This is a genomic window from Anaeromusa acidaminophila DSM 3853 (assembly GCF_000374545.1).
Lineage (GTDB): Bacteria > Bacillota > Negativicutes > Anaeromusales > Anaeromusaceae > Anaeromusa > Anaeromusa acidaminophila.
The window spans coordinates 1-57,061 of sequence record NZ_KB894597.1; the positions used below are offsets into that span (position 1 = coordinate 1).

General features: G+C 47.7%; 60 protein-coding genes, 9 tRNA genes and 1 riboswitch (1 of these 70 cut by a window edge). Of the genes, 9 read left to right on the forward strand and 60 right to left on the reverse strand.

The features are described from left to right. The 12 genes from C508_RS18505 to C508_RS0112085 form a co-directional block, all read right to left on the reverse strand. On the reverse strand, nt 1-201 hold a 201-nt coding region (locus C508_RS18505; protein WP_018703821.1), incomplete at its 3' end, for a transposase. A gap of 242 nt (nt 202-443) precedes the next feature. Then, nucleotides 444-2,075, reverse strand: a complete 1,632-nt coding sequence (locus C508_RS0112035) for an L-lactate permease (RefSeq protein WP_018703822.1) — start codon at nt 2,073-2,075, stop codon at nt 444-446. A gap of 402 nt (nt 2,076-2,477) precedes the next feature. Then, nucleotides 2,478-3,446, reverse strand: a complete 969-nt coding sequence (locus C508_RS0112040) for a polyprenyl synthetase family protein (RefSeq protein WP_018703823.1) — start codon at nt 3,444-3,446, stop codon at nt 2,478-2,480. Nucleotides 3,447-3,606: 160 nt separating this feature from the next. Further along, nucleotides 3,607-5,235 (reverse strand): L-lactate permease, encoded by a 1,629-nt coding sequence (locus C508_RS0112045; protein ID WP_018703824.1) that lies wholly within the window; start codon nt 5,233-5,235, stop codon nt 3,607-3,609. Nucleotides 5,236-5,637: 402 nt separating this feature from the next. Further along, nucleotides 5,638-6,117 (reverse strand): siroheme decarboxylase subunit beta, encoded by a 480-nt coding sequence (ahbB, locus tag C508_RS0112050; RefSeq protein WP_018703825.1) that lies wholly within the window; start codon nt 6,115-6,117, stop codon nt 5,638-5,640. A gap of 18 nt (nt 6,118-6,135) precedes the next feature. Continuing rightward, a complete protein-coding gene (gene ahbA, locus C508_RS0112055) occupies nt 6,136-6,585 on the reverse strand; it encodes a siroheme decarboxylase subunit alpha (protein WP_026319503.1) in 450 nt (149 codons plus the stop codon). Between the two features lie 82 nt (nt 6,586-6,667). After that, entirely contained in the window at nt 6,668-7,291 is a 624-nt protein-coding gene (gene yihA / locus C508_RS0112060; RefSeq protein WP_018703827.1) for a ribosome biogenesis GTP-binding protein YihA/YsxC, read from the reverse strand. A 2-nt stretch (nt 7,292-7,293) separates the two neighbouring features. Beyond that, entirely contained in the window at nt 7,294-9,621 is a 2,328-nt protein-coding gene (gene lon, locus C508_RS0112065; protein ID WP_018703828.1) for an endopeptidase La, read from the reverse strand. 83 nt (nt 9,622-9,704) lie between these two features. Continuing rightward, nucleotides 9,705-10,973 carry an ATP-dependent protease ATP-binding subunit ClpX gene (gene clpX, locus C508_RS0112070; protein WP_018703829.1) on the reverse strand — a complete coding sequence of 423 codons (1,269 nt, stop codon included), beginning with the start codon at nt 10,971-10,973 and terminating at the stop codon, nt 9,705-9,707. Between the two features lie 12 nt (nt 10,974-10,985). Continuing rightward, nucleotides 10,986-11,591 (reverse strand): ATP-dependent Clp endopeptidase proteolytic subunit ClpP, encoded by a 606-nt coding sequence (clpP, locus tag C508_RS0112075; protein WP_018703830.1) that lies wholly within the window; start codon nt 11,589-11,591, stop codon nt 10,986-10,988. An 87-nt stretch (nt 11,592-11,678) separates the two neighbouring features. Continuing rightward, nucleotides 11,679-12,968 (reverse strand): trigger factor, encoded by a 1,290-nt coding sequence (gene tig, locus C508_RS0112080; protein WP_018703831.1) that lies wholly within the window; start codon nt 12,966-12,968, stop codon nt 11,679-11,681. Between the two features lie 147 nt (nt 12,969-13,115). Then, nucleotides 13,116-13,190, reverse strand: a tRNA-Gly gene (locus tag C508_RS0112085). Nucleotides 13,191-13,500: 310 nt separating this feature from the next. On the opposite strand from C508_RS0112085, the gene C508_RS0112090 reads away from it, so the two are divergent. From C508_RS0112090 to C508_RS0112105, 4 genes are all read left to right on the forward strand, one after another. After that, nucleotides 13,501-13,576 (forward strand) — tRNA-His (locus tag C508_RS0112090). Nucleotides 13,577-13,592: 16 nt separating this feature from the next. Continuing rightward, a tRNA-Gln gene (locus tag C508_RS0112095) sits at nt 13,593-13,668 on the forward strand. Between the two features lie 4 nt (nt 13,669-13,672). Further along, a tRNA-Lys gene (locus tag C508_RS0112100) sits at nt 13,673-13,748 on the forward strand. A gap of 15 nt (nt 13,749-13,763) precedes the next feature. Next, nucleotides 13,764-13,847, forward strand: a tRNA-Leu gene (locus C508_RS0112105). Nucleotides 13,848-13,912: 65 nt separating this feature from the next. On the opposite strand, the gene C508_RS0112110 is transcribed toward C508_RS0112105, so the two are convergent. The 8 genes from C508_RS0112110 to C508_RS0112145 form a co-directional block, all read right to left on the reverse strand. Then, entirely contained in the window at nt 13,913-14,992 is a 1,080-nt protein-coding gene (locus C508_RS0112110) for an SPM autocatalytic domain-containing protein (RefSeq protein WP_018703832.1), read from the reverse strand. A 156-nt stretch (nt 14,993-15,148) separates the two neighbouring features. After that, nucleotides 15,149-15,225 (reverse strand) — tRNA-Arg (locus C508_RS0112115). A gap of 46 nt (nt 15,226-15,271) precedes the next feature. Then, complete coding sequence (locus tag C508_RS0112120; RefSeq protein WP_018703833.1) at nt 15,272-16,015, reverse strand: ABC transporter permease; 744 nt, start codon at nt 16,013-16,015, stop codon at nt 15,272-15,274. Further along, nucleotides 16,012-16,851, reverse strand: coding sequence for an ABC transporter ATP-binding protein (locus tag C508_RS0112125; RefSeq protein ID WP_018703834.1), 840 nt, complete (start codon nt 16,849-16,851; stop codon nt 16,012-16,014). Before C508_RS0112125 ends, C508_RS0112120 begins: the two co-directional genes overlap by 4 nt. Next, nucleotides 16,848-17,048 (reverse strand): CooT family nickel-binding protein, encoded by a 201-nt coding sequence (locus tag C508_RS0112130; RefSeq protein ID WP_018703835.1) that lies wholly within the window; start codon nt 17,046-17,048, stop codon nt 16,848-16,850. The genes C508_RS0112125 and C508_RS0112130 overlap by 4 nt, the downstream gene beginning before the upstream one ends. Further along, a complete protein-coding gene (locus C508_RS0112135) occupies nt 17,041-17,466 on the reverse strand; it encodes a DUF3842 family protein (RefSeq protein ID WP_018703836.1) in 426 nt (141 codons plus the stop codon). Before C508_RS0112135 ends, C508_RS0112130 begins: the two co-directional genes overlap by 8 nt. A gap of 82 nt (nt 17,467-17,548) precedes the next feature. Beyond that, nucleotides 17,549-17,716 (reverse strand): hypothetical protein, encoded by a 168-nt coding sequence (locus C508_RS20380; protein ID WP_018703837.1) that lies wholly within the window; start codon nt 17,714-17,716, stop codon nt 17,549-17,551. A gap of 113 nt (nt 17,717-17,829) precedes the next feature. Next, nucleotides 17,830-18,966 carry a DUF362 domain-containing protein gene (locus C508_RS0112145; protein WP_018703838.1) on the reverse strand — a complete coding sequence of 379 codons (1,137 nt, stop codon included), beginning with the start codon at nt 18,964-18,966 and terminating at the stop codon, nt 17,830-17,832. Nucleotides 18,967-19,139: 173 nt separating this feature from the next. On the opposite strand from C508_RS0112145, the gene C508_RS0112150 reads away from it, so the two are divergent. Beyond that, a complete protein-coding gene (locus C508_RS0112150) occupies nt 19,140-20,186 on the forward strand; it encodes a PocR ligand-binding domain-containing protein (protein WP_018703839.1) in 1,047 nt (348 codons plus the stop codon). A gap of 31 nt (nt 20,187-20,217) precedes the next feature. Further along, nucleotides 20,218-20,670, forward strand: coding sequence for a chemotaxis protein CheW (locus tag C508_RS0112155; protein WP_018703840.1), 453 nt, complete (start codon nt 20,218-20,220; stop codon nt 20,668-20,670). A 110-nt stretch (nt 20,671-20,780) separates the two neighbouring features. Here C508_RS0112155 and larA read toward each other — a convergent pair whose 3' ends face one another. Both larA and C508_RS20385 read right to left on the reverse strand, forming a co-directional pair. Then, complete coding sequence (gene larA, locus C508_RS0112160; RefSeq protein ID WP_018703841.1) at nt 20,781-22,055, reverse strand: nickel-dependent lactate racemase; 1,275 nt, start codon at nt 22,053-22,055, stop codon at nt 20,781-20,783. 45 nt (nt 22,056-22,100) lie between these two features. After that, on the reverse strand, nt 22,101-22,265 hold the full coding sequence (locus C508_RS20385; protein ID WP_018703842.1) for a hypothetical protein: 165 nt from the start codon (nt 22,263-22,265) through the stop codon (nt 22,101-22,103). Nucleotides 22,266-22,388: 123 nt separating this feature from the next. Here C508_RS20385 and C508_RS0112170 point away from each other — a divergent pair, with 123 nt between their 5' ends. After that, nucleotides 22,389-22,934, forward strand: a complete 546-nt coding sequence (locus tag C508_RS0112170) for a hypothetical protein (protein WP_018703843.1) — start codon at nt 22,389-22,391, stop codon at nt 22,932-22,934. 68 nt (nt 22,935-23,002) lie between these two features. Here the strand turns inward: C508_RS0112170 and C508_RS0112175 are convergent, their stop codons facing one another. From C508_RS0112175 to C508_RS0112285, 23 genes are all read right to left on the reverse strand, one after another. Further along, on the reverse strand, nt 23,003-24,337 hold the full coding sequence (locus C508_RS0112175; RefSeq protein ID WP_018703844.1) for an MFS transporter: 1,335 nt from the start codon (nt 24,335-24,337) through the stop codon (nt 23,003-23,005). Continuing rightward, the gene (locus C508_RS18510; RefSeq protein WP_018703845.1) at nt 24,330-25,880 is read right to left on the reverse strand and encodes a tetratricopeptide repeat protein; all 1,551 of its coding nucleotides are present in this window, start codon (nt 25,878-25,880) and stop codon (nt 24,330-24,332) included. The genes C508_RS0112175 and C508_RS18510 overlap by 8 nt, the downstream gene beginning before the upstream one ends. A gap of 118 nt (nt 25,881-25,998) precedes the next feature. After that, nucleotides 25,999-27,261, reverse strand: a complete 1,263-nt coding sequence (gene lysA, locus C508_RS0112185; RefSeq protein WP_018703846.1) for a diaminopimelate decarboxylase — start codon at nt 27,259-27,261, stop codon at nt 25,999-26,001. 13 nt (nt 27,262-27,274) lie between these two features. Further along, a complete protein-coding gene (locus C508_RS0112190) occupies nt 27,275-28,513 on the reverse strand; it encodes an LL-diaminopimelate aminotransferase (RefSeq protein ID WP_018703847.1) in 1,239 nt (412 codons plus the stop codon). A 55-nt stretch (nt 28,514-28,568) separates the two neighbouring features. Beyond that, on the reverse strand, nt 28,569-29,054 hold the full coding sequence (locus C508_RS0112195; protein WP_018703848.1) for a MarR family winged helix-turn-helix transcriptional regulator: 486 nt from the start codon (nt 29,052-29,054) through the stop codon (nt 28,569-28,571). A gap of 99 nt (nt 29,055-29,153) precedes the next feature. Continuing rightward, nucleotides 29,154-30,422 carry an Nramp family divalent metal transporter gene (locus C508_RS0112200; protein WP_018703849.1) on the reverse strand — a complete coding sequence of 423 codons (1,269 nt, stop codon included), beginning with the start codon at nt 30,420-30,422 and terminating at the stop codon, nt 29,154-29,156. Between the two features lie 4 nt (nt 30,423-30,426). Next, nucleotides 30,427-31,707 (reverse strand): magnesium transporter MgtE N-terminal domain-containing protein, encoded by a 1,281-nt coding sequence (locus C508_RS0112205; protein WP_018703850.1) that lies wholly within the window; start codon nt 31,705-31,707, stop codon nt 30,427-30,429. 168 nt (nt 31,708-31,875) lie between these two features. Then, nucleotides 31,876-32,042, reverse strand: a riboswitch (M-box (ykoK) riboswitch). Nucleotides 32,043-32,149: 107 nt separating this feature from the next. Continuing rightward, the gene (locus C508_RS0112210) at nt 32,150-33,688 is read right to left on the reverse strand and encodes a bifunctional metallophosphatase/5'-nucleotidase (protein ID WP_018703851.1); all 1,539 of its coding nucleotides are present in this window, start codon (nt 33,686-33,688) and stop codon (nt 32,150-32,152) included. Between the two features lie 226 nt (nt 33,689-33,914). After that, nucleotides 33,915-33,991 (reverse strand) — tRNA-Arg (locus C508_RS0112215). 12 nt (nt 33,992-34,003) lie between these two features. Further along, nucleotides 34,004-34,077 (reverse strand) — tRNA-Gly (locus C508_RS0112220). Nucleotides 34,078-34,086: 9 nt separating this feature from the next. After that, nucleotides 34,087-34,163: transfer RNA gene (locus tag C508_RS0112225), tRNA-Pro, on the reverse strand. A 90-nt stretch (nt 34,164-34,253) separates the two neighbouring features. Beyond that, a complete protein-coding gene (gene sdhB, locus C508_RS0112230; RefSeq protein WP_018703852.1) occupies nt 34,254-35,006 on the reverse strand; it encodes a succinate dehydrogenase iron-sulfur subunit in 753 nt (250 codons plus the stop codon). A 2-nt stretch (nt 35,007-35,008) separates the two neighbouring features. Beyond that, nucleotides 35,009-36,715, reverse strand: a complete 1,707-nt coding sequence (sdhA, locus tag C508_RS0112235; RefSeq protein ID WP_051086813.1) for a succinate dehydrogenase flavoprotein subunit — start codon at nt 36,713-36,715, stop codon at nt 35,009-35,011. A gap of 102 nt (nt 36,716-36,817) precedes the next feature. Continuing rightward, entirely contained in the window at nt 36,818-37,438 is a 621-nt protein-coding gene (locus tag C508_RS0112240) for a succinate dehydrogenase/fumarate reductase transmembrane subunit (RefSeq protein WP_018703854.1), read from the reverse strand. Between the two features lie 88 nt (nt 37,439-37,526). Then, a complete protein-coding gene (locus tag C508_RS0112245) occupies nt 37,527-38,084 on the reverse strand; it encodes a Fe-S-containing hydro-lyase (protein ID WP_018703855.1) in 558 nt (185 codons plus the stop codon). Between the two features lie 18 nt (nt 38,085-38,102). Then, the gene (locus C508_RS0112250) at nt 38,103-38,945 is read right to left on the reverse strand and encodes a fumarate hydratase (RefSeq protein WP_018703856.1); all 843 of its coding nucleotides are present in this window, start codon (nt 38,943-38,945) and stop codon (nt 38,103-38,105) included. Nucleotides 38,946-39,045: 100 nt separating this feature from the next. Beyond that, the gene (locus C508_RS0112255) at nt 39,046-39,552 is read right to left on the reverse strand and encodes a YfcE family phosphodiesterase (RefSeq protein ID WP_018703857.1); all 507 of its coding nucleotides are present in this window, start codon (nt 39,550-39,552) and stop codon (nt 39,046-39,048) included. After that, nucleotides 39,549-40,148, reverse strand: a complete 600-nt coding sequence (locus tag C508_RS0112260; protein WP_018703858.1) for an XTP/dITP diphosphatase — start codon at nt 40,146-40,148, stop codon at nt 39,549-39,551. Before C508_RS0112260 ends, C508_RS0112255 begins: the two co-directional genes overlap by 4 nt. Beyond that, on the reverse strand, nt 40,145-40,885 hold the full coding sequence (rph, locus tag C508_RS0112265) for a ribonuclease PH (RefSeq protein ID WP_018703859.1): 741 nt from the start codon (nt 40,883-40,885) through the stop codon (nt 40,145-40,147). Before rph ends, C508_RS0112260 begins: the two co-directional genes overlap by 4 nt. A gap of 66 nt (nt 40,886-40,951) precedes the next feature. Next, nucleotides 40,952-41,614 carry a coenzyme F420-0:L-glutamate ligase gene (locus tag C508_RS0112270; RefSeq protein WP_018703860.1) on the reverse strand — a complete coding sequence of 221 codons (663 nt, stop codon included), beginning with the start codon at nt 41,612-41,614 and terminating at the stop codon, nt 40,952-40,954. 2 nt (nt 41,615-41,616) lie between these two features. Next, the gene (locus tag C508_RS18515; protein ID WP_018703861.1) at nt 41,617-42,207 is read right to left on the reverse strand and encodes a hypothetical protein; all 591 of its coding nucleotides are present in this window, start codon (nt 42,205-42,207) and stop codon (nt 41,617-41,619) included. Then, nucleotides 42,204-43,034, reverse strand: coding sequence for a glutamate racemase (gene murI, locus C508_RS0112280; RefSeq protein WP_018703862.1), 831 nt, complete (start codon nt 43,032-43,034; stop codon nt 42,204-42,206). Before murI ends, C508_RS18515 begins: the two co-directional genes overlap by 4 nt. Beyond that, on the reverse strand, nt 43,018-43,434 hold the full coding sequence (locus C508_RS0112285; protein ID WP_018703863.1) for an acyl-CoA thioesterase: 417 nt from the start codon (nt 43,432-43,434) through the stop codon (nt 43,018-43,020). The genes murI and C508_RS0112285 overlap by 17 nt, the downstream gene beginning before the upstream one ends. A 253-nt stretch (nt 43,435-43,687) precedes the next feature. Between C508_RS0112285 and C508_RS0112290 the strand changes: the two genes are divergently transcribed. After that, entirely contained in the window at nt 43,688-44,044 is a 357-nt protein-coding gene (locus tag C508_RS0112290) for a hypothetical protein (protein WP_018703864.1), read from the forward strand. A gap of 2 nt (nt 44,045-44,046) precedes the next feature. Here C508_RS0112290 and C508_RS0112295 read toward each other — a convergent pair whose 3' ends face one another. The 14 genes from C508_RS0112295 to C508_RS0112365 all read right to left on the reverse strand — a co-directional run bounded on the left by C508_RS0112295 (nt 44,047) and on the right by C508_RS0112365 (nt 56,168). Beyond that, complete coding sequence (locus tag C508_RS0112295; protein WP_018703865.1) at nt 44,047-44,664, reverse strand: nucleotidyltransferase family protein; 618 nt, start codon at nt 44,662-44,664, stop codon at nt 44,047-44,049. Then, nucleotides 44,661-45,425 (reverse strand): selenium cofactor biosynthesis protein YqeC, encoded by a 765-nt coding sequence (gene yqeC / locus C508_RS18520; protein ID WP_018703866.1) that lies wholly within the window; start codon nt 45,423-45,425, stop codon nt 44,661-44,663. The genes C508_RS0112295 and yqeC overlap by 4 nt, the downstream gene beginning before the upstream one ends. Nucleotides 45,426-45,622: 197 nt before the next feature. Beyond that, complete coding sequence (locus C508_RS0112305; protein WP_018703867.1) at nt 45,623-46,387, reverse strand: prepilin peptidase; 765 nt, start codon at nt 46,385-46,387, stop codon at nt 45,623-45,625. 125 nt (nt 46,388-46,512) lie between these two features. Further along, nucleotides 46,513-46,854: a DUF192 domain-containing protein gene (locus C508_RS0112310; RefSeq protein WP_018703868.1), complete on the reverse strand. Its 342-nt coding sequence runs from the start codon at nt 46,852-46,854 to the stop codon at nt 46,513-46,515. Nucleotides 46,855-46,908: 54 nt separating this feature from the next. Further along, on the reverse strand, nt 46,909-47,829 hold the full coding sequence (locus C508_RS0112315; RefSeq protein WP_018703869.1) for a type II secretion system F family protein: 921 nt from the start codon (nt 47,827-47,829) through the stop codon (nt 46,909-46,911). Beyond that, the gene (locus C508_RS0112320; RefSeq protein ID WP_018703870.1) at nt 47,830-49,221 is read right to left on the reverse strand and encodes a TadA family conjugal transfer-associated ATPase; all 1,392 of its coding nucleotides are present in this window, start codon (nt 49,219-49,221) and stop codon (nt 47,830-47,832) included. A 21-nt stretch (nt 49,222-49,242) separates the two neighbouring features. Further along, nucleotides 49,243-50,166, reverse strand: a complete 924-nt coding sequence (locus tag C508_RS0112325; RefSeq protein ID WP_083928088.1) for a pilus assembly protein TadG-related protein — start codon at nt 50,164-50,166, stop codon at nt 49,243-49,245. A 9-nt stretch (nt 50,167-50,175) separates the two neighbouring features. Beyond that, the gene (locus C508_RS18525; protein ID WP_018703872.1) at nt 50,176-50,568 is read right to left on the reverse strand and encodes a TadE/TadG family type IV pilus assembly protein; all 393 of its coding nucleotides are present in this window, start codon (nt 50,566-50,568) and stop codon (nt 50,176-50,178) included. 219 nt (nt 50,569-50,787) lie between these two features. Next, entirely contained in the window at nt 50,788-50,967 is a 180-nt protein-coding gene (locus tag C508_RS18530; protein WP_018703873.1) for a Flp family type IVb pilin, read from the reverse strand. A gap of 282 nt (nt 50,968-51,249) precedes the next feature. Next, on the reverse strand, nt 51,250-52,218 hold the full coding sequence (locus C508_RS0112345; protein ID WP_018703875.1) for a type II secretion system F family protein: 969 nt from the start codon (nt 52,216-52,218) through the stop codon (nt 51,250-51,252). A 26-nt stretch (nt 52,219-52,244) separates the two neighbouring features. Further along, nucleotides 52,245-53,462 carry a CpaE/TadZ family protein gene (locus tag C508_RS0112350; RefSeq protein ID WP_018703876.1) on the reverse strand — a complete coding sequence of 406 codons (1,218 nt, stop codon included), beginning with the start codon at nt 53,460-53,462 and terminating at the stop codon, nt 52,245-52,247. Nucleotides 53,463-53,464: 2 nt separating this feature from the next. Beyond that, entirely contained in the window at nt 53,465-54,691 is a 1,227-nt protein-coding gene (locus tag C508_RS0112355; protein WP_018703877.1) for a type II and III secretion system protein family protein, read from the reverse strand. A gap of 16 nt (nt 54,692-54,707) precedes the next feature. Beyond that, nucleotides 54,708-55,607 carry a Flp pilus assembly protein CpaB gene (gene cpaB, locus C508_RS0112360; protein WP_018703878.1) on the reverse strand — a complete coding sequence of 300 codons (900 nt, stop codon included), beginning with the start codon at nt 55,605-55,607 and terminating at the stop codon, nt 54,708-54,710. A 126-nt stretch (nt 55,608-55,733) separates the two neighbouring features. Beyond that, nucleotides 55,734-56,168, reverse strand: coding sequence for a M23 family metallopeptidase (locus C508_RS0112365; RefSeq protein WP_018703879.1), 435 nt, complete (start codon nt 56,166-56,168; stop codon nt 55,734-55,736). 266 nt (nt 56,169-56,434) lie between these two features. On the opposite strand from C508_RS0112365, the gene C508_RS0112370 reads away from it, so the two are divergent. Further along, nucleotides 56,435-56,875, forward strand: coding sequence for a hypothetical protein (locus C508_RS0112370; protein ID WP_156817625.1), 441 nt, complete (start codon nt 56,435-56,437; stop codon nt 56,873-56,875). Nucleotides 56,876-57,017: 142 nt separating this feature from the next. Here the strand turns inward: C508_RS0112370 and C508_RS19525 are convergent, their stop codons facing one another. After that, nucleotides 57,018-57,061: the 3' portion of an HD domain-containing phosphohydrolase gene (locus C508_RS19525; protein ID WP_018703881.1), read on the reverse strand. 3,271 nt of this gene lie beyond the right edge of the window; the window shows 44 of its 3,315 coding nt (coding positions 3,272-3,315); its start codon lies off the right edge, out of view; the stop codon is at nt 57,018-57,020.

The window sequence follows — 57,061 nt, forward strand, 5'->3', positions numbered from 1 at the left end:
GAAGCGGCGAACCCGGTATCCGGAGCGATATCCTTGGCGTCCTTCACTACGCTCGGATTTTTCAGCGCCAAGCTTTCCTTCTACTTCGGCTTCCATAAGCCGTTCACAGAGCCATTTGAGCATAGATAACATGGGTTCTTCGTCCAACACAAATTTCATTAGCATTTTTTCGAAAGGTACGGTAGAATTTTGGTAAGCCATCGATTACACACTCCTTTGGGTTTGCTAGCACTTACCTTTTCGGAGTTTTCGATGGCTTTTCCTTTTTCACTTTTGCGAACTTAATTCTACGCTATCTAAATTTATGTATGCAAGACCTAATCTTTTCTATTTACCTCGTAGCGCCTTATATAGTATAATTAGGTAAATTTTAATGAAAAACTTTTTAAAGTCCAAAAAAAGAACGCCGCCGGCAAAACCGGCGACGCTCTTCCTTTTTAAGCTTATGGAAGCATCCAGTGTAAGAAATACGCTTGCGAATAAGTCATCAAAGAAACAATGATGATCATTGCAATACTATGAGGCAAAGTAAAGCGGAAGATCGTTCCTTCCTGCCCTACCAGGCCGGTAGCAGCGGTCGCTACGGAAATACTTTGCGGAGAAAGCATTTTACCGCAAACACCACCAGAGGAGTTAGCTGCAACCATCAAGTAAGGGTCGGCGCCGATTTGCTCGGCAGTCGTTCTCTGCAGCGACGAGAACAAGGCGTTGGACGAGGTGTCTGAACCAGTCAAGAACACGCCCAACCAACCAAGGATTGGCGCAAAGAGCGGGAACAAGGCCCCAGTCTTCGTGAAAGCCAGACCCATGGTAGCACTCATGCCCGAGTAGTTCATCAGATAGGCCAAACCCAAAATCATAGCAATCGTTACAATCGGGAACATGAGGATACGAATGGTACGGCCAAAGCAAGAAATCGCTCTGCCTACGCCATAATTAGGAATAACAAAGAGAGACAAAATGCCGGAAAGCAAGATAGCGGTACCGCCGGCGGACAACCAACCGAAGGTATATACCGCACCGTAAGGAGTTGTTTTCGCCACAATCGGCGCAGCTTTGGAAATTGCATTATGCAAACCAGGCCAAGGAATATTAATATTGGTGGCTCCCAAAACACTTTTAACAGGGCCCCATCCCCAAAGGAAGACCATGATAGCTAAGAGAATGTAAGGCATCCAGGCGCGAATAACTTCTCCCGAAGTATAGCGCAATTCTTCTTTACCAGATCCGGTATCTTTTTCATCCGGGAAGCGCCAAATATTGGAGGGCTTCCAGAAACGCAAGAACAAACCTAAACCAACGATAGTTACGACAGCCGAGGTAATATCAGGCAGGTACGGGCTAACATAGTTTGCTGTATACCACTGGGTAACAGCAAAGCAGCCGCCGCCAACCAACAGGGCCGGCAATACTTCCATGGAACGCTTCCACCCGCTCATGGTAACTGCTACCCACAAAGGCACGATGATGGACAAGAAAGGTAATTGACGACCAATAATCTGGCTGATATGCATGATATCCAATCCGGATACCTGAGCCGCAACAATAACCGGGATACCAATCCCGCCAAAGGCAACAGGCGCCGTATTAGCAATCAAGCAAATCCCTGCAGCGTACACGGGGTTGAAACCCAGACCCACGAGCATGGCTGCAGTAATAGCCACCGGAGTGCCGAACCCGGCTGTTCCTTCAATAAAAGAACCAAAAGCGAAGGCTACAAATAAGGCCTGCAAACGACGATCTTCAGTAATAGAAGCCAAAGAGTTTTTAATAATTTCAAATTCGCCCGATTCTACAGTCATGTTGTAGACCCAAATTGCAGTAACTACAATCCAGACAATCGGGAAGATGCCGAAAGCAGCTCCGCAAACAACCGAGTTAATAGCTAAACCTGCAGGCATGCCCCAAGCGGCAACCGCAACAACCAGCGCCGAAACAACGGCGGCAGCAGCGGCAAAATGGCCTGGAGTCTTTTTAACGCCCAGTAAAAAGAGCAAAATGTACAAGGGAATACCTGCCACAATAGCGGACAGAATAATATTCCCCATGGGATCATAACCTTGTACCCATGTCATACGTAACTACACCCCTCTTTATTTTGTTCTCTGCAGAACCATAGCTGCTTATGCAGTTTTGGTTCTTTTCTATTTTTGTTACCGTAATTAAGCGTAATCGACTGCCTCCTTTCTCAAAAAGTCGAGTCGTGCCGCCTTTATCAAGTCACCTCCTTTCTTGCATAAAATCACAACTCTATCCAAAAGCAAAAAAATAGATTGCTCTTAGAAACAAAGTAGGATATTCTTCAATCTTCATCATACACAATAAATTTAATGTTTTCTCCATTTTCAAACACTTTAAGTCTTCGCTATGAAATACGAATCTCCTGCTTAAAAAACAACAAAAATGCACAAAAATAAAAGAACGGTTTTGAACCGTTCTTTTATTTTTGTGCATTTTCAAGGATTACAGCCCATATATCAGCATTTACGTAAGTTCACAAAGTCAGCTACCTGACAAAAAGTTTCTCGGAAATTTTCCTTCAAACACTCAGGCAACACCTCTTTGGCTTGTTGCAAATAGGCATCCACTTTAGCGTAAGAATAAGCAACACCGTCAGATGCATGTACGATGTCTAATGCTCTTTGAACTTCCTCATCATTCAGCACTACTTTTTGTTCGAGTAAACCTCGCAAGGTGTCGCGTTCTTCCGCTACTGCCAAAGCTCGCAACACTGGTAACGTAATAATCCCCTGCCGCAGGTCATTTCCCGCAGGTTTGCCAATTTGCGCACTAGAAGCCGTCACATCCAAAATGTCATCCGTAATTTGGAAAGCCATCCCCAAAGAATATCCATATTGGCGCAGCGCATCAGTAGCTTCTGCGGCCAAACCGGCGGACAACGCTCCTAATTCACAGCTGGCGGCAATAAAGTCCGCTGTTTTTTTAGCAATACGAGCATAATATTCTTGCTCGCTCTGCTCAAGCTGGAAAATAAACTGATTTTGAATGATCTCGCCTTCACACATCGCACAAATAACATCCGCCAATACACGCAGCATACTCTGATCCACATGCGTGGCAATTAGAGAAAACGCCTTGGCAAATAAATAATCGCCTGTCAAAACAGACATCTGATTACCCCAAAGCGAATTGGCTGTCGGCCTCCCTCTCCTTGTATTCGAAGAGTCCACTACATCATCATGGACAAGCGTTGCCATGTGAATCATTTCAATAGCTGTAGCCAGAGGCATCATGGTAGCCGGCTGGCTTCCACTACTGCGCGCGCACAAAAAATAGAGCGCAGGACGCAACCGCTTGCCGCCGGCCTGCACTAGGTGATCGCTAATTTTATGGACCAGATCCACCGGCGAATCCACCACGGAAAGCAACTCCGCTTCCAACGCCGCAAGATCCTGTTGAGCCAACGCAAAAAGTTCTTGATTCATCACGATCGTATCACCTACAAACAAAGTCTGCTTCTATAATACACTACCAGCCAAACAAAGTCCATACTCTGCCTACGGCCCCTTTTCTATGTAGCAATGAAAAAAAGCAAACAGGATGGAAGACAGCTTCCATCCTGCGCATCATGATTAAAATTACTACTTAGTGCGGAATCATCCAGGACAAGAAATATGCCTGAGCATAGGTCATTATACAAACAATGATACACAGCACAAAGGAGTGCATAACCGTAAAGTTAAACAAATCGCCTTCCTTGCCTACCAAACCGGTAGCGGCCGTAGCAACAGCAATGGACTGAGGCGAAATCATTTTGCCAGTTACACCGCCGGAAGAGTTGGCTGCAACCGTCAAAATAGGATCTACGCCAACCTGCTGCGCTGTAACAGCCTGCAAGTTGCCAAAGAGAGCGTTAGCAGAAGTATCAGAACCCGTCAGGAATACGCCTAACCAGCCCAAGACCGGAGCAAAGAAGGGGAACAAGCTGCCGGTGCCTGCCAAGAACAGACCCATGGTAGCGCTCATGCCAGAGAAGTTCATGATATACGCCAAGCCCAAAACGCAAGGAATAGTAATCAAAGGCTTTTTCAACTGGCTGAAGGTACGGCCCAAAATGGTGAAGTAACGGCTAGGACCAACGCCGAGAACCATAGAAGAGAAAATACTTGCGAAGAGTAACGCGGTACCAGCGGCGCTCAGCCAGTTAATTTTGAAAATAGCATCCATAGCCTTGGGGCTCTTAGCGATCGGAGCCACTTGAATAACAGCCTTATGCAAGCCAGGGATCATCCATTTTAAAGTTACAGTATCAATCATGGCCACAACCGGCTTCAGACCCCAGAGAATAACCATAACCGTCAGAATGATGAACGGAGACCAAGCTTTGATTACCGCACCAGCGGAATCAGGGCTTTTCACTTGCAGTGTAGGCGCTTTTTCGTTTTCAAAACGCCAAATCGTAGCCGGCTTCCATACCCGCAGGAACAGAGCCAACGAAATAATAGCAGCCAAAGAAGACAAGATATCGGGCAGTTCTGGTCCGAGGTAGTTCGAGGAGAACCACTGCAAACCAGCGAAGGAAACACCAGCAACCAAGCAAGCCGGCAGCACTTCCATGCAAGATTTCCAACCGGACATCAAGGTAACCAGCCAAATCGGGATGATGATCGAAAGGAACGGCAGCTGACGGCCTACCATGGCGCTGATTTGCATGGTGTCCACGCCAGAAACCTGACCAGCAACGATAATCGGAATACCGATACCGCCGAAGGCAACCGGAGCTGTATTAGCAATCAAACACAGACCAGCGGCATACAGCGGGTTGAAGCCCAGGCCCACCAGCATACCGGCGGAAATAGCAACAGGCGTACCGAAACCGGCAGCACCTTCTAGGAATGCGCCGAAAGCGAAGGCAACCAGGAGCGCCTGCAGACGACGGTCGTCAGTAATAGCGGCAATCGAGTTTTTAACAATCTCGAATTGTCCCGTTTCTACAGTAATATTGTAAATAAAAATAGCCATAATAACGATCCAGAAAATCGGGAAGATACCGTAAAGAGCGCCCATACCGGTAGCCGACAAAGCCAGTCCGGCTGGCATCTTGTACGCAAAAATAGCAATCAATACCGCCGAAGTTACAGCAACGGCGCCAGCGATGTGACCAGGAGTACGACGAATCGCCAGCATGTAGAAAATAATAATCATCGGAATAGCAGCTACTAACGAGGATAATGCCAAACTGCCCATAGGATCATAAATTTGGGTCCATGTCATGTGTAGTCAACTTCCTTTCTCTAACAGATAATGTTGTAAAAAAGCTTCATCTTTTGGGGAAAATTTTGTTACCACTTTGCTTCCTACGCCGCCAGCTGGAAAGAAGTTGCCCGAGGAAAGGAGCTGTACGGCATACGCATAGGGTCTTCATCACCTCCTGCAAAAAATTCCCACGCCAAGTTGTATCTCATCTTTCGCACATTGAACCCGCCAAGGAAGTTCTAATGTCACAATTGTTTGTGAGCGAAAGCCTGATACCTTCCATTACAGAAAAAACTGTATATCTAGTAATTAAGGCGAAAAATGCACTATTTTAAGAAAATTTAATGTAAAAAAAGAGTAAAAATAAAACCTGCTTCCTTTAGAAAGTCCTCTTCCTTCAGGGAAGCAGGCACCCTACGCTTAAACTGATTTATGTTCGGCGAAATAACGCATGCTAGTCTTCTTCCACTCACGTGTGCTAAAGAGCATCGTATAATTTTTTTCTTCCGCCTGTTCCGCCAATTCCGCCGCTAAGGCGCGGCAGGCTTCCCTCGATTGGGAATGCAGCATGACGTAAAAATTATAAGGCCATTGCGGTGCGCTCTTCCTAGCATAGCAATGTGTTACTGAAGGATGCGCCGCCATGACTTTTCCCACTTTGGACAAGCGATCTTCTTTAACAATCCAAGCGCACAATGCATTGGCTGTATACCCAACTTCACGGTGCCGAAGCACAGCGCCCATTTTACGAATACACCCTTCTCGCTTTTGCTTTTGCAAGCGAGTCAACAACTCTTCTTCAGAAATGCCAATCCTATCTGCCAGCTCCTTATAAGGTTCTGACACCAAAGGAAATTCATCCTGCATGGCAATGACAATTTTGCGATCAATCAAATCCATTTACGGACTTCCTCCACCTTACAACGTAAATTGCACACTTACTTTATATTTTTCCGTAGCCGGCAGGCTTAGTACTTCTTCCACACCGGGCAAGGCGCGAATTTCTTCCAAAATACGAGTTTCTTCCGCTAATCCCGGAGAAATAAGAGCAAACCAGAGATTATATTCCCCGTCGCGCTCATAATTGTGCGTTACGCCTGCATAAGCATTGATAGCCCTAGCTACTGCATCCATTTGCGCTAGCTGTACCTTGACCGCAACCAGGGTACTGACATACCCTAACTGCCGAGAGTCAAAGAAGGCGCCCACCCGTCGCAAATAACCATGAGTCTTAAGATATAGCAGTCGTTCTAATACTGTCGTTTCTTGACATTGCAACCGCTCCGCCAAGACTTGAAAAGGCCGGCTTGCCAAAGGCAGGTCGGTCTGAAGAATATTCAACAGCTTTTTATCAAACTCTGTCAGCATGTCTTCTCCATTCAATTCCAAAACCAGACCAATATGCAAATATATAAGTCATCTTTGAAATCTATTTTTCATGTGTTTTATTTTACAAAATAAGCTTAATTAAGTCAAGCAATTCTTGCCGACCTTGACCATTTTGCGCCGAATATGCCATCACTTCGGCTATTCCTTGCGTTTGCAATGATTTTCTCGCGTTTGCTACCGCAGAGGCCACCTGATTCTTGCTAATCTTATCTGCCTTCGTCAAAATCAGCTGTAACGGCAAGCCCTTATCCGCCAGGCGACGAAACATTTCCACGTCGCTGGGCATGGGCGCATGCCGAATATCAACCAATAGGCAAACCAAACGCAAATACGGAGATTGTTTGAAATAATCTTCAATAAAGCGACTCCAAACTTTGCGGTTTGCCTGGCCTGTTTTGGCATAACCATATCCTGGTAAGTCCACTAAGTGGAAAGGGAGGCGCTCCTCCCCTTCCCGCATCATCACTTTAAAAAAATTAATGGTCTGCGTTTTCCCCGGCGTACCGCTAGTCCTAGCTAAGCCACGATGACGGCACAACGAATTGATCAATGACGACTTACCGACATTGGAGCGGCCAATAAAAGCCACCTCTGGCAGCGCTTCTTCTGGAAACTGATCTCGCCGAACCGCCGAGGCGACATACTGCGCCTGTATAATATCCAACTTTGCTTTTTCTGAACTCATTCCTATTTCACCAATGCCTCTTTCAACACTTCATCCATGTGTTCTACTTCAACAAAACGAAGTTCCTTACGAATATCCGCAGGAATATCTTCTAAATCACGACGATTTTCTTTCGGGAGAATAATCGTACGAATTCCCAAGCGATGCGCCGCCAAAACCTTTTCCTTGATGCCGCCTACCGGCAGCACTCGGCCTCGCAGCGTAATCTCTCCGGTCATCGCCAAGTCCCCCCGCACAGCACGGCCAGTTAACGCGGAAATGACCGCAGTGGCCATCGTAATGCCCGCTGAAGGTCCATCCTTGGGAATCGCTCCTTCGGGCAAATGAATATGCAAATCTTTTTGTGCATGGAAGTCTTCTTCAATCCCCAGCTCCGCCGCGCGTGAACGAATATAACTGACCCCAGCCTGAGCCGACTCTCGCATAACTTCGCCCAGTTTGCCGGTCAAAAGCAACGTCCCTTTGCCGGTAAGCACTGAGACTTCCACAGGCAGGACGTCACCGCCGACTTCCGTCCAGGCTAAGCCCGTACTGACGCCGACTTGATCTTTCTGTTCAGACGGCAAGTGACGAAAACGAGGAATCCCCATATAGGTTTCCAAATTTTTCTCCGTTACGCGGATGCTTTTTTTCTTGTTTTGTACAATCTGTCTCGCCGCCTTGCGGCACAGAGTGGCGATCGTCCGTTCCAAGCCACGCACGCCGGCTTCACGAGTGTACTCCCGAATCAAGCGCACCAGTACCTTCTCCGGTACATTCAGTTTGCTGGGCTTCAACCCATTTTCCTTGAGCTGCTTCGACAGTAGGTACTGCTTGGCAATTTCCAGCTTTTCCTCTTCCGTATACCCAGCTAGTTGAATAACCTCCATACGGTCTAATAGCGGCCTTGGAATGCTGTGCAGCACATTAGCCGTCACCATCCAAAGTACTTTTGACAAGTCAAAGGGCAGCTCCACATAATGATCGCTAAAAGTATTGTTCTGTTCCGGATCCAATACCTCCAGCAACGCCGAAGACGGATCTCCTCGAAAATCGGCGCTCATCTTGTCGATCTCATCCAGCAAAAATACAGGATTCTTGCTTCCCGCCGTACGCATCCCCTGAACAATCCGCCCAGGCAACGCCCCGACATAGGTGCGTCGATGTCCGCGAATCTCCGCTTCATCGCGGACGCCGCCCAAGGAAATACGCACAAATTTACGCCCTAAAGAGCGCGCCACAGAGCGCGCCAAGGATGTTTTGCCCACTCCAGGCGGTCCCACAAGACAAAGGATCGGCCCCTTCATACTTTCCGTCAACTGACGCACCGAAAGATATTCCAAAATGCGTTCTTTGACCTTTTCCAGACCGTAATGATCCTCGTTTAAGATCGTTTCCGCCGCTGTAATATCTAATACGTCTTCTGTTTCTTCTTTCCAAGGAAGCACCAGCACCCAGTCCAGATAGTTGCGCAAAACCGCAGTTTCCGCCGTCATAGAAGGCATTTTTTCCAACCGGTCAATCTCTTTAGCGATTTTATCCGCTGTTTCCTTAGGCAGCTCCAACGCCGCCAAGCGCCGCCGGTATTCTTCCACTTCGGCTATACGTTCGTCTTTGTCACCAAGCTCTTTTTGAATAGCTTTCATCTGTTCACGCAGATAATACTCTTTCTGCGTCTTTTCCATTTGTTTGCGCACTTGACCGCTGATTTTCTTTTCTAATTCAAGAATTTCCAACTCTCTAGCCAAAATATCGCAAAGCTTTCCTAGCCGTTCTTCCACGTCCAGCGCTTCCAGAAGCATTTGTTTATCTTCCAGCTTCAGCGCTAAATGACTGGCAATTAAGTCCGCTAAGCGCCCGCTTTCGTTAATGGATAAAACAGACACAAGCGTTTCAGGCGGAATTTTTTTGCTCAATTTCGCCCATTTTTCAAAAGCTTCAATCATGGTTCTCTTATAAGCTTCCATGGCAGGCGTCGCTTGTACATCCTCCACGGCTTCACTGACTTCCACTTGAAAAAAGTCTTCCGCCTCTAAATACGACTCAATACGAGCGCGCCGCAGGCCTTCTACAAGTACGCGAATCGTACCTCCAGGAAGCTTCAACAATTGCTTAATCTCCGCTACTGTGCCGCAACGATAGATTTCCTCAGGTGTCGGCGTGTCAATTTGTGCATCCATCTGAGTCGCTAAAACAATCTGTCGGTCTGCAATCATCGCCGCTTCCAGGGCTTTAACCGATTTTTCACGGCCTACGTCCAAATGGATGATCATATACGGAAAAACTAAAATCCCCCGCAACGGCAGCATAGGCAACGTTCTTTTTACGGCAAAAACATCTTCACTTTTCATTTATTACGTCCTCCTTTACGAGGATTCATTTTCCAAATCATACTGTCAAAAAAGCCGGCAGGGTACACCCTACCGGCTTTAGCTCATGCCGACTCTTCTTTTTTGCTGCGCCCCTTTTTTTCTTTTTCCTTGCTCAACAAGGGGTCAGCTTGATGGAGAACCGCTTCTTGCGTCACCGTGCATTTGCTAATCTCACTGTTTGAAGGAACCTCATACATGACATTGCGCATAATGCTTTCGATGATAGCGCGCAAACCGCGAGCTCCGGTATTGCGCTTAAGGGCCTCCTTGGCAATGGCCTGCAACGCATCTGGTTGGAATTCCAGTTGCACCTCATCCATCTCCAAGAACTTCTGATACTGCTTCACCAACGCATTTTTAGGCTCTACCAAAATACGCATCAGCGCTTCTTCATCCAGTGCATCCAGCGTAACAATGACTGGCAAACGACCGATAAATTCCGGAATCAAGCCAAATTTCAGCAAATCTTCCGGTAAAATTTTCCGCAACAATTCACCAATATTTTCCTCATGTTTACTCTTGATCTCAGCACCGAAGCCCATCGATTTTTGGCCTACACGGCCGCTGATAATCTTATCAACGCCGCTAAAAGCTCCGCCGCAGATAAAGAGAATATTCGTCGTATCAATCTGAATGAATTCCTGATGCGGATGCTTACGCCCGCCTTGCGGCGGCACGCTGGCAACGGTGCCCTCCAGGATTTTCAAAAGCGCTTGTTGGACGCCTTCGCCGGATACGTCGCGAGTAATAGATGGATTTTCGGATTTGCGGGCAATTTTATCGATTTCATCGATATAAATGATCCCTTTTTCCGCCCGTTCCACATCATAGTCCGACGCTTGAATCAGCTTGAGCAGGATGTTTTCCACATCCTCGCCAACATAACCTGCTTCAGTCAACGAAGTAGCGTCCGCAACTGCAAACGGCACATTCAGAATTTTCGCCAGAGTCTGCGCCAATAGCGTCTTTCCGCTGCCGGTAGGTCCCACCATGACGATATTGGACTTTTGTAATTCCACCTCGTCTTTGCGCGCTCCGTAGTTGATGCGTTTATAGTGGTTGTACACAGCCACGGCCAAGGTCTTTTTAGCATCCTCTTGTCCAATGACGTATTGATCCAAAATATCTTTGATCTGCTTGGGTTTAGGAAGCGATGTAAGCTCTACTTCAACTTCTTCTCCCAACTCTTCTTCGATGATTTCATTGCATAATTCAATGCATTCATCACAAATATAGACGCCAGGACCTGCTACCAGCTTGCGCACCTGCTCCTGCAGTTTGCCGCAAAAAGAACATTTCAGTTGGCTTTTATCGTCTCCGAATTTCAACATAGTTTCACTCTCCTATTCCGGAGTCTTCGGATTTCGTTCATCCCGCCGAATCACGGAATCAATAATGCCATACTCTAACGCCTGTTCGCTGGACATGAAGTAATCCCGTTCCGTATCTTGGCATACCCGTTCCAATGGTTGTCCGGTATGCGACGCCAAAATACCGTTTAGAGATTCCTTCATCCGTAAGATTTCTTTAGCCTGAATCTCAATATCCGTCGCTTGCCCCTGTGCACCGCCAAGAGGCTGGTGAATCATAACCCGCGCATATGGCAAAGCATACCGCTTGCCTTTGGCGCCTGCAGTTAAGAGCAGCGCCCCCATTGAAGCGGCCGAACCGATGCAAATAGTCGACACGTCAGGTTTAATATATTGCATGGTATCGTAAATAGCCATACCGGCCGTTACCACGCCACCGGGACTGTTGATATAAAGATGAATGTCTTTATCCGGATCTTCCGATTCCAAAAACAAAAGCTGGGCAATGACCAGATTGGCCACATGATCGTCAATGGGACCGCCCAAAAAAACGATACGATCTTTTAAAAGTCTGGAATAAATGTCATAGGAACGTTCTCCACGGCTGGATTGTTCCACAACGATCGGCACATAGCTCATGTTTTCACACCTCTCTGTATGGTAGTGAAACTGTTGCCGAAAATCGACAACAGTTTCTAGTTAAACGAAATAGCATTACGCAGTTCTTTATGCTTTTTCTACGGTATCCAAAATCAACTGAGTTGCTTTTTTGCGCAGAATCGACTGCAAGAATGCACCAGTATAACCTTGCTTTTGGATGATTTTGGCCACATCTTTGACTTTGCTGCCATAAGCGGCAGCCATAGTAACCATTTCCGCTTCCAAATCTTCCGGAGCCGCTTCAATATTTTCCGCTTTTACAATGGCTTCTAAAACCATATCGCCTTTTACCGCTTCCGTAGCAGGCTCACGATACTGCTCTTTCAACGCAGCCATATCCATTTTAGAGAAAGCCAAGTACTGTTCTAAACGCATGCCGCGGCTCTGCAGGTTGATATCCAGATCATTGATCATATTGTCAATGCGCTGCTCAACCATTACTTCCGGCAAATCCACTTCGGCATTAGAAACAGCCAACTTGATTGCATTGGTCCGGAACTCCGTTTCTGCACGAGTAGCAGCCGTTTGCTCCAACTTATTACGCACGTCGGCCCGCAATTCATCCAGCGTAGCAAACACGCTGGCGTCTTTAGCAAACTCGTCGTCAAGAGCCGGCAGTTCTTTGCGTTTGATGTCCTGAACGGTAACTTCAAACACCGCTTCTTTACCAGCCAACGCTTCTGCATGATACTCTTCCGGGAAGGTTACATTGACTTTACGCTCTTCGCCAGCTTTAGCGCCGACCAATTGCTCCTCAAAGCCAGGGATAAAGGAACCGGAGCCGATTTCCAGCGGATATGCTTTACCTTCGCCGCCTTCAAAGGCTTTTCCTGCAACAAACCCTTTAAAATCAATAATTGCAAAATCGCCATTAGCCAATTCTGCGCCCTCGGCAACAACCATCTTGGCTTGACGCTCCCGCATGGATTGCAATTGTTTTTCAACATCTTCATCAGATACTTCCGACGAAGGGGCCTCAACTTTTAGATTTTTGTATTCACCCAGAGTCACTTCCGGTTTTACCGTGACCGTTGCTTTAAACACCAGCGGCTGATCTTCCGCCAAGGTCACAACTTCCACTTCTGGACGAGTCACAGGATCTAATTCCTGCTCATCCAGCGCCTGACCGTAAGCCTTACCAGCCATTAGTTCAAACGCTTCGTTTAAAATGGCTTCTTTACCAATGCGCTGCTCTAAAATTTTACGCGGCACTTTGCCTTTACGAAAGCCAGGAATGCTTACTTGGTTCGCCAACTGGCGGCAGGCTTGATCGATGGCTTTAGCCACCTCTGCCTGAGGTACTTCAATTTCTAGAGTCATTTTATGGTTGTCGAGCTTTTCCGCAGTTACTTTCATGAATGCCGAATCCTCCCTGATGATAGACTTCATGGCGCAGCCAAAAACGGACATGCGCATGTCATGCATAATATGTTATCACACACACCGAGGAAAAACAAGAAACAGACGCAAAAAAACCAGCAGTTCCCTGCTGGTTTGATTTTCTGGAGCGGAAGACGAGATTCGAACTCGCGACCCTCGCCTTGGCAAGGCGATGCTCTACCACTGAGCCACTTCCGCATTTATACTGCCGCTGTCCTCAGCGACGTATATGATTATATACCAACCATCACAATAGTGTCAACCTTTCGATTTGATTTTATTTCTCTTCCTTAATAATAATAAAAAGCATCTTATTTGCAAAATTAATTTCTGTAGATTTTTGCAAAAAACATTCACCGCCCCCCTAAAACAAAGCTCCCCCTACTCGCCGAACGCCGCAAAATAACTGCTTCAAAGCCTTCTTGCATCAAGATAATAATGTTTTGCTAAATGGCCCTTGACAGTTCCTCCTTTCCTAGTCTATAATAAGTCACGTCGCAGAGACATGGTGGCTATGGTGAAGTGGTTAACACGGCGGATTGTGGCTCCGTTACTCGAGGGTTCGAATCCCTCTAGTCACCCCATTTAATTTCATACTGTTGGGGCGTAGCCAAGTCGGTAAGGCACCGGACTTTGACTCCGGTATGCGTTGGTTCGAGTCCAGCCGCCCCAGCCATTTTGACCCACTAGCTCAGTCGGTAGAGCACCTGACTTTTAATCAGGGTGTCGTTGGTTCGAGTCCAACGTGGGTCACCATTTTTTTATTTTCTCGCGGGCGTGGCGGAATGGCAGACGCGGCAGACTTAGGATCTGTTGCCGCAAGGCGTGGAGGTTCAAGTCCTCTCGCCCGCACCATTTTTATAGTACAAATTAAAAAGGACAGCAAGCATTTTTGCTTTTGCTGTCCTTTTTTGTTTTTCTTAGACGATCAAGTCAATCTGCTTAACCATGCCTACCTGACCGTTTTCTTTAAGAAAGACACTGCTCGTCCGCATCTGCCCTTGGGCATTGCCTGCAGCATCTTTCATCGAAAATTCGGTTGCTACATTTCCTAAATATATAGCGCCTACTCCGGCTTGCCCCAATGCCAAAAGCTGATCCTGACCATTAGCGTCTTTCGTCCAGATCCGCAGTTTATTATAAATCGGATCATTTTCATCAATCCATTGATTTCCATCAGCATCGTAGGCAGCCAACTCAGAAAAGCCCTGCCCGGTTGAAGGCCCGAACAATTCGCTGCCGTCCGTAGCCTTGCCGTCGTTATTCTTATCAAGCATCAAAAAACCGCTGCCGGACGCTAAAAAGGGGATTTCTTCCATGGAGCCATCGCTATCCAGATCAAAATTCACTTTCTGCCCGGAGAATTTAGCAAAAGGCTGGCCAAATTCAATCACCAACGGATCAATGGCCGCATCTCCCGCCTTGAGACTAACATGCTCGCTCTGATATAATTCGCGGCTCATATTCATTTGCATGTCAAAGCGAATTTCCCGACCATCCCCGGTTTTAACAAGTCCTTGCGCCTGAAAGGATACTTGCTCCGCTTCGTAGTGTTCCCGACTGTAATCATAACGAACACCCCAGCCAACGCGTTGAGGCCCTCCCGCCTGCGAGCCGCCGCCACCGCCGCTTCCAGCAGCAGGCAACTGCAGGCTCAACTGTGTCGTCATCGCCTGACGCGTCTCCTTATCGAACTGCGGTATAACAAACTTAAACTTCTTCCCTGTTAACGCCTCCATAAAGCGCTGCAGCATTTCCAGTTTGCGCTTATTCTCATCGCTCAGTTCAAAGGGATCCGACACTTCCTTCGCCGCCTCGGTTCCCGTCGCCTTTTGCTGCAGTTCTTTAGCCAGCGCCGATACATCCACTTTGACTGCGTCCATTCCCGCCTTATTTCCTTGTTTACCGTCCACCCATGCTTCCAAAGTCTCTTGTTCCTGGGTTTTGCTCACCGCTGTGTGCTGACTGCTCAGCTTCACTGTCGATTCGGTAATTTTCATAGTCTCATCCTCCTTGATGAATCCGCGACAGAATCATTCCGTCTCCTCTTCCCTACAATAAGAATATCGAAATTCCCACATTGTTCCTTTATCGATTACGTAATCTAGAAATAAAAAAAGCTTTGCGAATATATCGCAAAGCTTTTATAACCTTAATGGTGACCCCGGCAGGATTCGAACCTGCGGCCTTTTGATTCGTAGTCAAACGCTCTATCCAGCTGAGCTACGGAGTCATCTGCGTATGTAAGTATATCCCACTCAAGGCATCCTGTCAAGTTTCTAACAGCGACGAAGTTTTTCGAGCGCTTTCACGCCCCAGATGGAAAATGCCACACCGTACCCTAATAGTACTGCAAGCGAAACAAAAGGTATTTCTCCGCCTCCAGCCAGTTGACGCAAAGACTGGCTGGCATGGGTCAGCGGCAAAAGTTCCACTACCCAGGCTGCCGCTTGCGGCAGTCGATCCGGTGAGAAAAAGGTACCGCATAAAAAAGACATCGGTAATAAAATATATGTGCTAAAGTTAGCCATATCTTCATGAGAATCAATGATCAACGCCGCCACAACACCCAAGGCCGCAAACAAAAAACAATTACAAAACAAAAACAGTACAAACCAGCCGTCCAAATTCAGCGCAGCGCCAAACAGCCAGGCCAATAGCAAAATAACCAGAGAAGACAACATGCCTCGGACAACGCCGCCTAAAATCTTGCCTACAACAAACGAAAAAGAAGAAATTGGCGCAATTAGATATTCTTCCAATGTTTTATGATATAAGCGGCTCATATTCAGAGGCGAGCCCACGGAGCTAAAACTGATATTCATCGAATTCAACGCCAAGATGCCTGGCACTATATAGTCTAAATAACTGCCGCCGCTCCAAGACATGGAACGGCCCAACCCCCAGCCAAAAGCAACTAAATATAAAATAGGAGTTACCATACGCGATAAAATAAACTTAGCAAGGCGGCGGTGCAATACAAGCCAATCTCGCCAAAATACTGTCCAGATATCTTCGATCATGCGCTCACCCTACGTCCTGTCATTTCCACAAATACATCCTCCAGATTGGACTGCCGCAATACCGCATCCCCCGCAAGCTGCGCTGCAAAAGCCGCCGCCTCAGTACGCTCCGAAAAAAAACGGCTTTCCAGCCCTTCTTCCCCCGGCCATTCAACAACAAAACGGCCCACGCGCTGACACAATATCGCAGGTGTGTCTAAAGCAATGAGCCGTCCCTTATCCAAAATTCCCACTCGTTGGCACAAATGCTCCGCTTCCTCAATATAATGGGTTGTCAACAGTACCGTAACCCCGTCTTTATTCAGACGGCGAATCAAATCCCACAGGCGACGCCTCACTTGCGGATCCAATCCCACCGTAGGCTCATCCAAAAACAATATTTTCGGCTCATGCAATAAAGCCCTCGCGATCATCACCCGTCTCTTCATGCCACCCGACAAGCTCTGAATTCGCTCCTTGCGACGATCCTGCAGTTCCACATATTCCAATAACAAATCCATGCGCTGCAACAAAACAGAGCGCTCCATATGATGCAATCGCCCATGCAACTCCAAGTTTTCTTCCACCGTCAAGTCCACATCCAAATTGAAGTGCTGCGGCACGACGCCAATCAGCTTTTTAATCTGCGCATCGTCGCTGCCTAACTGAAAACCGTGAACCAGCACTTCGCCGGAACTAGCCTTAGCCAAGGTCGTTAGAATACGAATGGTTGTCGTCTTACCAGCGCCGTTAGGCCCTAAAAGTCCAAAAATTTCCCCGTCGGGGATATGCAGTTCCAGCCCATCTACCGCCGTTCGCGAGCCGAATCTTTTTACCAAATTTTGAATTTCAATCATGCCTGTTTCTGCACCCGTTCCAGAACGATTCGGTGATCCACCAAATGCAATTCTTTAATCTGCGCAGCCAAAGTTTTACGTTGCCCGAAAATATTCTCTAAAAAAATTTCATTGCCTTTAGGCACAATTGTATCTACACGCTCCAATAACAGCTCTTCTTTCCCATTCTCCAGCAAATATACATTGGCCTCACACATTTGACTCGGCCTCCTTTTTCTTTCGTAGCTCCCTTAGCAGCGCATCCACTAGATGTGGTAACGGTTCGTTGGAAGAACCCAAGACCTCCACATTTTCCCTATGTAGCGGCAATACAATTTTAGGAACGCCCGTGCTGGCAATGGCTTCCGCCATCCGCGGCGTCAGCTCCCCCAGCATGGCGTTCGCCAGTAAAATACTCAAGGGACCGACAATAATATCCACCCGCTCTACATTCCGAACGATTGCATTTTCACCGGTAGCGCCCTCGTTTGCCCCCGCCTTCAACATAGCCGCAGTCGCCAGCGCATTGGTTCCTAACGCCAGTACGTCCATTTCTTCCCGGAACTCACGCCGGATGCGATCCACAATGATCTTTCCCATACCGCCGCCTTGCCCGTCAATGACAGCAATTCGCATACGTCCTCCAGTTCAGTCCACTTTCATTCTAGCAGCAAAGTAACTTATTAATTTTTCGCCAACGCCTGCTAAATTCCTTTTCCTATTTTTTGGAACTCTTGCGACTCTTGCGCGTCGGCCTTAAAAGTCTCTGTAAAATGCGTGAAAAAGCATCACTCTCTTTTCCCTGCATCCGCCCCTCTTCATACCCTTCTTGCTGCTGTGGCAATTCACTGCCCAGACGACTAGACACATCGACTCGTTTGATCATTTGCTACCCTCCCAGCATTCATCTACTGACAGGCTTCGCCAGACAGCGAAGCTTAAAAGATCAATTTACTTTACTATCGTTATTCCCGTCCGCCATCTTAACCAGTTGCTTGCCTACCGCCCGCTCCATTTTTTCCAGCTTTTCCATAAACGCAGCAGCCGCCCCTGCTTTAACTGCACTGCGTCAGCCGGACACAATTCCTGACAGCAGTAACATCGAATGCAGCGCGACCGCTCAACAACGACGTTCCCGTCTTGCATCGCCATAGCTTTCGGCGGACAATGCGCGATACATCGACCGCAGCGCACGCATCTAGCGTTATCCACAACAGGCCAGGCTGTAAGTTCCCGCCGCGCTGCAGCCACCAGCCAGGAAGGCACAACATCATCCAGCTTTTCATAGGTATGAGGCGGTGCAAAATTGAAAGCAAGTTTCCTTCCATCTCCCACCAACTCCAAGTTTTCCACATCCGCCAAGCCGCGCTGTGCAGCCTCTAATTCCACCGGCAGTTTGGCTCCCGTAAAGCCCATAAGTCGGCTCATGGCTGCGTCCACCGCAAACGGATTGGCGCCGGCTAATACTACGCCAGCCTCATACGCTGCGCCATTACGCGGCCCCTGTCCTTCCATCGCGCGCACGCCATCTATAATCGACAAAGCAGGTCGTAAGCATTCTGCCAAATCAACCAACCATGCTGCAAAATCCGCATGCTTTTGCATACGCAAATGATACTGCGCTTTTTCCGCTCCCACTACAGCGCCAAAAAGATTTTTCACTGCTCCGGTAACTCCTGTTAGGGAGTGCGTTTTCATTTTCGCTACAGAAATAATGACATCCGCATCTACGCAGGCTTTTGCCAGTGAAAAACCTTGCGCCATTTTCCCTTTCCCATACGGCACATGACATGTTTCATCAAAGGAAACCAACCGAGCTCCTTCTTCCCGGCATACAGCCGCTAGACCGGTCTTTTCCGCCACCTTCTGCGTACTCTCAAAGGCCGGCGAATCCCCCACCAGAGGAACGCCGCCGACTTCTTTAACTAAACGAATCACCGCCCGCACTACCTCCGGATGGGTAGTCACTAAAAACCCGCGATGACCGCTTTCCAGCATATTCGGCTTCACCAGCACGATCTGTCCAGGATTCACAAACGCCGCCATACCGCCCGCTAAATCAACCGCGGCCCGCACTCCTTTTTCAACTTCCGCCGGCTCATAATTTAAGGTTTTTATAACGCTTACTTTATCCATATTTTCAACCTCAATCATCATCTACTTTGATAACATTATTTTAAAATAATTATTTGAAAATTGCGAATTGATGGTTTTTAGTATAATATATAACTAGGATTACCATTACTTGTTAAATGTCCTTTTTCCTGACTCTGCTACCATCTATTTAGTCAAAAAAGGAGAGATGAGTTATGAAACAACACTTTAAGGTAACCGCTTCCGACGACTTAAAGGATCTGAAAATAACTGACGTAATCGATCTCGACTTTCTTCAACGCTTCCAGGATGACTTTGCAAAAGGCGTAGGCTTAGCCAGCGTAACGGTTGATATAAACGGGACCCCCGTTACTAATCCGAGTTCTTACACTCGTTTTTGCATGGATTATACTCATGGCACCGAATGCGGCGACAAACGTTGTGCTGAATCGCACCGCAAAGGGGGCGAAGAAGCGGCTCGTCTCGGAAAGCCTGTCGTTTATGAATGTCATGCCGGTTTAATCGACTTTGCCGCGCCAATCATTGTAGAAGGCCGACAAATCGGAACCATTCTGGGCGGCCAAGTTTTAACAGAGCTGCCTGACGAAGCAAAGTATCGCCGCATTGCTCGCGAAATCGGCGTTGATGAAGAGGGTTATGTTGAAGCCGTACAGGAGGTCCGCAAGCTAACCCGCGAAAGCATCGAAGCAGCCGCCAATGTCCTTTTCATTGTCGCTAACAGCCTTTCTAAATCCGCGTATCACCAGCGGAAATTAAAAGCCCTTGCCAATGTGCTTAACGATGGCATCGCACAAATTTCAGCAACCATGGAAGAACTAGCCGCCTCGGCCTGCACGGTAAGCGAAAATCAAAGCAAATTAAATCTTGAAATCAAAAATGTAAATACGGTTACCGGCGAAATCAATCAGGTAACGACCTTAATTAAGGATATTGCCGATGAAACTCGCCTCTTGGGTTTAAATGCAGCCATTGAAGCCGCCCGCGCCGGTGAAGCAGGCCTTGGATTTGGCGTAGTCGCCCAAGAAATAAGAAAGCTCTCAGCCGATTCTAAACAAACAGTTGGGAAAATTCAAGAGTTTACTACTGCCATCAGCGGTTCCGTTGAAAAAACCGTAGCCATGGGACAAGAAACAGCCCTAACGTCCGAACAACAAGCCGCTGCCATTGAAGAAGTAACCGCTAGTGTCGAAGAAATCCAAAGTCTTACCGAACAACTAAACGCTTTAGCGGATGAGCGCTAGTAAGGCGGCGATTAAAGCAGGAGGTGAAATCATGGCTCACATTCAATTAGTCGTTTTTGAGTTAAACGGCGAAGAATATGGCGTTGACGCTTTAGCTGTAAGCGGCATTCTGCGCCCGCAAAAATTCAAAATCCACAAAGTACCTGGCCTGCCTGATGTAATTGAAGGTATGATCGACTTGCGCGGACAAGTCAATTATATTTTTAATCTCGGTATTAAGCTAGGACTTGAAAAAACAATAATTGCAGAGGAAAGCAAATTCATCATGTTGAACATTCAAAATACTGTCGCCGGATGTATCGTAGATGAAGTGACCGACATCGTTACTATCTCCGATGAGCAAATTCAACACCAACCAGAATTCGTAGCAACCCTTAGCGGGAAATACCTTTTAGGTATTGGCAAAATAGACGAGCGGTTAATCATCATCCTAAATCCTGAAAACATCCTATCTACCGAAGAATATGAGGCGCTAACCGGTTAAGCGCCTCCCCCAGTAAGCCCGGCTGATACTGGGCGGTTTTCTAACCAGATCCCACTATAAAAGGAGCTGCGGATTACTCCGCAGCTCCTTTTGTTGGCTTCCGTTTCTTTCTATTTTACGATTACAGAAACTCCGTCCGGCACCACGGTAATGCTGGCATCTTTGCCAACAATTTCCTCTGCCATTTTCATCGCTTCCGGAAGCGTATTGGCAACTTTCATTTTCATATCTTTTATCATGCCATGATCGCACTGATCGGTGACCATGATAACCGTATGATCAATCAAAATACGCGCTAAAATTTGAGCTTCCCATTGATCCGGCAGCGTATGCTGAGGTTCAATGGCCATAATTTCATCCATAACCGCTTGTGCGCTATTAGCCTTTTTAAACCACTCATAGAAATCTTCGCCGCCATGTCCGTCATTGCAAGCTGCACATATGATAATCACGCCGCCTTTGCGGCAGGTGGCTTCTGCGGCGCTCATTCCCTTGACCGCTTGGTAAATATTTTGATCCAACGGATATCCGCCATTGGAAGTAATGGCAATATCCGCAGGCTTTGCAGCTACATTCGCTAATTCACCGGCAAATTTCGTTCCCTCAGCATGGGCTTTTTCAAGATCGCCGGCAAAAGCTTTGATGATTTTCTTATCCGCATCAATGACAACGTTCAAGATAAACTGCAGTTTAGCGGTTTTAGCAGCATGCAGCATGTCAATGTGAATCGGATTTCCTTCCAAATTGCCGGTTCTGGCCTTGTCACTGGCAATAAATTGAGAGTTGTGATTGGCCAACACGGTTACCTTACTCACCACGCCCGGCAGAACGCTTTTACGGCCACCCGAAAAGCCTGCAAAGAAGTGCGGCTCAATAAATCCTTCAGAAATCAACAAGTCCGCTTCTACAGCCAATTTGTTAATGACAATATCGCCGCCCGAAGGAAGTTTACCGATATTCACCATAGATTCCGGCTCAAAGGCATTATGCACTACTATTTTTTCTTCAGCAACAACTTTTTCCCCAAATTTTCCAATCAGTTCTTCTTTGGTTGTCGGACGATGGAAGCCGGTAGCAATCAAGAAGGTAATATCCGCCTCCGGATTACCACTGCGGATTTCTTCCAGCATAATCGGCGCCATGATTTTGCTGGGCACCGGACGAGTATGGTCACTGGCGATGATCACTATTTTATTCTTCCCTTTGACCAAGTCCCGCAGTCTCGGAGAACCAATAGGATTTTCTAACGCTTTTTTCACCAGTTCCTGTTCGCCAGCCTCGGGTTTATAATGATGTGCTTTGGACTCAAGCACACCAACTAATCTTGCATCATCAATTTGAGCCTCGATAAAACCTTTACTATACGGAATTTTTACTACAGCCATGTTTTCTCCTCCCATACTTTTAAAAATTGTACTTCTCTGGTTTCCTTATTTTTTATTATAGCACTCTCCAACATAAATTGCTGATTTTTCAACGATAATACCCACTTTTAATTTGCCGGAAATCAAAAAGCATCTTAGTTGCTCCTTATCTTCTCCTATGATTTTCCTTTCAAGTATGTAAGAAATTACTCTACACATATCAACCGCCACTAATCTAACTTCCTACAAACGACTTAGGCCTGACCATAATCCGCCCTGTTTTTTCTACATAACCTTGGCAGGATAAATTTCTTTCTTTATGGAAGTAACAATAAAATTGCTCGGAGGTGTGTAATGAAAAAAATATCTGTTTTGGCTTTCTGTTTTTTTCTTTTGTGGGGCTGTAGCATTTCTTTTGCTAACATCATTAGAGAAAACGACGGCGACAATGTCGCCTTTTCCAGTTGGCAAAAATTCACCGACAATAATATCACAACGTACTGTTCCTTGGTAAAATACATAGATTTGGGGGCGTCTTCTACATTTTGGCTGCGCATGGATAGTAATCGCGGCGCTTTTCAAGAGCGGGCATACTTGCAGATAGACAATAATATCCTCCAAATAAAGCGCCTTGAAGCCGGTACTATGTACAACCGTACAGGAACTCCAGAACCCTCCATTTTAAGCCCGTGGAGCAGCACAATGTATAGTTTATCAGCTACCGAACTTGATGCGTTTCGAAAATGTTCTTCTATCCGTTTAACGTTGACCCTAATGGACGGTAAAACCATGTCTTATAAACTGTCTCCCGTTGCAGTCGCCGACTGGAAAAGAGTATTAGACCTCTCTAGCTCCAGTTTAGCAGCGCCTTCCGTGCAAAAGCAAACTAATGAAAATTGAAGATCAAGCGCAAAGAACTCCTGCCTCTTTTCGGCAGGAGTTCTTTCGTTATCCGCTTAAATCCCTCTTTAACTACTTGCCTGTTTGCCATAGGTCTCTTTAATCAAAAAGGTCGCCAATAAACCCAACAGCAAAACTACCGTACACATGGCAAAAGCATTCTGATACGCCTCTAGCGTATATATTTTTACCCCTTGCTCTATGCTTCCTTGCCAAAATTGATCCAACACCCAGCCAAAACCGGGCTGCATAAGAGCCGCACCAATAAACGGAGCCGAGTTTACCACGCCTGCAGCAATCCCTGTCAGTTGTGGCGGGTTCACTTCCTTGGCGCATACAACTGCCACCGATACGCCAGAAACGCCGATACCAAAGAAAAAGCAAATTAAAGCCAAGAGCCACCTTGGCAGATGTTCGCCCCCCAGCATTAAGGCAGCCAAAGCCGCCAGAAACAAAAGAGTTGTCACGATATACGGACTCCGCCGTCTCCCCAATCGGTCAGATAAATAGCCTACCAGAGGAGCTCCCGCCATATTTCCCAAAAACATAAGCAGCACTTGATTCGCCGCTTCCACTCGTGACATGTGCATTACTTGCATAAAGTAAGGCACACCCCAAATCCCGCTAAACGTCATATATACGCCAAACACTGCCACTGACGCCAAAAATGGCGTCCAGGTATGACGGTTGCGCAGCACCCTCAACAACCCCAGCTTCATCCCTATTTGTACGGAAGAAGCCGCAGCCGCACCGCCGAATTCGTATGCCGCAAGCTCCTTCATGGAAGGAAGTCCCTCTTCTGTTGGACGATTGCGAATCACAAGCCAGCAAGCTCCCGCCATAAGCAAAGAATACAATGCCACCAAGAAAAATGCTGATCTCCATCCGGTTGATTCTACCAACATAGCCAAAGGAGTAGCCGACAGTAACGAGCCACCGTTTCCTACAAGCGTCAGTAAGCCCAACATGGTCGCAAATTCCCGCAACCGAAACCATTCCGCCTGCAATTTAACCACATTCACATAGATCACGCTGACTCCCACGCTTGCTAAAAAGCGCCCTATGTAGAGACTGCCCAGGCTTTCTGCGCAACCTATTAGCGACGCCCCCGCCGCCGCAATAACGACAGAGGCGCTGATAACCAACCTTGGTCCATAACGATCCGCCAGCATGCCAGAGGGAACCTGCAACATGGCATACGTATAAAAGTAAATAGAAGACAGCATGCCTAGCTCCGAAGCTTGAGCAATCGAAAAATCCCTCATTAGGCTATCGGCAACAACGCCCGTCACGGTCCGATGAAAATAAGCCGCCAAAAAAGTCAGCGCCGCACACAACCAAATCCATTTTCGTTTTTGTTCCAGCCGTTTTATTTTTCCCAACCAACCATCAGCTTCATTCATGATTTTGCCCTGTATCCTCCAGCGCTTTTTTTACATCACGAATTACTTCAGTCCAGTCTCCAAGTCGTTTTTGACGAAACAATCGCATGCTCGGATACCAAGGGCTGTCTTCCCGGTCGAGAAGCCAGCGCCAGTCTGGATTATAAGGAAGCATCAACCACGTTTTTTTGCCCATGGCTCCCGCTAAATGCGCCACTGCAGAATCAACGGTCAGTACTAGATCCAAGTTAGCAATAATCGCCGCCGTAGCCGCGAAATTTGTTAAATGTAATGTAATATCCGCAATCGCTGCTGGGACTGGTAATTTCATTAGGTCCTTCGCTCGCTCTCCCGCTTGTAAGCTCAACAAAAAAACTTCTTGTTGTTCAAATAATGGCTGCAAACAATCCAGCGGAATGGAACGATTTTTATCATTGCTATGCGCAGCATTCCCCGCCCACACCACGCCAACTCGTAATTTTCCTTGGGGATTTAACTTTCTAATTCGCTTCGCCCACTTAGCCGTTTCCTGTTGTTTCGACTGCACATATGGTATTTTTCGGGGAATTGACTCTAGCCTTGTATGAAGCCAATGAGGCAAACTCAACAAAGGCGACGCCAAATCATATTCCTGCAAAGGAAGCATTTCACTGCTATCCCATACCCGACACTCCGGCAAAGACTGCCGCACAAGATCTTCTAGCGGCTTTTGCACCAAAATGCCCACTTCTTCCGCCATTTCCGCTACTTCGGTTGCATATCGCAGAAATTGCAACGAATCCCCGTATCCTTGATCAGCATATAGTAAAATTTTTTGCCCCTGCAGGCATTCCCCCCGCCAATGAGGCAGCGGTAATTGCCCGTGGCGCCGCGTTAACAGCCGCAAATCGTCATATTTATCCCAGCCCAACTCATAACGTCCCTGCAACAAATATAGTTCCGCCAGCGAAAAGTCCGCTTCAACAAAATCTTCTTTAAGTTGGAGCGCTCGTTTTAAACAAGCTTCCGCCTTTTCAAAGTCATGCCTATTTTTTAAAGCCAACCCAAAATTGTACTGGATAGTAGCATTAGTTGGTTCAAGCTTCACCGCTTGTTGAAACGACTGGAATGCTTCTTCTTGGCATTGGACGTCCCCTTCTAACACCAGGCCCAAGTTATTGTAAGCGTCAGCAAATAACGGCTTCCATGACAAGGCCTGCCGAAAACAAGATTCCGCTTCCCCTAGCGCGCCTGTTCTCCGTAGGATCACTCCTAAATTATTGACGGCCTCCGGATATTTCGGTTGAAGAACAAGAGCCCACCGGAGCAACTCCGCCGCTTTCTCCAGCATACCCGCTTTTCCAAGCACCAAGCCCAGTTCCTGGTAAAAGGAAGCCTCTTCCGGGTCTAAGGCTATGGCCTGCCGCAGCGCATCTGCCGCTTCCGCTAAATTTCCGTTCTCATTAAGAAAGCCTCCCAGCCGATAGTACGCCTCTGGATTTTGAGGGCTTTTCTGTACATTTCGCCGCAGCTCTTGCTCTTGTTTTTTGAGACTAGATACAATTACTGAATCTTTCTCTTTCATGGTCAATAGTTTCTCCTTACACTCTTTTGGCCTTATATATATCTATATTCCAAAACACTTCAAATCTCCTGCCAAATGAAGGTTTCTTTATTGACCATACACGAAACAGCCTCTTTATTTACGATCTATAGACTGCAAGGACTTGCTGCACCAGCTGTTCCGGAGTGGCCTTAGCCCTGGACAGCCTTACCGTTCCTTGTTGTACAACCGCCTCTGCCGGCAAGGAACGCAAATTATAGATAGAAGCCATCGAAAAGCAATAGGCTCCAGCATTTAAAAGGCAAAGATAATCTCCTACCCGAACCGTCGGCAGCAAGCGTTCTTTAGCAAAACAATCACCGCTTTCGCAAGTGTTTCCATACACGTCATATTCACAGAGAGCGCCGCCAGGATTGCTTATATTAATAACAGGATGATACGCGCCATAGAACACGGGGCGAATGCACTGGTGAAAACCGGCATCGGTCCCTATAATCACTCGTCCGTTAGCTTCTCGCACGGTGTTTACTTGCATGATCAAGCATCCCGCTTCTGCAGCAATAAATTTCCCCGGTTCAAAATACAATGCAAGCTCTCGTCCATATTCGCGACAATACGCTGCAAACAACTGAACAATTTTTTTGCCAAAGTCTTCATAATTTACTTCCGGCTCATTCGGATGGTATTTCACTTTAAAGCCGCCGCCAAAATCAACGAATCGCAGCTTAGGGAAGCGCTCACGCGTAGCAATTTGCAGTACATTTTTCATCCCTTGATAAACGGCTTCCGTGTCCCCAATACCGCTCCCGGCATGCATGTGTATGCCGACAATCCGGAGATTATATTGACGAGCAATTGCCGCCGCTTGTGAAGCCTCTTCCAGTAGGAGGCCAAATTTTGCCGCCTTGCCTCCTGTTTGAACCTTTTCATTCTCTCCTGTCACCACATCCGGATTAAACCGCAAAGATACTTCTGACCCTGGATAGCATGCCGCGTATCGTTCCAGCCGGAATAAGGAGTCAATATTCAGCAAGACCTTTTGTGCCTTTACCATATGCATATCCGCGTCGGTCATATGATTTGCCGTAAAGATAATCTTTTCAGGCTTAAATCCCAAAGCTAACGCCAATAACACCTCGGCAGGACTCACCGCATCAATACATGCATTCGCTTCTCGCAAGCGCACTAAAATATCTTTATTATAATTGGCCTTCATCGCGTAATGAATTTTCAAAGCAGGCCAAGGAATATATTGGTATAAGCTTTTGTACTGATTTTCAATTAAGTCCAAATCATACAGGTAAAAAGGCGTCGCAAATGTATCGGCCAATGCCTGTAGCGACTGACCTTGCACGCTATATTCACGGTTAGACTTCAAAATCATTTTCCCACATTCATTCATGGTCTTACCTCCTCTAAAAAATCAACTCCAGCTCCGTTAATCGCTTCTCTAGTTCTGCAATTACTTCAAGTTCTTCTGTTTCCGTCTCCGCTTCAAACGTAACGGATAGACGAATATAAGCCCCGGCATCATCCCAAGGAATCGTAGAAATCAACTTTTTTCTCAGCAAGAAATCCGAGAAATCTTCTGCGCTGGCAAAGTTTCTGCCGGACTTAGTTCTTCGCGGAATTGCGGTATATAAATAGAAAGAAGCTTTCGGTTCAACGATAGAAAATCCAATCCGCCGCAATATTTCCGCCAGCAAGCGATGACGCCGTTCGTATTTTTCCGCTGTTTTCCTTGTTATTTCCGGATGCCGTAAGCAATACGCACCTGCTTTCTGAATCGCTGCAAATTGACCAGAATCATGATTGTCTTTCACGGCTGCAAACCCTTTTACTACTGCAGCCTGTCCGCATAAAAACGCCAGCCTCCAGCCAGTCATATTAAAAGCTTTTGATAGCGAATGAATTTCTACGCCCACTTCTTTCGCTCCTGGAATTGATAAAAAACTTAGCGGCTTCTCCTCGCCAAAAGTCAGTGCTGCGTACGCTGCATCCGCCACAACGATAATCTGATGTCTCCGAGCAAACGCAACGACTTCTTCAAAAAACTCCCGCGTGGCTGATGCGCCAGTCGGATTGTTAGGATAGTTTAGATACAGCAACTTTGCTCTGCAGCATTCTTCTTGCGTCAAAAGACTGAAATCCGGCAAATACTGATTTTTCGCCGTCAGTAATAAGTTGACTACTTCTCCGCCTAAGGCTTTTGTGGCGCTCCCTATAATAGGATAGCCAGGAACCGTCATCAGCGTAATATCCCCGGGATCGATAAACGCTTGTGGCAACAGCGCTAAAATAGACTTGGATCCAATACCATGAATCACTTCCGCATTTGCATCCAAGCCATGAACGCCATATACCCGTTCCATATAACGCACGGCGGCATCTTTAAACTCTTGTAGGCCGTTATCGCTATACCCGCGATTTTCTCTCTTCTTAGCCTCGGCATATAAAATGTCTATCACACTTTTTTCAGCCATCCAGTCCGGCTCGCCCACGCCTAAATCAAGCAGCTTTAGAGTCTGATTGGTTTTACACGCCACTTTCTTAGCCCGTTTTATTTTCTCAAACTTATACAATACACTTTCATCGCCGAATCTTTCTCCTCCCAAACGCTGCGCAAATAACTGCTGAATATACGTAGCCGCCATAATACGCCCTCCTTTTATTTGTATAATACAAATTTATCTTAAAAAAAGACCAACTTTATGCTTTGGCCTTTTCTAATGCTTCTACTAAAAACTCCACCGCCTGCATAACCTCTCTAACATGTCCGCGCGGCAAAAGTTGAATAACGTCACGATAATACGCTGCAATTCCTGCTTGCAACCGCTTTGCGACCAGCTCCCCTTGCTCGCTTAGGGATGCTTCAACAACACGCTTATCTTGAAATGAACGGCTGCGACAAACAAGACCATCGCGCACTAAAATACTCATAATTCGTGTTACCGTGCTGATTTCCAGATGCATATGCTCGCTAAGTTCGTTCATCGACAGCCCCGGCTGCCGCAACAATTCCAACAACATATGACACTGCGAACTGGTAAATCCGTAGGTTCTTATCGTTTCACGTTCTAGTATCTGCATCGTCCGTACCGTTCGTTGTAACAACGTTCCTATATCTTCCACACAGCGATTATATTTCTCTTCTTCAATCGTAATTTTCCTCACCTCTCTTTTTATTTGTATCATGCAATTAATTTCTTGTCAACATTTTCTCGTACATTTTCATTAAAAAAGCGTCCTAGACGGTATCCCCATCTAGAACGCCTTTGCACTTCTTTTTATTTATTACCCGCTCCCAAGCAACCCTTCAAACCATTCCGGCATGAGCGTTGAACCAAGCAAGAGCAGCGTTAAAATAATCAAAACGATCGTAAAAATCCAAGCCACTACATTATACCATTTTGAATTGGCATACGAGCCCATCAAATAATTATCACTGGCAATCAAAACCATAAAAATCAAGATAGGCGGCAATAGCACACCATTTACTACCTGCGATGCCAGCATAATGTGATACAACGAAAGATCCGGCCATAAAACCAGCCCGGCGCCCCCTACAATTAACGCCGTATATAAGCCAAAGAACACCGGCGCTTCTTCATAAGACTTGCTGACGCCATGCTCAAAGCCGAACGCTTCACAAACAGCATACGCCGTACTCAATGGCAGAATAAAGGCTGCCAGCATGGAAGCTCCAAGTAGGCCAACAGAAAACAAAATACTGGCGTACTTGCCGGCCAAAGGCTCCAGCGCGATAGCCGCATCACTGGCGGTTTCAATAGAAACGCCGTTAACATACAGCGTCGATGCGGTAGCGATAATGATGAAAAAGGCAATCAACCAGGTAAAAAACGAACCAACAATAACATCCCAGCGAGTGTATTTATAATCAGCTGCGGTAATACCTTTATCTACCACCGATGCCTGCACATAAAACTGTCCCCAAGGCGTGATCGTCGTGCCGATAACGCCTATCGCCATCAAAAGAAAATCTGCATCCCAAGAAAAAGTGGGCGTTACCGAAGCTATAAAGACTTCTTCCCACGGCGGCCCTACAATAAACCCGGAAATTACATAGCTGAAAAAGGTAAGGCATAGGGCCAAAAAGACCTTTTCCGTCTTGGAATAGTCCGCCTTCAAAACTAAAAACCAAACTAATGCGCCCATAATTGGCACCGAGATATACCGGCTGACGCCAAAGATCTCAAAGCTTGTGGCAATACCCGAGAACTCGGAAGCCGTGGTCCCCATGTTTGCAACAATCAGGATCGTCATCGCAAACAACGCCCATCTAGCGCCATACTGCTCGCGAATCAAATCGGACAGCCCTTTACCAGTAACCGCGCCGGTACGCGCCGACATTTCCTGCGCAATAACCAAGCATACGGTGCTGATAAACATGGCGAAGAGCAAGGCAAAACCATATTTAGCGCCTGCAGCGGCGTAGGTGGCAATGCCGCCTGCATCATTGTCCGCGAAGGCAGTGACAATGCCAGGGCCCATAACTGACAAAAAAATAGCTATACGTGTACGAAACGAATTTACCGCCGTCATTGCCTCACCCCTCTCTCAGCGCGCGCTTGCTTAAATACACCGACATGGCATCTGGCACAGAACGCTCCGGCATCAAAATGTCTAGTACGTCATCGACCGTAATAATGCCGCAGAGAATGCCAGCTTCATCTACAACAGGCACAGCCAGCAAGCCATATTTGTGAATAGTGTCCGCCACTTTCCGATGACTGTCTTCATGATGGATCGTAATAATCTTCGTATGCATTAATTCGCCCAGCACCGTATCCGGCTTGGCAATGATCAATTCTCGCAATGAAAACACGCCCAACAGTTTTTCCGCCGCATCAATTACATATAAATAGTAAATGGTTTCCACTGCCGGCGCTAGCTCCCTGATGCGTTGGATAGCCGCTTCGGCTGTTAAGTCCACCGATAAGCCGATATATTCCGTCGTCATTAAGCCGCCAGCAGTATCTTCCTCGTACTGCATAAGCTCTTTGACTTCCTCCGCTTCCTCGGATTCCATCAGAAGCAATAGTTCGCTTGATTTTCCCTCCGGCATTTCACTCAAAATATCAGCCGCTTCGTCTGGCGGCATTTCTTCAAGTAAATCCGAAGCCTGGTGCCCATCAAGCTGGGTTATAATTTCCACCTGCGTATCCAGTTCCATTTCTGACAAGGCTTCTGCGGCCTGTTCCACATCCAAAGCCTTAATGAACACAGCCCGGCTGTTATAATCCATTTCCTCCACAAGATCGGCAATGTCCGCCGGATGCAGCTTGCTCACTTGCTCCTTGTTAAGGTTCAGTTTCAAGCTGGCGGTTCTTGATTCTAACGGGGTGATGGATTGCCATAAGATATAATGGTTATTTACATTGCTTACTAAAAACTCCAATCCTAACCTGCGAATCAGGCCGCGCATGCCAATATCGGCGGCCAAAAGAAACAATTGCTGACGCCCGTCTACCTGCGAGCAAGATAAAAGAATATCATTGACCCGCACTAGTTTTGAGCCTTTCAAATCGATAATCTGTTTATCAAGCAGCCATTTGCCTACATAAAGTTCTTGCTCGTTAATATCTGCAATTTCAATTTCTGCCAACGACTTACACAACTGAACCTCTTCTGCCGCCCAGTCTTTGACCTGGCTGGCCGGAATCAGCCGATGAATGTCTCCGCTATGGCGAATACCTGTAATATAAGGCATACCGCCATCCCAGCGTACAACCACGTCTTTAACTTTTCCCGCCGCTTTGCCAGCGCCGTCATAAATTCGCCGCCCCCGCAGTTGACTGAAATAAATTTCTTGCATTGATTTTTGCATAGTATCCCTCTTCTCTGAATACCGACGCCAAAGGCCGGCTTACTTTCAAACATCGCTTACTTCCAGGATCGGTATCCATACAACCACCACCTTTCTTAAAATTTAGCAACTAGTAAGTGCTTAAAAAAATAAATGCCTCCCCAAAGGAAGGCATTACAAATAACCTATGTCTCCCCCTAATCGTTGAGTTTTAGCACTGCATAACGTAGAGAAAAATCTCAGCCACCTTAAGTAAAACCTTGTGTCGATAATACCTGTTCTACCCATTGGCGTCTCTCGACGTTTCCGGGCAGTGGCCTATTTTTATGCAGGAGCCTCACCTAACAGAGATATTCTTTTTTCTTTCCTGTAAAATTCTGCTTTAGTCTATCACAGCTCGTTAACCCTGACAATATCTTTTCCATAAGATCCGAAAAACGTAACGCATTCTTTACAAAGCTTCTTATGCCACATCAGGCAGGCGCAAACTATCTCCCTTGCGTTCAAGCAGCCGTTCATCGCCAGTAAAGTCTATCGGCTGTTGACGCTTCATTTCGCGTAAAACGATATCTCGCAAAAAGATGTACGTATCTCGTCCTTCCAAGCCTTCGCGCAACATCGTATACCCGTCACCGCCCGCTGCCATGAAGTCATTAGCCACTACCAGATAGTGCTTGCCATCTACAAGCTCATCGCCACTAGCCAAGCGAACTTCTTTGATCCGAGATCCTTCCGGCATATCCGGATCGCAAACTACTTTTAAACCAGAAAACTGCAACATTCCAAAGGTCTGATTAAATAAGCCATGTTCTAAAATTTTACGAATTTGCTTCCCGCTCAATTGTACTGTATAGAGTGTATTGTCAAAAGGAAGTGCGGCATATACCTGCCCTAGCGAAATTTCTCCTGCCGGCAGCCCCAAGCGAACACCGCCTCCATTTAGGAAGGCCACATCCGCCTGTACAGAAGAACGCATGGCATCCGCCACCCACTGGCCCAACGGCGAAAAAACATTACGGCTATGCTCTAGGGGATAAAGAGAACTTCCTACAGCCTGCTCTTTTATGGCTATAATCGGCTCTTCCTGGCGTTGCACCAGCTCTTGCATACGTGGATCGGGAGGTACCGGATGCGCTACCAAATCCGTCACACTGGCAGAAAGCATCTGCACTGTTTTCATTTTTGAATCGTAATTAAGATGTACTTTCCCCAAGCTGCGGCCATAGGCTTCCGCCTGCAGTATAGCTATGCCTTTAACAAAACCAGCCACCCTTTCATGAGAATGAGCGCTTACCAGCACATTTACTCCTGTCAACTTCTCCGCGACGTCTGCAGCCTCACCGGTTATCTTGCCATTCTTATCCATATAGGAAGACAAATGAGTTAAGGCAATAACAATGGCAGCGCCATGCTTGCGCGCATCCTGAGCCCAGACGTTAAGCCGGGCCGCAGGATCTTGAATCTCCAGCCCATATACTGCGTTAGGATGACTTTTATAGAGCGTTTCCTGGGTCACAGAGCCAATGACGGCAATTTTAACGCCTTGCCGCTCCAAAATTACATATGGCTTCACAAAATCCAACGGAGCGCCAGTCTGCTTATCCACTACATTGCCGCACAAAAAAGGAAACTGCGCTTCTTTCGCTCGTTCCTGCAATACCCGCAAGCCCCAGTCAAATTCATGATTTCCCAAAGCCATAGCATCCACTTGCATAGCATTCATCATTTCAATTACCGGACGCCCATATAGCAAATTAGAGTCCACGCTTCCTTGCAGCATATCTCCTGCCGCCAATAAAAGCGTTCCTTGGGGATTACTAGCGCGTTCCTGTTCAATCGCCGCCATCAGTACTGCCGCTCCAGGGCGGCGGTCTTCCGGCGCTAAAGCCCCGTGAAAATCATTCACAGTCAATACATCTAGTTGAATCTGCTGCGCTTGAACCGCAGCACTACTCAAGCATACTAAAATACATACTAAAAGAATCCGGCCCCATTGCCGCATAAAAATCCCCCTCTCCAACTTCGCTTGTATACTTCGCGTTATACTTCTTATTTCCTGCCAACACAGCTCCCTAAATCAGGTTATTCTCCTAAACTGTATATCTCCTGCATTTCCTATGTTCTGCATAAAAAAATGGTCTGTATTCCACATTTCTATGGATACAAACCACTTTATAAACGTCTGAAACCCTCGTTTTCATTGGGTTCCCCTGACAGCCAGTTTTTAATGGCGTCCCAGGAGAGATTCGAACTCCCGACCGACGGCTTAGAAGGCCGTTGCTCTATCCAACTGAGCTACTGGGACAGGAGAAAAAAATGGAGCGGGTGAAGGGAATCGAACCCTCGTAGCTAGCTTGGAAGGCTAGTGCTCTACCATTGAGCTACACCCGCATGTCTGAATGGTCGGAGCGGCAGGATTCGAACCTGCGACCCCCTGGTCCCAAGCCAGGTGCTCTACCAAGCTGAGCCACGCCCCGGATAATCACATGGCATATTATACGCGATTAATGCATGCTTTGTCAATAAAAAAATAACCGGTTGCTAAAAGCAACCGGTTATTGAAAGATTTACTTGTTCAACAGGTTTTTGATAGCCTGTTTGTTGACGTCCCGATTCAGCTGCGCGATATAATCGGTCAGCTTGATGTCTTTCGGGCAAGCCTGCACGCAGTTTTGGCTGTTACCGCAATTGCTGATGCCGCCTTTGTCCATTAGGGCGTTCAAACGATCTTCCTTGTTGTATTCACCGGTAGGATGCAGGTTGAACAAATGAGCCTGACCCATCGGAGCCGGTCCAATAAAGTTGGAGCCAGCATTGACATTGGGGCATGCATGCATGCAGCAGCCACAAGTCATGCAACGAGAAATTTCGTAAGCAGTCGTTGCTGTGTAGGGATTCTGACGGGGAGCCATTTGATTGACCGGCCAAGAGCCGTCAACTTCAACCCAAGCATGAACACGCTTGAGGCTTTCAAACATGACGCTGCGGTCGATAATCAAGTCGCGAACCACCGGGAAGGTACGAGCCGCTTCCAAACGAATCGGCTGTTCCAAATGATCGATCAGGGCGGCGCAAGCCTGTTGAGCTTTGCCGTTGATAACCATCATGCAAGCGCCGCAAACTTTCTCCAGGCAGTTGCATTCCCAAACGACAGGAGTGGTTTTCTTGCCGTCTTTAGTTACAGGGTTTTTTTGGATCTCCATCAAGGAGGAAACCACGTTCATCGCCGGGCGGTATGGAAGTTCAAACTCTTCCGTATACGGCGCGCTAGTAGGCGAGTCTTGTCTGGTAATAATAAAATGAACGGTTTTCTTGCTCATGCTTATTTCTTAACCTCCTTAGCAACGTCGTAACGACGAGGACGCGGTTTGATCATGGAATGATCAAAGTCGATGTAGTCGATTTGCGGTCCTTCCGGGGTATAAGTAACACGCGTGGTTTTTAGGAAGTTCTCATCATCACGCTCAGGGAATTCAGGCTTGTAGTGAGCGCCGCGGCTTTCGTTACGCATCAAAGCAGCTTTCGTAATAGCCTGGGCATAGATGATCATATCCCGCAACTGACGGGTGAACATAACTTCCTGATTGCAGTAATGGCCTTTGTCGTTCACGCCGATATCATCCCAACGCTTCAGCAGGTCTTTCAAGAGGCCTTCCGCTTTGGCGATGTTCTCGTTAATACGAACGATGGCCACGTTTTCCAGCATGATTTCGCCGAGTTCCTGATGCAGCTTGTAAGCATTTTCAGGACCGTTCATAGCCAGAAGTTTTTCAAAGCGCTGAATTTCCGCATCCTTAGCGGCTTTCAGTTCTTCTGCACTCAAGGCCGGGCCTTCCTGCTCGCCTTTCGCCCAGCGCATCGCGCTCGGGCCGGAAACCGTACCGGAGTAAGCGGCCGACAGCAAGGAGTTTGCACCCAAACGGTTGGCGCCATGATATTGATAGTCGCATTCGCCGGAAGCGAACAGACCAGGAATGTTGGTTCTGTGTTCGCGGTCAACCCAGATGCCGCCCATGGAATAGTGAACAGCCGGGAAGATACGCATCGGAACTTTGCGCGGATCATCGCCAACGAACTCTTCGTAGATCTCGAGGATGCCGCCCAGCTTGCGATCCAGGTAATCACTGTCGATGTGAGACAGATCCAAATATACCTGGTTTTCGCCGTTGATGCCCAGCTTCATTTCCGTGCAAACTTTGAAGATGGCGCGCGCAGCGATGTCACGCGGCACCAAGTTGCCATAAGCCGGATACATTTCTTCGAGGAAATACCAAGGCTTGCCGTCTTTATAAGTCCAGACACGGCCGCCTTCACCACGAGCCGACTCGGACATCAAGCGCAGCTTGTCGTCACCGGGAATGGCCGTAGGATGCAGCTGAATGAACTCGCTGTTGCCCAGGTACGCGCCTTGCTGGTACGCGCTGGAAACGGCAGAACCGGTGCAGATAACGGAGTTGGTGCTCTTGCCGAACACCAGTCCGGGGCCGCCGGTAGCCAAAATAACAGCGTCAGCCGGGAAAGCTTCGATTTCCATGGTAGTCATGTTCTGAGCCAAAATACCACGGCATTCGCCTTTTTCGTTCAAAATGGCCTTCAGGAAATCCCAGCCTTCGTATTTCTTAACGGTGCCTTTGACTTCCCAATGGCGAACCTGCTCATCGAGAGCGTACAAAAGCTGCTGACCGGTAGTAGCGCCGGAGAAGCAAGTTCTTTTGTTTTTCTGACCGCCGAAGTTACGCAGGTCCAACAGACCTTCCGCAGTACGGGTCCAGGTCACGCCCATGCGATCGAACATTTCGATCAGTTTCGGAGCCAATTCAATCATACCGCGAACAGCTTTCTGGTCAGCCAGGAAGTCGCCGCCGTAAACAGTATCGTCAAAATGCTCATCAATGGAGTCGTTTTGACCTTTAGTATTCATGCAGGCGTTAATGCCGCCCTGCGCACAAACCGAGTGCGAACGCTTAACCGGGCAAAGGGAGAAGAGATCGACTTCGCCACCGGCTTCGCTGATCTTCATAGTGGCCATCAAGCCTGAAAGGCCGCCGCCAACAACAATAATTTTCTTTTTCACTAGGGTTCTCTCCTTATTTCCAAAATTTAAGATTACAGCAACATGGAATGGGGAGGATTATGCGCCAGCAGCAAACTTGACAACTGCTGCAACGCCAGCTACGCTCATCAAAGCGAAAAGGCCCCATGCCAGCTTATTGACAAAGTTTTGCGCCTTAGGACCGGCAGCAATACCCCAGGTGATGCAGAACGTAAAGAGACCGTTTGTGAAGTGATAAATCGCAGCCACAAAACCAATAATATACAAAACCATAACCAGCGGATTGCTGAGATAGTCATGCATGGTATTGAAGTTGATGCCGGGGCTGTATTTCATGAAGAAACGCATGTAACCGACATGCCAGATCAGGAATGCTACCGTAATGAACGCAGTCATCCGTTGCAGCCAGAACTGACGGTTGCGGGCGTATGTATAGTTGCCCACATTATGCTGTGCATCAAAAGCGTACATCAGACCGTAAATGATGTGGAACAAGAAAGGAATGGCAATGGCGAAGATTTCCAACGGAATCATCACCGCCGTAGGAATGGATGCCAGGTGCTCAACGCCGGCATTAAACATTTGAGGACCTACCAGGGCTGTAGAAATGGTTGCGGTATGCTCCAACAGGAACAGTCCGATCGGCACGATCCCCGAAATGGAATGAAGGCGCCGGATATAAAATTCAGTGTTGCTCATGCTTTTACCTCCTGTATTCGATGGGCACATGATGCACGGGCGAAGCCCGCATTTTTTAGGACATTAATAGAATTGCTCAACCAGGGAGTTAAATCTTCCGGTATGGTCTTTGTCCTTCTTCGTAGAAGCTGTTCCCTTCACTATCGACAACGACGATGGCAGGAAAATCTTCTACCGTCAATGCAGCTAGTGCCTCTGGACCGAGTTCAGGGTAAGCCAGCACTTCGTATTTTTTGATGCATTTGGCAATCAAAGCAGCAGCTCCGCCAACAGCGGCAAAATACACGGCGCCGTTCTTTTTCATGGACTCAACAACTTCTTTGGAACGGGAGCCCTTGCCAATCATGCCGCGCAGACCTTGATCCAACAAAGTAGGCGCATAAGCGTCCATACGACCAGAAGTCGTCGGGCCCGCAGAACCAATTACAGCACCTGGCTTGGCAGGGGTTGGTCCCAAATAGTACACAACCTGGTTCGTCAAATCTACCGGCAGTTTTTCACCGCGCGCCAAGGTTTCTGTCATAACTTTATGAGCAGCATCACGAGCGCTGTAAACAATGCCGGTAATCAGAACGCTGTCGCCAGCTTTCAGATCGCGAACAACTTCTGCGCTCAGCGGAGTAGTAATACGTTTCTTCTCGGCCATCTCTCTCACACCTCCTTCTTAGAGTTCCACATCGGCATGCCGGGTAGCATGACAGCTGATATTTACAGATACCGGCAAGCCGGCGATGTGCGTAGGATACCATTCAATGTTAACTGCCAGAGCCGAGGTAGTTCCGCCCAGTTGAGGTCCAATGCCGGTCTTGTTGATCATTTCCAGCAGTTCCCCTTCTAGCTTCGCGTACTCCGGATGGTCATTGCGCTTGTCGATGCGGCGCACCAGCGCTTTTTTCGACAACAACGCCGCTTTTTCCATGGTGCCGCCAATACCTACGCCGACAACCATAGGAGGACAGGGATTCGGGCCTGCATGCTTGATAATATCAAGGACAGCCGCTTTCACGCCTTCAACGCCGTCAGCCGGAACCAACATCTTCATGCCGCTTTTGTTTTCACTGCCGAAGCCTTTCGGGGCCAGCTTAATTTTCAGCTTATCCCCTGGCACGATGGTAGTATGAATGACTGCGGGAGTATTGTTCGTCGTGTTTTTACGATTGAACAGCGGCTCTTCCACAACCGATTTACGCAAATAGCCTTCGGTATACCCTTTCGCTACGCCGGCATTGATGGCTTCCGTCAAGTCGCCTCCAACGATGTGCGCATCCTGACCGAGTTCCAAAAAGATAACGGTCATGCCAGTATCCTGGCAAATCGGCACGCTTTCCTCACGAGCGATGTCGGCATTTTTGACGATCTGAGCGATTACGTCTCTGCCGAGGGGAGATTCTTCGGTCTCCTGAGCTGATTTTAAAGCTTTGTACACGTCGTCTGACAAATAGTAGCAGGCGTCCATGCACATTTTGGCAACAGCCTCAGTAATTTTGGCAACCTCAATGGTACGCAAAGCAACTCCTCCTGTTTCTACATAAATTTAAATAGATGGAAATAATTTTTACGTTAATTTTAGCACAATCACGTTGCCTTTACAACCTTAAATTTTTTAATTACTTTTCTATCGAAAATGGTTCAAAGCCTTGAAAATGAAGGATTTCCGCCTCCACCACCTTGCCGTTTTCTATAGAGACCCGCCCCCAGCTTGGCGCCTCATCTCGGGAATGTTCCAAACTTCCAGGGTTGAATATTAATACAGAGTTCTGTACTTGGTTTTCATTTTGATGGGTGTGACCATACACGGCAATTTGCGCGCCATACTGCTGCGCCCACCAAACAAGGTCGCCTCGTCCGTTTTTTACATGCTGTCGGTGACCATGTGTCAGCCAAATTAATAGATTTTCGACCTCTACAAACTCTTCCGCCTTACCATCTCCAGGCCGATCGCAATTACCGGCAACAGCAATTACCGGCACCGGGCACCATGCCGCCAACCAACGCGCATCCCGGATATAATCCCCCGCATGCAGCCACATATCTACAGGACCAGTTTCCTCAACCGCTCGTTTTAGCAATTGCAGATTACCGTGAGTATCGCTCAAAATCCCAAGGCGTTTCATTTTAATCCTGCCTCAGCCAATTTTTTCGCCATAGCTGCAATCGCCTTGCCCCGGTGACTAATTTCATTTTTTTCCGCCAAAGTTAGCTCGGCAAAAGTCTTAGCCAATTCCGGCAAAAAGAACAACGGATCATAGCCAAAACCTCCGTCGCCTTTCTCCGCCATAAGCAGCCGCCCCTCCACCGAACCTTCCGCTTCCATCATCCGCCCATCTGGAAAGGCTAAAGCCAAGGCGCAGCGAAAGCGTCCCGTCCGCCGTTTTGATTCGACGTCCACCATCTGCTGCAGCAGTTTGGCGTTATTGGCCGCATCATTGGCCCCCTCTCCTGCATAGCGAGCGGAGAAAACCCCTGGCGCTCCTCCCAAGGCATCTGCTTCTAAACCAGAATCATCCGCCAAGCAAGGCTTCTTTGTGTACTGCAAATAATGCTGCGCTTTTTTGCGCGCATTCTCGGCAAAGGTTGCTCCGTCCTCTACGGCTTCGGGAATCTCACCAAAGTCCTTCAACGACAAAACCTTCACAGGCAATTGACTGAAGGCTTTTTCAAATTCAGCGATTTTTCCCTTATTCTTGCTAGCAACTACAAGTTCAATCACGGCTCTCGTCCTACCTTCCAAGCCAACGGGCCAAGAACATCCTTTTGGTATTCAATCAAAGTCCCAACGCCTTGTTCCGCCAAAGCCAGCATGTCCGCCAGCTCCTCCCGGGCAAAAGGACGTTGCTCGCCCGTTCCCTGGACCTCTACAAAACGCCCGTTACCGGTCATGACCACATTCATATCTACAATCGCCTTGGAGTCTTCTTCATAGCACAAATCCAAATAGGCCTGTCCGTCCACAATCCCTACACTAGAGGCTGCTAAAAAGTCAGTAACTGCAAAAGGGCGTTTTTCATCATAAATCGTATTGACTGCATCCACCAAGGCGATAAATGCACCGGTAATCGAAGCCGTCCTAGTACCGCCGTCGGCTTGCAATACATCGCAGTCAATCCATACGGTTCGTTCTCCTAATGCTTTGAGATTCACTACGCTGCGCAGCGCCCTGCCTATCAAGCGTTGAATCTCATGCGTTCGGCCCGTGACTTTCCCTTTGGCCGACTCGCGCACATTACGCACCTGCGTCGAACGGGGCAAAAGCGCATACTCTGCTGTAATCCAGCCCTCGCCGCTGCCTCTTAAAAAATGCGGAACCTTGTCCTCTATGGTCGCCGCGCATAAAACCCGTGTATTCCCCACTTCGATCAAAGCCGACCCTTCAGCATAGCGCATATAGTCTCTTTGAATATTCACCTTGCGCATCTGCGCTGGCGTACGTCCGTCAATTCGTTTCATGACTGCCTCCTGTTAGCTTTAGAAAAGCGACCACAAAGACAATTGTCTTCGTGGCCGTCAGCTTGTTTAAACTCGATAATGCGAAGCAATTTTAGCATAATTTTTGATTACGACTATAGGGGTCTTTTGTGAAGCGTTGCCAAAAGGATTATCAATCAGCATTTTCTCCACCTTGCGCAAATCCACTCCCGGTGAACCGCCCAGTACGTAAGAACGCTTCAAATCATTCACATCCGCTACTACAGCGCCAAAGCATCCCAAACGTTCTTTAATCTCTTTTGAGACTCCTTCAGGGTCCTCCGGTCCTAATACAATATGCTTGTCAAAAGGAGGCATGGTCCCCGTCACGTCGTCAATCAAGCGAGTTTGTTCGCCAGACATAGCGTAAAACACGCCAGATTTCCCAAATAGTTTCGCCAGCATGCCTACAAAGAGCCAAAAAGCAATCCGCCATTTACCAGCGGCGTCCATGGCCAGCTGCATGCCGTAAATACTGCTCAAGCTTGCTTTTTGCGGAATAAAGCGACACAGAACCCGCGCTAAAAAACAGGGATTCATCTCCTCCGGACGCACCATCCGTCCCTGGGTAATGGCGACTACGCTTTCCGCTACCGAGACCACATCATCCGGTCCGATTAAGTCTTTACCATACGCTTCGATGGCGTCGACAATATTATCTGCAGGCGTCAAAATGCGCGTGCGCACTGGCACTAATTCAAGCTTCTCCATGATTACGCCTCCTCTTCTGCCATCGCTGGCTGCGTTTCCGATTCCACGGCATCCGGAACAACCGCTTGCGCCGAAAATGCCGTTTTAAATTCCGCAGCAGGCAGAACTAGCCGTTCCTTATGCAATGCGCATTCTCCTCGGCCCACTACCTGGTAGTACAGTTCCACTGGCATATCCGCCATACTCGCTACAGCCTCAGCCAACGACCCGTTTTTAGCAGTCAACGCCACGGTCAAAACCAAGGTATTCCCTTTGTTTCCTTCAATGATAACCGCTTCAAAATATCCGTCTTCACGCGGCGCCGTAAGCAACTCTAGGCGAGATTCCACTCGCGCAGCGTCATACTGCTCCTGCGGCAACAAATGGCGCGGAAATGCGTCCAAGATAATCCCATCTTGAGACGCCAAATTAAACAAAGGAATCTGCGCAGAAAAAACCCCTTTGCCGTCTTCGACGGAAACCAATTGCAACTCCGTGCGTTGCGCCGTCAAAATCTCAATCTCCGCATCGCCTTGACGTACAATGTAAATCCATACACCTAAAATGCCTAAACCTACAAGCAAAATCAACACTGCTAGTAATTCCACTTTCATGCCTCCAAACGGTTAATTTCTTGTTTTTCCATCGACGCATGCATAATTTTCACCTGCGCATCCTGTAAAATCATAGCTGCTAGGCGTTGCGCCCGCAATGGCTCGCCGGATACATACAAGCGCAAGCTTCCTTGCCGCTGCGGCGCCTCCATCCCTTGTTCCTGCAAAAACCGCTTAGCCGCTTGCGCCGTAGCCTCCGCCGGATCAATCAGCGCTACGCCCTCGCCCAGAATTTCCTGCAGCAAGCTTCCAATCACCGGATAATGCGTACATCCTAATATTACAGCTTCCGTTTCCGCCTGCCGCAACGGCTGCAAATAGGATACTGCCGCCTGCCTCAATTCGGAAGACGCTAGCCGTTCCTGCTCAATCAATGGTACAAATTCGGGGCAAGGCTGTCCAAAAAAGTGCGCATCGGAACACAACGCAAGCGCATCTCGTTCGTGCTTACCGCTATTTACCGTTGCCGCAGTAGCGATAACGCCAATACGCTTCCCGGGACTAGCCTGCAAAGCCTGAGACACGCCGCTATCCATGCCGATTACCGGGAAAGGAAACCGCCCTTGCATATCCGCCAAGCCCCAAGCAGTCATGGTATTACAGGCTACTACAGCCAGTTTCACACCGTGTTCTTCCATAAATTGAAGAATCTGCCCCATAAACAAGCAAATTTCTGCCGGCTCCCTGCCGCCATAAGGTGCGCGAGCCGTATCGCCAAAATAGAGGATATCCTCCGACGGCAGCAGACGACGCAGCTGTTGAACCACCGTCAAACCGCCCACGCCGGAATCAAATACGCCAATCGGCGCTTTATGCTTTCCAGTCATCTTCCACCCACCTGCTCAACCGTTCATATAATTCAGGTTCTACACGCGCAACACGTCCAGCGGCATTGGTAAACGCGTTTTGTGTCTTTCCCGTCGCCAAAAGCGTTTGATCTGCCAACCGTATCACGCGGTAAGAAAAGACCAGTTTCACGCGTGACGCCTTTACCAGCTTGGTCTCAATCGCCAATACATCGTCAAATCTCGCCGATGCCCGATACTGGCAAGATACATCTGTAATTGGAAATAAAACATCTTGCGCCATCAGATCGTTTAAGTACACTCCCGCCTTTTTCAACAGCGCTACCCTGCCAATTTCAAACCAGCGAAAATAATTGGCATGATGCGCCACTCCCATGGCGTCCGTTTCCGCAAAGCGAACCTGTTCTTCAACAAGAACCATCCTATCCGACCTCTCGTTTCCGTTGTTGCATTTTCCAAGGAATCAGCGACTTTCATCCCCTTAAAAAGCAGGAACGACGCACGCCGTGCAGCGTACGTCGGAATGCTTTCTTTATTGTACTGTCATTCTCCTGGTTTGTCAAAAAAAGGACTACACGCTGCAGAAGCCGTCACAAAAGGATTTGCGGCCGCTACGAAGAATTCTGCCAGAGAACTATCAGTTTTCTTTTATTTTACAAGGAGGCTTAAATTACATGCTCCCGAATCAAATTCCTACGTCGCTTCGACCGCGCACCGTTCTGTTTCTCGGTCTTATCGCCCTGCTTTTATCCTTCGCTTTTTCCTCTGTCTCTGAAAAAGAGCCACCCGCAGCGCAGCTCATTACAGCTAAGGATATAACGCAGTTGCACCCTGGCATGACTTATGAAGAAACAGCGCGCCTGTTGCGCCGCGAAGGCCAGGAAGTTTCTTCCGTCACCGTACCTCAAGGACAACTCGAATCAGCAGCCAGTACTTACTTCATGGTCTGGCGCAATGAAGATGACAGCGCTTTGGTTATTTTATTTCGCGACAACCGCATCCTGGAAATATACAAGCAAGGAATAAAATAGTTTTATCCCTTACTTTGTGTTTCCAGTAACCGTTGAAGCCGCAAATATTCTTCCCATGTATCTGCATCTTCAAAAACAAACGGCTCCGCCCAAGCCAGCGTTTTTACATGTTCCGGATAACGCCGTACCAATTCCTTGCCGCCGCAATCTTCTTTCAGCAACGCCAATTCCTTCAACCAATGCGCCCCAAATAAAATTGGGCTGCGCATTACCCCGGCATGCATCGGAACCAAAATAGCCTTAGAATCATGTATTTGTTGAAACGTTTCCAACATTCTCTTTAACAAGGATTTCGTAACCAACGGCTGATCTCCTTGCAAAAAAAGCACTCCGTCTAAGCCATCCCTCAATTCAGCCAAACCTAGACAGATGGAAGAAGCTTGTCCACTCTTGCGTTTTTCATTAAAAATGCTAGGAATGCCTTGTGCCTCACATAAGTCTGCCAATTCCTCTTTCGGCTCGCCAATAACAACAACCCGACTTGCAAAGGGAACTTCCGCCACCACTTCCAGCACATGAGTCAGCATTGGCTTTCCATCTAACGGCAGCAGCAATTTCTGTCGCCCCATACGAACTGCCATACCTGCAGCCAAAACCACAGCGCCAATTGATACGCTCACAATTCTTGCACCTCCATTATTTCCAGCCGCGACGTTTTAGAGTTGCGATGAGCTAAAGCGCAAAGCTCTATATCCGCCTGTTCCAACTGCAAGCAAGCCGCAAACTCCGCCAGCGGAAAATCACTGTTTTTCTCTCCCCCTGTAAGCAATAGCAAGCGCCGGCCCTGGGCGTATTGAAAAACCCCTCTGGAAGACGTCGCCAATAGTACATAGTCTTGTAAATCCACATACTCGCCCGGTTTTTTGCCCAGTATGCTGCAAACTTCGGGCAGTCGATAAACAAACCGTTGTTCCAGCCGTTTCCCCAAAGCCCGTATATTAAGGACGCCAATGGTCACAGCCGTTTCGGAAGGAACTACCGGTTCATGACAAGCCGGCGCTTTCAACCAGCACCCCTTGGCGCCATCCGCTTCCACCAAAATAACCGCCTCCGGCAACATTTCAAGCAGCCAATCCACTTCTTCCGGTTCTACTCCTACCGCTTTCTCGCCAAGCCAACCGCCGATCCAAGCGGCCGTCTGCCCCAAAGACTGCCGCAAAGCCAGCCTCCCTGCCGTTTCTGCGGCTGAGTCGCAAACAATCGGCCGAAATTGAGCCAGTTGCTTCCAATGCATTTTTGTCGTCGTCGTCAGAACAGTAGTCAACTGTTTTTCTTGGGCTTCCGCCAACAGAGATAACGCTAAAGAGGTCTTCCCGCCAGCTCCCACCAAAGAAATAATGCCCTTTCCAGGAAGCTTCAAGGATCGCCAGGCTTGCTGCACAGTCTACACCTCCGTCTGTTTTCTCTATCTTGTTATCAGAGTACCTTATTTCTCTGTTTTTTTCACTAAAATCCAAACGAAAAGTATTGTAAAAAACAAAAAAGGACTGTATTGAAACTTATGTCTCAATACAGTCCAGGCTACAGGCAAAATTTCAATTCTTGACGGTGCACGCCACGCGGGACATAGGGCCCGCTTTAAAAAATCCCCTGCCAATACCAATGCAGCAGCTGCCGCTCATAAAAATAAGCAATCCAACAGCCTAGCGCCAAAAAAGGTCCAAAAGGGATGTAATCTTTGCGCCCCTTAAGACCCAAAAGCAACAGCACGCCCCCTATTAGACCGCCTGCAAAAAAAGCCGTCAGCAACATCAAAAACAATTGCGACACCGTTAACCAGCATCCTGCAGCCATAACAAACTTGACGTCTCCTCCGCCCATGCCGCCACGGCTGGCCAACGCAATCACCACCATAACAGCGCCGCCGCTAAGAACGGAAAGACCGTGCGCCAAAAGCGCTTGCAGCCACGATTCATTTCCTAAAACACTGATCGCCAAGCCGCTTACTGCAAAAGCAACCAAAACTTTGTCAAAAATTAGCTGCCACTCGTAATCTATGAATGAAATCAGCAATAAAAACGCAGCTAAAATCAAGAACGTTCCGCTTTGCAGCCACGATTCTCCTTGCCACATCGCAATACCGCCTACTATAGCCATTGCCAATTCCACCGTTATTTGCAGCTTTCCCATTTCTTTATGACAATAGCGGCAACGGCCATGATTCAACAGATATCCTACCAAAGGAAGTGTATCTAGCCATCCCAGAGCAGCCTGGCATTGCGGGCATAGCCTTCTCCCTCCCCATAACGATTGCTGACGGGGAATGCGATAGATACAAATTGCGAGAAAATTACCGATAACCAGTCCCAGAATGATTCCTATCCCTATCGCTCCCATTCCCATTCAGCGCCCTCCTTATATGTTGTTCATATAATTTAATTTCGCCATTTTCCCCAGCATTCCTACTTTGTAAATTAAAAGGCCATTGCCTATATAAACAAGACAACAGCCTTTGCAATATGCTCTATTTAGTTCCAAGCAACCTGTTCGCCAACTTGGCAAGACAAATGCTTCAAACTTCCCGAGGGAAGTTCCACGACCGCATGGGCTTTCCAGCAAAAGCGCATGCGCCAGGGACGCACATCTGGTTCCACTTTCAAGATGGTGCCATCACACCCTAAAAACAGCAAATCCAGAGCAAACGCCATACCAATGGTATGAACCGCATTACAGGGCACAATAACCATCCCCTCATTTTTCCCAAACTGTGTTCGCCCCAACAGCCCTCGCAAACGTTTCCACACCGTATCCGCCACTTGCAGTTCCTCTACCAACACCTGATTGCTGCGAGAAAGATTGCGCAGTTGCATAACGCCCGCTCCTCTCTATAGCTGCGCTTTCAATTCGATAACAGCATGGCCGGTTCACTTGAAAAGAGTGGTTTTCATCAGCTGCAATACTGCCGGTCCCAAAATAATAATAAACAAAAAGGGAAAGATGAAAAAAACTAAAGGTACCAACATTTTAATCGGCGCTTTCATTGCTTTTTCCTCAGTACGCTGCCGACGCCGCTCCCGCATACTCACCGCCTGCACCCGCAATACATTGCCGATACTGACCCCCAGATGATCCGCTTGAATAATTGCTGCCGTAAACAAGGACAAATCCGGCACATCACAACGGCGCCCCATGTCTCCAATGGCCTTTCGCCGCGCCACGCCCATGCGCATCTCCTTTAATACCCGGCCAAACTCATCCACCAAAGGGCCTTTCATCTTCTCCGTCAGCTTCGCCAATGCTCCGTCAAAGCCAAGCCCCGCTTCCACGCTCACCGTCAGTAAATCCAAAGTCCCCGGCAAGTCTTTTTGAATCCGATTCTTACGCGCCTGCACTTGATTATTCAGCCAGACAAAAGGCAACAAGGCCCCAAATATCAGGCAGAGCAGACCTGCTTTCCAGACAATATCCATCGGCAAATGGACCAACTGCATGCCGCTCACAACGCCCATCGGGAGCAGAATAACCACCAAAGCCCAAATAAAAAGAAATTCATTCGTTCCCAAGGTGATGCCGGCCATTACCAAGCGCGTTTCTACCGCCTTCTGCAACGACTTGGGAGTCAACCCTGCCAGGCCCTCCCCTATCGATGCCAACAAAGGAAGCAGTACACGCTGATAAAATGGTTTATCCATATCATCCAAAGGTTTATCCTTTGCAAAACTTCTCTTTTCTAAGGCATGCAGCCGTTTTCCAGCCGTATTGGGAGCCTCTTCTTTCTTGGATAGCAGCGCATAAATGAGCAAAAACAGGCTTACGGCCATGCCCAAACTGATGAGCAACTCCATTTACCATCCCCCCTCTTCTTCCGATGCCCAGAAAAGCTCCGTCGGCAAAACAATGCCGTTCGTCACCAGCTTCTCGTAGAATTTGGGGCGAATGCCCATGGGCTTAAAATGCCCCACAATCCGCCCATGATCATCCTTGCCTTTTTGATCAAACACAAAGAGGTCTTGCAGGGTAATAATGCTCCCTTCCATGCCCCGCACTTCCGTCAAGTGGGTGATCCGCCGACTGCCATCCTGCAAGCGGGCCTGATGCACAATTAAATCCACCGCTGATGCAATCTGCTCCCGAATGGCCTGCACCGGTAACTCCATGCCCGCCATCAGCACCATGGTCTCCAAACGAGCCAGCATATCCCTGGGGCTATTAGCATGGCCGGTGGTCAGCGAGCCGTCATGTCCGGTATTCATTGCTTGCAGCATATCCAGCGCTTCTCCGCCGCGAACCTCACCGACTACAATACGATCCGGCCTCATACGCAAAGCGTTCTTCACCAAATCGCGCATAGTAATAGCTCCCTTGCCCTCAATGTTGGCTGGGCGCGACTCCAATGTTACCACATGCTCCTGACGCAACTGCAGCTCTGCCGCGTCTTCAATAGTTACAATCCGTTCGTCCCCGGGAATAAAAGAAGAAAGCACGTTTAGCGTCGTCGTCTTGCCGGATCCAGTCCCTCCGGAAACGACAATATTGAGTTTACCTTGCACGCAGGCTCTAAGAAATTCCGCCATATCCTTAGTCAACGTGCCATAGTCGATTAAGCGGCTGACCGTCAACGGGTTTTTAGAGAATTTGCGGATCGTCAGGCACGGTCCTTTCAAGGCTAACGGCGGAATAATAGCGTTAACCCGCGAACCATCCGGCAAACGCGCATCCACCATGGGCGAGCTCTCATCAACGCGCCTCCCTAAGGGAGAAACAATTTTTTCGATAATCTGCATTACATGGGCGTCATCGCGAAAACGAACATCTGCTTTAAACAGCTTGCCTTTACGTTCAATATAAATCTGATTAGCTCTGTTCACCATAACCTCTGAAATGGTTTCGTCTTTTAACAATGGATCAATCGGTCCAAAGCCCAAAACAGCATCCATCATTTCATCAATAATCTTATTCCGATCATTCCTTGGTATCGGCACATTCTGCTCTTCCATCACCTGATTGCAGATTTGACCGACAAACTCTTCCAACTGCTTACGGTCTGGATTTTTGCTAGTAAGAATCTTGCCTTCTTCCTGGTTCATAGCCTCTACAATGCGTTGATGAATATGACTTTTCAGTTCCTGATATGGATCTGTCGGCACAAAAGCTTCCTCTAGTACCTCCGGTACGCCTAACGCCGGCTGTGCAGCTTTCTTCTGCGCCTCAATCCTGCGCCTCAGTAATGACGACATTTCCAATCCCCCTCTCTGTACTCAGCGAATCAGTTTGGTCGTATATACCCCCCAATCCGGGTTAGTACCCCCCTCGCCAGGCGTAACAATCTTTAAGAAGCGACCGATAACATAGTTTTCATTTCCCTGCTTGCCTGTTGCTTCTAAAAAGAACGCCGCAAAGCCGGAAACCCGCACATCAGTGCGGCCAACGACCTCAAAACTCTCCAATATGGGTACAATGATAATCCTTGGTGATCCTTCCTGCACCGTCGTATACGACACCCCCGAATCTGCATTCACGCGATAAGAAACTCCAGAGACAGTAGGACCCGCCATATTTCCGGTCTCGGTCTGAACCCAGTCGCCAATATGAATTACGCCATCATAACCCTGTTTAATATTGTCCAAATATTTGGAGGCACCCGTCCCGCCCAAAGCCAAAGCCTGGAAGTTACCGTAATAGCTACCGCCGCTGCCGTACTTCAAGGTAACCTGTGTACCAAAGGCAAGATCTCCTGTGTTCACAGCTACGCCAAAGGGAACGACCCCTGCCACCCCTGTCGCCGGTTGCAAGCCAGCGGTTGCCGTAGCTTGGACCGGCCACTGCGGTACTCCAAAAATGTGAGCAAAATATAAATCTACCATTCGTTGAACCGTCACGGTAATTTGATTGGCTACTGTCAGGTCCACCGTCACATTATCAGTGGCCCTACCATTCAATGCCGCATAGGCTCTGGCCTCGCTTTCAGCAGCCTCAGGGCTGTGCCGCAACTCTTGCGCTCCTGCTAACGCGGCCGCATCCGCTGCAGTCTGCACTTGCGCTTTATTCCAATAAAGAAAGCCTGCATCAAGAGCCAGCGCAGAAATTCCCAACAACATAAAAAGCGCCGCTGCCACCAGCACCAATGTTGTGCCGCGCGGCTCCTTCAGCAACTGTACTATCTTCCTGCCATACCACATCATTGCTCCCTCCTATTCTACCCGCATAGTTGCTGTTCCTTGCACCTCTGTTGGCGGGTTAAACGCTTGAATAATCCCGCTGATTACATGAGTCGGAATGGTAACAGTCACAGTCACTGCAGAGCCCTGCGCCCGAGGAGCAGCAGGCGTGATCACTATGGTCATTCCCTCAGGATCAGCCCCAGCAGCTGCATTGACAACCACAGCCCGCACCTGCGCATCATCATTGCTTACCGCCGCTGCCCTTGCGCCTTCTCTGGCGGCATGAGTCACCAACTGATGCTGATGCAACATAAGGCCAAATTCAGTCGTCCCCAAAAAAACAACAAGCACAAGTAGCAACGTTAACGCGGTTTCCACTAAGGCTTGTCCCTGTTGTTTGCAATACTTCCCATGTTTTTTCATAGAAAGCCCTCCCCTAGGTTCGCCTGTTTTACAGCCCATAACAATCGCGTCTTTATTTTTTCGACTTTTCTGATTATATTATATCATATTACAACAGTATCACCTATTAAAAAACCTCTCTGACCATCTGCCAGAGAGGTTTTTATATCACCAACTCAATAACAACTACCGTCTTTGTCTTGGAACTTTCATATAAATAAACATTCACCGACCCCGACCTCAACCTCCAGCTGCTGGAATTAGAGCGTTTCTAACTGCTGTGAACACTCCTTGAATCGTAAGCCCGAGCTGTCCCATGATCACAATAGCCACAATAGAGATCAGAACCAGAATCAAAGCGTATTCCACCATCGTTTGCCCTTTGTGTCCCCGCAATAATTCCATCAATTTCCGCAGCATGATCGTCCCCTCCTTTATTCAAAACAGGAAACCCGCCACTTTTTTCCTCTACCGTTCGCCTTCAAGCCTCCCTCCAAACCAATAGTAATTTTTTCATTGTTTACAACTTTTATCTTTGCGTTCACTATTATCATCTTCTAATATCATTATACTACTTTTCACAATTTTGTCAATAAGTGTCGTTTGACGATAAATAAATCCTGCTTACTGTAATTTTTCAGACATTTACGTGTGTTTGCAGTATCCATTTTGTCTATATTTGTAACTACTTTCATTTTCATATCATACTTCAATATCAATAATCTTACGAATCATTAAAACGCCTGCCCCCTGCAGAACCAGTCCCACGGCCAGCATTTTTTGTCCATAAGGATCCGTAAACAAACCGGAAATATATCCGGGATTCATCAAAAAGATGAATCCACCTAAGGCAAAGGGCAGTAAGCCCACGATCAGTCCTGACAGCCTCCCTTGAGCCGTGAGCGTCTGGATGTGACCACGCAGCCGTACCCGCTCGCGAATAGTACCAGCAATCTTATCCAGAATTTCCGCCAAATTACCTCCAATCTGTCGTTGTATCAGCATGGCAGTTACAACCAAGTCCAAATCCTCGCTAGCGACGCGCTGAGTTAAACCAGTCATAGCCGTTTCCGTCGCAACGCCCAGACTCATTTCCCGGATGACTCTGGCAAACTCTTCGCTGATCGGCGGGGCCATCTCCTTGGCCACCATGTCCATGGCCTGCATAAAGCTATAACCGGTACGTAGCGAGTTGGCAATGAGAATCAACGCATCTCCAAGCTGCGCATCAAAAGCTTTGGCCCGTTGGCGAACTTTTCGCTGCAGCACAAAATGCGGCAAAAAATAGCCGATCACACCAAAAACAACGAGCCCTGAATGCTGCCCCAGCAGCACTAACCCCAACAGAATTCCCCCTCCGGCGATAACGAGACAAAGAAGGATGAACTCACCAGGTCGTAGCAATACTCCCCCTTGGAGCAACCGTCGTTCCAGTCCCTTATTGGCTAAGCGCGTCGACTCCAACACCCCAGACAGCCAACGAAAAGAGTGACGAATCCCTTTCTCTTGATTCTCCCCTTCCGGCTCCTTGTTACGTTCGCTAGCCCGCTTCGATACATAGGTGTCTAAGCGTTCGCTAATTTCTTTGCGTTCCTGCAGCAAGAATCGCCGCAACACCCATAATACCAACAAAGTCGTCAAAAAGATCAGTAATGCAATAATAAACGCCATGTTCACACCTCCTTTACAGAGGCCCGCTATTTCTTAAACGCCCGTTTTAAGCGCGCCATAAAACCGCCTTCCACCTTCTTCGCCGGGGCTTTCACTTCTCCATACGCCAAAATTTGGGCTAATTGGAAGAATGCTTGGGCAATAGGCGTATCCGGATTCCCCACCACAAGCGGAATCCCTCGATTCACAGACCCCAAGACGTTTACGCCGTCACTGGGCAATACCATGTCGAAGCTTCGCTTCAACGTATCTTCGACTTCCACTCTCGTCATGCCGCCTTCGGAATTAGCTCGGTTTAGCAAGAGCAAGAGTTTCTCTCTTGGATAGCCTAGAGAATCCATAATTTCCAAACACATTTTGATGTTCTTTATCGTCGGCAAATCTAATGAGGACACCACGATAATCATATCGGACACATCCAAAATGTTCAGCATAAAATCCGCAAAGCTTGGCGGCGAATCCACCACCACCAAATCAAACATCCCCTTTAGTTTAGTCAGAATCTCCGCCATCTGCGCTCCTGAAATGCTTTCCGCTTCTTCCGGCCGATGCGGCGCCGCCAAGACGCTCAGTCGGGAACTATAGGGAGTCAGATAGCTGCGGATTACACCTTCGTCCATTTGGTCTAAATCCTTAATCAAATCTGCAATGGTCGCTTGGGGCATCAAGTTTAAAAACAACGCCGCATCGCCAAATTGCAAATAACCATCTACCAATACCGTAGAGCACCCGGTATGCTCCGCCAGAGCAACGGAAAGATTCGTAGCAATCAGCGTCTTGCCAATACCGCCCTTGGTACTGAAGACCGTAATAATCCGTCCTTCCCGTCTTCCTTTCGACGGCATCTGCAGCAATCTCCGACGCCGTCGTTCCAGATCCGCCACCTGCTTAATCGCCGAAATGACTTCCTCACTGCTGAATGGTTTGATGAGATAGTTTTTGGCTCCGGCGATCATCGCGCGTCGCAAATGCTCCTGATCCCCTTGCACGCTCATAATAATGATACTGACATTAGGAGCTTGATCCTGCATAACCTCCGCCGCTTCAATGCCATTCATTCCCGGCATATTCACGTCCATGAGGACGATATCCGGCTGTAATGCCGCAGCCTGCGCCAATCCTTCTTGGGCCGTATTCGCTTTGCCCACTAACGCAATTTCTTCATGGTAACTTAACAGCTCTGTAATGTTACGCAGTGTGTCTTCGTTATCATCAACTAGCAGCACCCTTATCTTTTCTGTCATTTTTATCCCCCCCCCCATGGATCTTCCTTCAACAACTCTTTCATTTCCTGTGTCGTCGACGGTTGATACTCTTCAGGGTTCACCAGGGTCGGAGTAACCAAAATTACCAATTCCGTTTCACCGCTATTAAAAGAGGTACTCCGGAAGAGGCTGCCAATAATGGGCAGATCGCCCAAGAAAGGAAGTTTGGTAATATCTTTAGTAACTTCTCGGTTAATTAAACCGCCTAATGCCATCGTCTGCCCCGAAGAAAGAGCCAGCACAGTTTCCGCTTTATTCATTTTGAGCGGTGGAATATCCAAGTTTGTTCCAATCTTAATACGATGGGTGCTGTTCCATTCCATGGAACTTACTTCTGACTTGATACGACTTTGGATCAGGCCATCGGAATTAACCTGGGGCTCAATATCCAATTTAATACCATACTCTTTCCACTCGACAGAAATCTGCCCATTTTGGTTACTCACGGGAATGGGTATTTGCCCGCCTACCATAATATTCGCTTTATCACCACTTAAGGTAATTACATTTGGTCGCGAAAGAATCTTAGCGTCCCCTTTTTGTACTAATGCCAAAACCTGAGCATTGATGTTTTGATAAGTTCCAAAATTACCAAACACTCTACTAGAAGCATAGCTGTTGGTCTGACTTTGCCCTGCTTGGAAGCTGCCTGGATTTACAATGCCGCCATTGAGATTGCCCCAGGTAACTCCCAAATTATTGACCTTACTGCGGTCAATTTCCAGGATCATCGTTTCCAGCTTCACCTGGATTGGATGAACAATTTCTAATAAATTGACCACTTTCTCAGCATATGCCCCTGCTACTTTTTCCGCCCGCTGCTTTTGGTATTGGCTGTTAACTTTTCCTTCCAACACAATAGTTTTATTAATTTTGTTGACTCGAATGCCGTCCGCTCCTACTAACGCCTGCACCTCTACTGCTGCCCCTGGATCGTTAGAGGAAACCTCTACATCATAAGTACTAAGACCATTATCTGCCCATACCTGCAAAGTCGTTTTCCCTGTGCTTTTGCCTACCAGCAAAAATTCATAACTCGATACTACCATCACGTCCGCAATTTCCGGATTGGCAATCGCTACGCGCGTAAGGCCGGACATCTCTATCACTTTCGATTGGTTAATCCCTACTGACAAGGAGGCCGCCGACGCTGAAGACGCAAAAGCCAGAACCATAATGACTGCTATGATATAAATCCATCGTTTCATCTGCTTCCCTCCATCCTCAATTTACAGCTACCGACTCCGTTTTGGTGCCGCGGATTACCATTACGCCACCCGCACCGCCGCTGCTACTTCCTCCTGGCACGCCCATTGCCGGAGGCAACACCGGCGGAGCTGCTGTCGGAAAAATGGAAGGCGCATTCGGAGAACTTTCTTTAGCTGTCGGGGCCGCATGAGACCCTACTAAATCTCTAGGCGTCATTACTTGCGCTACTACTTGCTCCGGCATGGCCAGATAGGGTCGAAGCACCAACGATACTTTTCCTTTATCTTGCGCCAAAAAAAGCTTAGGCGCATCTTCGGGGTCCACTGCCACAGTCACTGTCGCCGTTTTGCTTGCTTCCTTCGTTACCGTTTTATCTCCCGAATCTAGGCCGGTTTCCCGATTCACCGCTAGAACCAACAGCTTCTGTAGCAGCATCCTGCTGGCATTCTCACCAACACTGCCTGAATCAAAACTTACAAGAGCATCCACATAGTCACCGACTTTAATCAAACCGCCGACACTGTTGGCTTCCGTAACCGCCAGCGCCATCGCCCGCTTGTTCTGAGGGATAATACCAGTAAAACCTACTCCCTTCATGTCCAGAAGCAGCCGACGTTCTGTTATCTGCTCCCCAGCGCCAATGCTGTCCTTGGCCACCACTCCCACCAAGGAAGATAAGGAAGTGATAGCACCTGGCTGCGCGTATTTCCCAGGGACTTTTTCTTCTTTCAACATTTCCGCCGTCAGGCGCATTTTGGGTATAATATCGCTTTTCGCTACCACTACCGTTTGCAGTTCTCCTTCGTTTTTTAGAGCGCTAGCTCCTTTTAAGTACTGATAGGCCAAGGTTGCCGTCACTAAACTAATTGCCAACGCCACAAGCAGTAATTTCCGATTGGTCATGGTTACTTTCACGAATCATCCCCCCCATCTCGCATTCCAAAACGTTTTATTAATACCTATTCACTAGCGCAATTATAATTCCTGCTATATTTACTGATTATATTAAATTTTCAGTTTTTAATTAAGAATAGTTTGCTCCTATTGTCCAATTACACTCAACGGATCGATCCATTGGCTTCCCTGCCAAATGCTTAAATGCAAATGCGGCCCCGTTGAATACCCGCTGTTCCCTACATACCCTACTAATGTTCCCGCTCCTATATACGCTCCCTCATTCACCGCAAGCCGGCTTAAATGGGCATAAAGCGTATACACTTCATTAGCATGAGCTACGACTATACAATTACCATAACCACTCCATTGATTCGCATAAATAACCTGCCCATCCCATAAGGTTCCAATCGGCGTACCATAATCCAAAGCTAAATCCACGCCATTATGAAACTGCCATGTACCACTAATCGGGTGTATGCGCATACCGAACGGAGATGTCACCGTATATGCAGCACAAATTCCTGTTTGCCAAACGGTTAAACATCCTACTAAAACGAGAATTCCGAGCAACCTCTTCATGCCATCGCCTCCTTTTACAACCTCCTTACAACATTACATAGTTATCATTTTATGTTTTATTTCAACAAAACTTTGCCTATTCCTTTAGGAGAAAGCCGAATTCACTAAATATTGTCAAAAAAATCTTTCTTCTTGTCTTCCTGCTTTTTAGAAAGTATTCTCGTTAGACTCATTTCCCAATTTATCAAAAAAGCGTTGAAACATTCCTTGTTTTGCGTCTACAATATAGTAAGATCAGCAATTAGGAGGACTCGCCAATGCTACTCATGCATTTAAAAAAACTTTGCCTTTTCCTTTTTCTCGGCTTACTATGTTTCAGTTTTTCCGGAGTCGCTCTGGCTGGCGCTCCTCAAGCCGCACCACAGCAAGATTACTTTAAAACATTTATGCAGCGCACAGAGGAAACCCTAAAAGTGCTGGTTGCGCAAGGAACCATAACCAATCAGCAAAAAGGGAAAATCATTGATATGTATAAGAAAAAAGATGCAGATCGCCGTGAAGAATATAAAAAGGCAAAAAAAATGACGCCTGCCGAACGCGAAGCGGCTTCTAAAAGCAAGCTAAAGACAGCTCGTACTCACAATACAGTGAGTGATCTGATTACCGGGGCTGGCCTTAGTGAAACGCAAGCGAAAATAGTGGCTAAGGAATTATATCCTCAGCACCGTCTCGCAGGCTCTGCTGATGCAAAAAAAACTACACAATAAAAGTTTTCTCATCGTATCTTACCGCCTCATCCCCCACTTTTAGCACGCACACACCTCCCTTTAACACGACGCATGATGAAGAAAAAACCGTTCCCGGCGGAACGGTTTTTTCTTCATGCCAGATATGGCTTATTATACGTTTTTAACAATCACAGTCGTTGTTTGCTAGCAATGCCAAAAACGAAT

Coding starts and splice junctions, on each gene's coding strand:
- murI (WP_018703862.1), bottom strand. CDS start 43,034: ATGACTGGAAAGCATAAAGCGCCGATTGGCGTATTTGATTCCGGCGTG.
- larA (WP_018703841.1), bottom strand. CDS start 22,055: ATGGCTGTAGTAAAAATTCCGTATAGTAAAGGTTTTATCGAGGCTCAA.
- C508_RS0112365 (WP_018703879.1), bottom strand. CDS start 56,168: ATGAAGAGGTTGCTCGGAATTCTCGTTTTAGTAGGATGTTTAACCGTT.
- C508_RS0112045 (WP_018703824.1), bottom strand. CDS start 5,235: ATGACATGGACCCAAATTTATGATCCTATGGGCAGTTTGGCATTATCC.
- C508_RS0112325 (WP_083928088.1), bottom strand. CDS start 50,166: ATGATGTGGTATGGCAGGAAGATAGTACAGTTGCTGAAGGAGCCGCGC.
- C508_RS0112310 (WP_018703868.1), bottom strand. CDS start 46,854: ATGCAACTGCGCAATCTTTCTCGCAGCAATCAGGTGTTGGTAGAGGAA.
- C508_RS0112195 (WP_018703848.1), bottom strand. CDS start 29,054: ATGATACAAATAAAAAGAGAGGTGAGGAAAATTACGATTGAAGAAGAG.
- C508_RS0112155 (WP_018703840.1), top strand. CDS start 20,218: ATGGCTCACATTCAATTAGTCGTTTTTGAGTTAAACGGCGAAGAATAT.
- sdhA (WP_051086813.1), bottom strand. CDS start 36,715: ATGGCCACTATGAAGATCAGCGAAGCCGGTGGCGAAGTCGATCTCTTC.
- clpX (WP_018703829.1), bottom strand. CDS start 10,973: ATGTTGAAATTCGGAGACGATAAAAGCCAACTGAAATGTTCTTTTTGC.
- C508_RS0112210 (WP_018703851.1), bottom strand. CDS start 33,688: ATGCGGCAATGGGGCCGGATTCTTTTAGTATGTATTTTAGTATGCTTG.
- C508_RS0112290 (WP_018703864.1), top strand. CDS start 43,688: ATGCTCCCGAATCAAATTCCTACGTCGCTTCGACCGCGCACCGTTCTG.
- C508_RS0112305 (WP_018703867.1), bottom strand. CDS start 46,387: ATGGGAATGGGAGCGATAGGGATAGGAATCATTCTGGGACTGGTTATC.
- C508_RS18525 (WP_018703872.1), bottom strand. CDS start 50,568: ATGAAAAAACATGGGAAGTATTGCAAACAACAGGGACAAGCCTTAGTG.
- C508_RS18515 (WP_018703861.1), bottom strand. CDS start 42,207: ATGAAAGTGGAATTACTAGCAGTGTTGATTTTGCTTGTAGGTTTAGGC.
- C508_RS0112170 (WP_018703843.1), top strand. CDS start 22,389: ATGAAAAAAATATCTGTTTTGGCTTTCTGTTTTTTTCTTTTGTGGGGC.
- ahbA (WP_026319503.1), bottom strand. CDS start 6,585: ATGCTGACAGAGTTTGATAAAAAGCTGTTGAATATTCTTCAGACCGAC.
- sdhB (WP_018703852.1), bottom strand. CDS start 35,006: ATGAGCAAGAAAACCGTTCATTTTATTATTACCAGACAAGACTCGCCT.
- C508_RS0112245 (WP_018703855.1), bottom strand. CDS start 38,084: ATGGCCGAGAAGAAACGTATTACTACTCCGCTGAGCGCAGAAGTTGTT.
- yihA (WP_018703827.1), bottom strand. CDS start 7,291: ATGAGTTCAGAAAAAGCAAAGTTGGATATTATACAGGCGCAGTATGTC.
- C508_RS0112285 (WP_018703863.1), bottom strand. CDS start 43,434: ATGGTTCTTGTTGAAGAACAGGTTCGCTTTGCGGAAACGGACGCCATG.
- C508_RS0112370 (WP_156817625.1), top strand. CDS start 56,435: ATGCATTTAAAAAAACTTTGCCTTTTCCTTTTTCTCGGCTTACTATGT.
- C508_RS0112200 (WP_018703849.1), bottom strand. CDS start 30,422: ATGACGGCGGTAAATTCGTTTCGTACACGTATAGCTATTTTTTTGTCA.
- C508_RS0112315 (WP_018703869.1), bottom strand. CDS start 47,829: ATGGAGTTGCTCATCAGTTTGGGCATGGCCGTAAGCCTGTTTTTGCTC.
- C508_RS18510 (WP_018703845.1), bottom strand. CDS start 25,880: ATGAAAGAGAAAGATTCAGTAATTGTATCTAGTCTCAAAAAACAAGAG.
- lon (WP_018703828.1), bottom strand. CDS start 9,621: ATGAAAAGTGAAGATGTTTTTGCCGTAAAAAGAACGTTGCCTATGCTG.
- C508_RS0112355 (WP_018703877.1), bottom strand. CDS start 54,691: ATGAAACGATGGATTTATATCATAGCAGTCATTATGGTTCTGGCTTTT.
- C508_RS0112145 (WP_018703838.1), bottom strand. CDS start 18,966: ATGGATAAAGTAAGCGTTATAAAAACCTTAAATTATGAGCCGGCGGAA.
- lysA (WP_018703846.1), bottom strand. CDS start 27,261: ATGAATGAATGTGGGAAAATGATTTTGAAGTCTAACCGTGAATATAGC.
- C508_RS0112345 (WP_018703875.1), bottom strand. CDS start 52,218: ATGGCGTTTATTATTGCATTACTGATCTTTTTGACGACTTTGTTGGTA.
- C508_RS0112175 (WP_018703844.1), bottom strand. CDS start 24,337: ATGAATGAAGCTGATGGTTGGTTGGGAAAAATAAAACGGCTGGAACAA.
- C508_RS0112320 (WP_018703870.1), bottom strand. CDS start 49,221: ATGTCGTCATTACTGAGGCGCAGGATTGAGGCGCAGAAGAAAGCTGCA.
- C508_RS20380 (WP_018703837.1), bottom strand. CDS start 17,716: ATGATCAAACGAGTCGATGTGTCTAGTCGTCTGGGCAGTGAATTGCCA.
- ahbB (WP_018703825.1), bottom strand. CDS start 6,117: ATGGATTTGATTGATCGCAAAATTGTCATTGCCATGCAGGATGAATTT.
- clpP (WP_018703830.1), bottom strand. CDS start 11,591: ATGAGCTATGTGCCGATCGTTGTGGAACAATCCAGCCGTGGAGAACGT.
- C508_RS0112350 (WP_018703876.1), bottom strand. CDS start 53,462: ATGACAGAAAAGATAAGGGTGCTGCTAGTTGATGATAACGAAGACACA.
- C508_RS0112110 (WP_018703832.1), bottom strand. CDS start 14,992: ATGAAAATTACCGAATCGACAGTGAAGCTGAGCAGTCAGCACACAGCG.
- rph (WP_018703859.1), bottom strand. CDS start 40,885: ATGAAACGAATTGACGGACGTACGCCAGCGCAGATGCGCAAGGTGAAT.
- C508_RS0112190 (WP_018703847.1), bottom strand. CDS start 28,513: ATGGCGGCTACGTATATTCAGCAGTTATTTGCGCAGCGTTTGGGAGGA.
- C508_RS0112270 (WP_018703860.1), bottom strand. CDS start 41,614: ATGGAGAAGCTTGAATTAGTGCCAGTGCGCACGCGCATTTTGACGCCT.
- C508_RS18530 (WP_018703873.1), bottom strand. CDS start 50,967: ATGCTGCGGAAATTGATGGAATTATTGCGGGGACACAAAGGGCAAACG.
- C508_RS0112135 (WP_018703836.1), bottom strand. CDS start 17,466: ATGCGAATTGCTGTCATTGACGGGCAAGGCGGCGGTATGGGAAAGATC.
- C508_RS0112205 (WP_018703850.1), bottom strand. CDS start 31,707: ATGCAAAAATCAATGCAAGAAATTTATTTCAGTCAACTGCGGGGGCGG.
- C508_RS0112035 (WP_018703822.1), bottom strand. CDS start 2,075: ATGACATGGGTACAAGGTTATGATCCCATGGGGAATATTATTCTGTCC.
- C508_RS0112125 (WP_018703834.1), bottom strand. CDS start 16,851: ATGATTGAAATTCAAAATTTGGTAAAAAGATTCGGCTCGCGAACGGCG.
- C508_RS0112130 (WP_018703835.1), bottom strand. CDS start 17,048: ATGTGTGAGGCCAATGTATATTTGCTGGAGAATGGGAAAGAAGAGCTG.
- C508_RS0112150 (WP_018703839.1), top strand. CDS start 19,140: ATGAAACAACACTTTAAGGTAACCGCTTCCGACGACTTAAAGGATCTG.
- C508_RS0112255 (WP_018703857.1), bottom strand. CDS start 39,552: ATGAAACGCCTTGGGATTTTGAGCGATACTCACGGTAATCTGCAATTG.
- C508_RS0112240 (WP_018703854.1), bottom strand. CDS start 37,438: ATGAGCAACACTGAATTTTATATCCGGCGCCTTCATTCCATTTCGGGG.
- tig (WP_018703831.1), bottom strand. CDS start 12,968: ATGAAAGTAACTGCGGAAAAGCTCGACAACCATAAAATGACTCTAGAA.
- C508_RS0112120 (WP_018703833.1), bottom strand. CDS start 16,015: ATGATCGAAGATATCTGGACAGTATTTTGGCGAGATTGGCTTGTATTG.
- C508_RS0112040 (WP_018703823.1), bottom strand. CDS start 3,446: ATGAATCAAGAACTTTTTGCGTTGGCTCAACAGGATCTTGCGGCGTTG.